The organism is Pantoea sp. KPR_PJ (assembly GCF_041386365.1).
Classification (GTDB): Bacteria; Pseudomonadota; Gammaproteobacteria; order Enterobacterales; family Enterobacteriaceae; genus Pantoea.
This window is the reverse complement of record NZ_JABMIK010000007.1, coordinates 114681-172128: the sequence shown is the minus strand read 5'-3', so window position 1 is coordinate 172128 and position 57448 is coordinate 114681. Positions and strand designations below refer to the sequence as shown.

General features: G+C 57.4%; 52 protein-coding genes and 1 pseudogene (2 of these 53 only partly in view). 19 read left to right on the top strand and 34 right to left on the bottom strand.

From position 1 onward, the window contains the following. Window positions 1–37, top strand: partial view of an alpha-amylase family glycosyl hydrolase gene (locus HP564_RS15535; protein ID WP_371244523.1) — the 3' end only. 1655 nt of this gene lie to the left of the window's left edge; 37 of the gene's 1692 nt are visible here — the last part of the coding sequence; its start codon lies off the left edge, out of view; the stop codon is at window positions 35–37. On the opposite strand, the gene HP564_RS15530 is transcribed toward HP564_RS15535, so the two are convergent. Both HP564_RS15530 and bioH read right to left on the bottom strand, forming a co-directional pair. Continuing rightward, on the bottom strand, window positions 38–307 hold the full coding sequence (locus HP564_RS15530; protein ID WP_371244521.1) for a DUF1471 domain-containing protein: 270 nt from the start codon (window positions 305–307) through the stop codon (window positions 38–40). A 169-nt stretch (window positions 308–476) separates the two neighbouring features. Beyond that, on the bottom strand, window positions 477–1253 hold the full coding sequence (gene bioH, locus HP564_RS15525) for a pimeloyl-ACP methyl ester esterase BioH (protein ID WP_371244519.1): 777 nt from the start codon (window positions 1251–1253) through the stop codon (window positions 477–479). 35 nt (window positions 1254–1288) lie between these two features. Between bioH and gntX the strand changes: the two genes are divergently transcribed. Both gntX and nfuA read left to right on the top strand, forming a co-directional pair. Beyond that, window positions 1289–1969, top strand: a complete 681-nt coding sequence (gene gntX / locus HP564_RS15520; protein WP_371244517.1) for a DNA utilization protein GntX — start codon at window positions 1289–1291, stop codon at window positions 1967–1969. Window positions 1970–2027: 58 nt separating this feature from the next. Continuing rightward, a complete protein-coding gene (gene nfuA, locus HP564_RS15515; protein WP_371244515.1) occupies window positions 2028–2603 on the top strand; it encodes a Fe-S biogenesis protein NfuA in 576 nt (191 codons plus the stop codon). Between the two features lie 42 nt (window positions 2604–2645). Here nfuA and malQ read toward each other — a convergent pair whose 3' ends face one another. The 4 genes from malQ to glpE all read right to left on the bottom strand — a co-directional run bounded on the left by malQ (window position 2646) and on the right by glpE (window position 7014). Next, window positions 2646–4718 carry a 4-alpha-glucanotransferase gene (gene malQ, locus HP564_RS15510; protein WP_371244513.1) on the bottom strand — a complete coding sequence of 691 codons (2073 nt, stop codon included), beginning with the start codon at window positions 4716–4718 and terminating at the stop codon, window positions 2646–2648. 322 nt (window positions 4719–5040) lie between these two features. Then, a complete protein-coding gene (locus tag HP564_RS15505) occupies window positions 5041–5799 on the bottom strand; it encodes a DeoR/GlpR family transcriptional regulator (protein ID WP_123800639.1) in 759 nt (252 codons plus the stop codon). Between the two features lie 31 nt (window positions 5800–5830). Next, entirely contained in the window at window positions 5831–6655 is an 825-nt protein-coding gene (glpG, locus tag HP564_RS15500; RefSeq protein WP_371244647.1) for a rhomboid family intramembrane serine protease GlpG, read from the bottom strand. A 32-nt stretch (window positions 6656–6687) separates the two neighbouring features. Continuing rightward, a complete protein-coding gene (glpE, locus tag HP564_RS15495; protein WP_371244511.1) occupies window positions 6688–7014 on the bottom strand; it encodes a thiosulfate sulfurtransferase GlpE in 327 nt (108 codons plus the stop codon). Between the two features lie 227 nt (window positions 7015–7241). Here glpE and glpD point away from each other — a divergent pair, with 227 nt between their 5' ends. Next, window positions 7242–8750, top strand: coding sequence for a glycerol-3-phosphate dehydrogenase (gene glpD / locus HP564_RS15490; RefSeq protein WP_371244509.1), 1509 nt, complete (start codon window positions 7242–7244; stop codon window positions 8748–8750). A 109-nt stretch (window positions 8751–8859) separates the two neighbouring features. Here glpD and glgP read toward each other — a convergent pair whose 3' ends face one another. The 6 genes from glgP to asd all read right to left on the bottom strand — a co-directional run bounded on the left by glgP (window position 8860) and on the right by asd (window position 19749). Continuing rightward, the gene (gene glgP, locus HP564_RS15485; RefSeq protein ID WP_371244507.1) at window positions 8860–11307 is read right to left on the bottom strand and encodes a glycogen phosphorylase; all 2448 of its coding nucleotides are present in this window, start codon (window positions 11305–11307) and stop codon (window positions 8860–8862) included. A gap of 19 nt (window positions 11308–11326) precedes the next feature. Further along, window positions 11327–12760, bottom strand: a complete 1434-nt coding sequence (glgA, locus tag HP564_RS15480) for a glycogen synthase GlgA (protein WP_371244505.1) — start codon at window positions 12758–12760, stop codon at window positions 11327–11329. Window positions 12761–12828: 68 nt separating this feature from the next. Beyond that, window positions 12829–14115: a glucose-1-phosphate adenylyltransferase gene (glgC, locus tag HP564_RS15475; RefSeq protein ID WP_371244503.1), complete on the bottom strand. Its 1287-nt coding sequence runs from the start codon at window positions 14113–14115 to the stop codon at window positions 12829–12831. 10 nt (window positions 14116–14125) lie between these two features. After that, window positions 14126–16102, bottom strand: a complete 1977-nt coding sequence (glgX, locus tag HP564_RS15470; RefSeq protein WP_371244501.1) for a glycogen debranching protein GlgX — start codon at window positions 16100–16102, stop codon at window positions 14126–14128. Continuing rightward, a complete protein-coding gene (gene glgB / locus HP564_RS15465; protein WP_371244499.1) occupies window positions 16099–18282 on the bottom strand; it encodes a 1,4-alpha-glucan branching enzyme in 2184 nt (727 codons plus the stop codon). The genes glgX and glgB overlap by 4 nt, the downstream gene beginning before the upstream one ends. A gap of 357 nt (window positions 18283–18639) precedes the next feature. After that, the gene (gene asd / locus HP564_RS15460; protein WP_371244497.1) at window positions 18640–19749 is read right to left on the bottom strand and encodes an aspartate-semialdehyde dehydrogenase; all 1110 of its coding nucleotides are present in this window, start codon (window positions 19747–19749) and stop codon (window positions 18640–18642) included. Window positions 19750–19968: 219 nt separating this feature from the next. Between asd and HP564_RS15455 the strand changes: the two genes are divergently transcribed. Both HP564_RS15455 and HP564_RS15450 read left to right on the top strand, forming a co-directional pair. Next, a complete protein-coding gene (locus tag HP564_RS15455; protein ID WP_033792630.1) occupies window positions 19969–20562 on the top strand; it encodes a YhgN family NAAT transporter in 594 nt (197 codons plus the stop codon). Between the two features lie 116 nt (window positions 20563–20678). Further along, complete coding sequence (locus HP564_RS15450; protein ID WP_371244495.1) at window positions 20679–21419, top strand: carbonic anhydrase; 741 nt, start codon at window positions 20679–20681, stop codon at window positions 21417–21419. A gap of 35 nt (window positions 21420–21454) precedes the next feature. Here HP564_RS15450 and gntU read toward each other — a convergent pair whose 3' ends face one another. The 4 genes from gntU to HP564_RS15430 all read right to left on the bottom strand — a co-directional run bounded on the left by gntU (window position 21455) and on the right by HP564_RS15430 (window position 25258). Then, window positions 21455–22795, bottom strand: coding sequence for a gluconate transporter (gene gntU / locus HP564_RS15445; protein WP_371244493.1), 1341 nt, complete (start codon window positions 22793–22795; stop codon window positions 21455–21457). 2 nt (window positions 22796–22797) lie between these two features. Continuing rightward, window positions 22798–23334, bottom strand: a complete 537-nt coding sequence (gene gntK / locus HP564_RS15440; protein WP_371244491.1) for a gluconokinase — start codon at window positions 23332–23334, stop codon at window positions 22798–22800. Between the two features lie 139 nt (window positions 23335–23473). Continuing rightward, window positions 23474–24469, bottom strand: coding sequence for a gluconate operon transcriptional repressor GntR (gene gntR / locus HP564_RS15435; RefSeq protein WP_371244490.1), 996 nt, complete (start codon window positions 24467–24469; stop codon window positions 23474–23476). Between the two features lie 93 nt (window positions 24470–24562). Beyond that, window positions 24563–25258 carry a pirin family protein gene (locus HP564_RS15430; protein ID WP_371244488.1) on the bottom strand — a complete coding sequence of 232 codons (696 nt, stop codon included), beginning with the start codon at window positions 25256–25258 and terminating at the stop codon, window positions 24563–24565. A 353-nt stretch (window positions 25259–25611) separates the two neighbouring features. On the opposite strand from HP564_RS15430, the pseudogene HP564_RS15425 reads away from it, so the two are divergent. Further along, window positions 25612–26095 (top strand): annotated as a pseudogene (locus tag HP564_RS15425) (GNAT family N-acetyltransferase). A gap of 35 nt (window positions 26096–26130) precedes the next feature. On the opposite strand, the gene ggt reads toward HP564_RS15425, so the two are convergent. Beyond that, window positions 26131–27885: a gamma-glutamyltransferase gene (gene ggt / locus HP564_RS15420; RefSeq protein WP_371244486.1), complete on the bottom strand. Its 1755-nt coding sequence runs from the start codon at window positions 27883–27885 to the stop codon at window positions 26131–26133. A gap of 187 nt (window positions 27886–28072) precedes the next feature. Here ggt and HP564_RS15415 point away from each other — a divergent pair, with 187 nt between their 5' ends. Further along, window positions 28073–28351, top strand: a complete 279-nt coding sequence (locus HP564_RS15415) for a DUF2756 domain-containing protein (protein WP_371244484.1) — start codon at window positions 28073–28075, stop codon at window positions 28349–28351. On the opposite strand, the gene ugpQ is transcribed toward HP564_RS15415, so the two are convergent. The 10 genes from ugpQ to HP564_RS15365 all read right to left on the bottom strand — a co-directional run bounded on the left by ugpQ (window position 28348) and on the right by HP564_RS15365 (window position 38425). Then, the gene (ugpQ, locus tag HP564_RS15410) at window positions 28348–29091 is read right to left on the bottom strand and encodes a glycerophosphodiester phosphodiesterase (RefSeq protein WP_371244483.1); all 744 of its coding nucleotides are present in this window, start codon (window positions 29089–29091) and stop codon (window positions 28348–28350) included. The two genes, HP564_RS15415 and ugpQ, sit on opposite strands and share 4 nt — an antisense overlap. Continuing rightward, window positions 29088–30161, bottom strand: a complete 1074-nt coding sequence (locus HP564_RS15405) for a sn-glycerol-3-phosphate import ATP-binding protein UgpC (RefSeq protein ID WP_371244482.1) — start codon at window positions 30159–30161, stop codon at window positions 29088–29090. The genes ugpQ and HP564_RS15405 overlap by 4 nt, the downstream gene beginning before the upstream one ends. A gap of 2 nt (window positions 30162–30163) precedes the next feature. After that, window positions 30164–31009, bottom strand: coding sequence for a sn-glycerol-3-phosphate ABC transporter permease UgpE (gene ugpE, locus HP564_RS15400; RefSeq protein ID WP_371244480.1), 846 nt, complete (start codon window positions 31007–31009; stop codon window positions 30164–30166). Continuing rightward, entirely contained in the window at window positions 31006–31893 is an 888-nt protein-coding gene (ugpA, locus tag HP564_RS15395) for a sn-glycerol-3-phosphate ABC transporter permease UgpA (protein WP_371244478.1), read from the bottom strand. The genes ugpE and ugpA overlap by 4 nt, the downstream gene beginning before the upstream one ends. 62 nt (window positions 31894–31955) lie before the next feature. Next, window positions 31956–33272: a sn-glycerol-3-phosphate ABC transporter substrate-binding protein UgpB gene (ugpB, locus tag HP564_RS15390; RefSeq protein ID WP_371244476.1), complete on the bottom strand. Its 1317-nt coding sequence runs from the start codon at window positions 33270–33272 to the stop codon at window positions 31956–31958. 283 nt (window positions 33273–33555) lie between these two features. Continuing rightward, window positions 33556–34269 carry a high-affinity branched-chain amino acid ABC transporter ATP-binding protein LivF gene (gene livF, locus HP564_RS15385; protein ID WP_371244475.1) on the bottom strand — a complete coding sequence of 238 codons (714 nt, stop codon included), beginning with the start codon at window positions 34267–34269 and terminating at the stop codon, window positions 33556–33558. Between the two features lies 1 nt (window position 34270). After that, window positions 34271–35038, bottom strand: a complete 768-nt coding sequence (gene livG / locus HP564_RS15380; RefSeq protein ID WP_371244473.1) for a high-affinity branched-chain amino acid ABC transporter ATP-binding protein LivG — start codon at window positions 35036–35038, stop codon at window positions 34271–34273. Further along, window positions 35035–36303, bottom strand: coding sequence for a high-affinity branched-chain amino acid ABC transporter permease LivM (locus HP564_RS15375; RefSeq protein WP_371244471.1), 1269 nt, complete (start codon window positions 36301–36303; stop codon window positions 35035–35037). The genes livG and HP564_RS15375 overlap by 4 nt, the downstream gene beginning before the upstream one ends. Then, on the bottom strand, window positions 36300–37226 hold the full coding sequence (livH, locus tag HP564_RS15370) for a high-affinity branched-chain amino acid ABC transporter permease LivH (protein WP_371244469.1): 927 nt from the start codon (window positions 37224–37226) through the stop codon (window positions 36300–36302). The genes HP564_RS15375 and livH overlap by 4 nt, the downstream gene beginning before the upstream one ends. Window positions 37227–37297: 71 nt before the next feature. After that, complete coding sequence (locus tag HP564_RS15365) at window positions 37298–38425, bottom strand: branched-chain amino acid ABC transporter substrate-binding protein (RefSeq protein ID WP_371244467.1); 1128 nt, start codon at window positions 38423–38425, stop codon at window positions 37298–37300. Window positions 38426–38826: 401 nt separating this feature from the next. On the opposite strand from HP564_RS15365, the gene panM reads away from it, so the two are divergent. Next, complete coding sequence (panM, locus tag HP564_RS15360; protein WP_371244465.1) at window positions 38827–39213, top strand: aspartate 1-decarboxylase autocleavage activator PanM; 387 nt, start codon at window positions 38827–38829, stop codon at window positions 39211–39213. 38 nt (window positions 39214–39251) lie between these two features. Here panM and rpoH read toward each other — a convergent pair whose 3' ends face one another. The 4 genes from rpoH to ftsY form a co-directional block, all read right to left on the bottom strand. Next, window positions 39252–40109 carry an RNA polymerase sigma factor RpoH gene (gene rpoH, locus HP564_RS15355; RefSeq protein WP_371244463.1) on the bottom strand — a complete coding sequence of 286 codons (858 nt, stop codon included), beginning with the start codon at window positions 40107–40109 and terminating at the stop codon, window positions 39252–39254. A gap of 242 nt (window positions 40110–40351) precedes the next feature. Next, window positions 40352–41335, bottom strand: coding sequence for a permease-like cell division protein FtsX (ftsX, locus tag HP564_RS15350; RefSeq protein ID WP_371244461.1), 984 nt, complete (start codon window positions 41333–41335; stop codon window positions 40352–40354). Continuing rightward, entirely contained in the window at window positions 41325–41993 is a 669-nt protein-coding gene (gene ftsE, locus HP564_RS15345) for a cell division ATP-binding protein FtsE (RefSeq protein WP_371244459.1), read from the bottom strand. Before ftsE ends, ftsX begins: the two co-directional genes overlap by 11 nt. A 5-nt stretch (window positions 41994–41998) precedes the next feature. Further along, a complete protein-coding gene (gene ftsY / locus HP564_RS15340; RefSeq protein ID WP_371244457.1) occupies window positions 41999–43513 on the bottom strand; it encodes a signal recognition particle-docking protein FtsY in 1515 nt (504 codons plus the stop codon). A gap of 235 nt (window positions 43514–43748) precedes the next feature. Between ftsY and rsmD the strand changes: the two genes are divergently transcribed. After that, a complete protein-coding gene (gene rsmD / locus HP564_RS15335) occupies window positions 43749–44348 on the top strand; it encodes a 16S rRNA (guanine(966)-N(2))-methyltransferase (protein ID WP_371244455.1) in 600 nt (199 codons plus the stop codon). Then, on the top strand, window positions 44338–44610 hold the full coding sequence (locus tag HP564_RS15330) for a DUF1145 family protein (protein WP_371244453.1): 273 nt from the start codon (window positions 44338–44340) through the stop codon (window positions 44608–44610). Before rsmD ends, HP564_RS15330 begins: the two co-directional genes overlap by 11 nt. A gap of 33 nt (window positions 44611–44643) precedes the next feature. Here the strand turns inward: HP564_RS15330 and HP564_RS15325 are convergent, their stop codons facing one another. Further along, entirely contained in the window at window positions 44644–45000 is a 357-nt protein-coding gene (locus tag HP564_RS15325) for a DUF2500 domain-containing protein (protein WP_371244451.1), read from the bottom strand. 156 nt (window positions 45001–45156) lie between these two features. On the opposite strand from HP564_RS15325, the gene HP564_RS15320 reads away from it, so the two are divergent. Together HP564_RS15320 and HP564_RS15315 are read left to right on the top strand one after the other, a co-directional pair. Then, complete coding sequence (locus HP564_RS15320; RefSeq protein ID WP_371244450.1) at window positions 45157–45786, top strand: lysoplasmalogenase; 630 nt, start codon at window positions 45157–45159, stop codon at window positions 45784–45786. An 86-nt stretch (window positions 45787–45872) separates the two neighbouring features. Continuing rightward, window positions 45873–48137 (top strand): zinc/cadmium/mercury/lead-transporting ATPase, encoded by a 2265-nt coding sequence (locus tag HP564_RS15315; RefSeq protein WP_371244448.1) that lies wholly within the window; start codon window positions 45873–45875, stop codon window positions 48135–48137. Between the two features lie 8 nt (window positions 48138–48145). On the opposite strand, the gene tusA is transcribed toward HP564_RS15315, so the two are convergent. Continuing rightward, window positions 48146–48397: a sulfurtransferase TusA gene (tusA, locus tag HP564_RS15310; RefSeq protein ID WP_371244447.1), complete on the bottom strand. Its 252-nt coding sequence runs from the start codon at window positions 48395–48397 to the stop codon at window positions 48146–48148. 201 nt (window positions 48398–48598) lie between these two features. Here tusA and HP564_RS15305 point away from each other — a divergent pair, with 201 nt between their 5' ends. Together HP564_RS15305 and HP564_RS15300 are read left to right on the top strand one after the other, a co-directional pair. After that, window positions 48599–49264, top strand: a complete 666-nt coding sequence (locus HP564_RS15305) for a 7-cyano-7-deazaguanine/7-aminomethyl-7-deazaguanine transporter (RefSeq protein WP_371244445.1) — start codon at window positions 48599–48601, stop codon at window positions 49262–49264. A 116-nt stretch (window positions 49265–49380) separates the two neighbouring features. Continuing rightward, window positions 49381–49935, top strand: a complete 555-nt coding sequence (locus HP564_RS15300) for a DcrB family lipoprotein (RefSeq protein WP_371244443.1) — start codon at window positions 49381–49383, stop codon at window positions 49933–49935. 136 nt (window positions 49936–50071) lie between these two features. On the opposite strand, the gene iolC is transcribed toward HP564_RS15300, so the two are convergent. Next, window positions 50072–51985 (bottom strand): 5-dehydro-2-deoxygluconokinase, encoded by a 1914-nt coding sequence (gene iolC / locus HP564_RS15295; protein WP_371244442.1) that lies wholly within the window; start codon window positions 51983–51985, stop codon window positions 50072–50074. A 534-nt stretch (window positions 51986–52519) separates the two neighbouring features. Here iolC and iolD point away from each other — a divergent pair. The 4 genes from iolD to HP564_RS15275 form a co-directional block, all read left to right on the top strand. Beyond that, window positions 52520–54460 carry a 3D-(3,5/4)-trihydroxycyclohexane-1,2-dione acylhydrolase (decyclizing) gene (gene iolD / locus HP564_RS15290; RefSeq protein ID WP_371244440.1) on the top strand — a complete coding sequence of 647 codons (1941 nt, stop codon included), beginning with the start codon at window positions 52520–52522 and terminating at the stop codon, window positions 54458–54460. 56 nt (window positions 54461–54516) lie between these two features. Next, complete coding sequence (locus tag HP564_RS15285; RefSeq protein WP_371244438.1) at window positions 54517–55533, top strand: Gfo/Idh/MocA family oxidoreductase; 1017 nt, start codon at window positions 54517–54519, stop codon at window positions 55531–55533. Between the two features lie 51 nt (window positions 55534–55584). Next, window positions 55585–56481 (top strand): myo-inosose-2 dehydratase, encoded by an 897-nt coding sequence (iolE, locus tag HP564_RS15280; RefSeq protein ID WP_371244436.1) that lies wholly within the window; start codon window positions 55585–55587, stop codon window positions 56479–56481. A gap of 227 nt (window positions 56482–56708) precedes the next feature. After that, window positions 56709–57448, top strand: the 5' portion of a protein-coding gene (locus tag HP564_RS15275; RefSeq protein WP_371244435.1) for a MurR/RpiR family transcriptional regulator. The gene runs 100 nt beyond the window's last position; 740 of the gene's 840 nt are visible here — the first part of the coding sequence; the start codon lies at window positions 56709–56711; the stop codon falls past the right edge of the window.

The window sequence follows — 57448 nt, the reverse complement described above, 5'->3', positions numbered from 1 at the left end:
GCTGGATGCCTGGCAATTTGTCTGGCTGCGCAGCTGATTATTTATAAACGTCCGCGGTGGCGCTGAACTTGCCGTGTTCACGGCCAGCGATCACCAGGAAGTATTTACCGCCTTTTTCATCAGCCATTTTGGAAAGTTCGCGTTTGGCGTCCATTGGCGAGGTGGTTTCCGCCGTGGTATTCACCGTACCGATCTTCTCAAGGTTCATCTTTTGCACTTCTTCTTTGGTTACTTCTTTAGCGGCGAACGCTGAGAATGACACCGCGCCCATCACCATTGAAGCCACAACCCATTTCATCACCTTCATTACAGTACCCCTCATTCATTTCCGTTATGTGAGATGTAAGCAGACGCTGAACGCGTCAGGCGAGATGGAACGGCATTATCCTCTCCCTGGACAATTCACATCCTAAGCGACCATGCTTACCTTAAAAGTATTGTCGCAGAAAGGGAAAATCGCCAGCCCTGCGTCACGTTTAACCACAAAACTCCTGACTGAAATCAAGAATATGCTGGCAAAAGACTTCAGGATGCGAAATGAAAGGCGCATGTGCCGCCTTCTCTATGACCACAGAAGGTGATGCGGGCAGCGCCTCATCCAGCCAGGCAGCGATACGGCGCGGCACCAACCCATCCAGCGCGCCATACAGCCGTAAAAATGGCAGTTTGACAGTCGGCAGGCGATCGCGCAGATCAACATCGCGCAGGATCGCCAGCCCGCCATCCAGTACCTCAACCGGCGGCACCGGCTGCGCCAGCACTACCTCTTTCAGGCGGCGCGCATCCTGTCGCGCGCGCTCAGTCCCCAGCGTTTGCAACGCGAGAAAACGTTCCACGGTGCGCTGAAAGTCACTGTTAAGCTGCGCACGGAAGGTGTCTAAGGTTTCTGGTTTGATGCCAGGCCACGTCTCACAGGCAGTAAAACAGGGCGATGAGGCGACGCTGATTAATCCCGCCACCTGTTGCGGTACGCGTAGCGCCAGCTCGGTCGCCACCAGACCGCCGAGCGACCAGCCGAGCAGCAGCGCGCGCGGCGGCAGATGAGGCAGCAGCCGCTGCGCCATTTCTGGCAGTGAAAGCGCACCCGGCTGCTGGCTGCGGCCGTAGCCCGGCAGGTCCACCAGGTGCAGACGAAAATGCGGGCTGAGTCGCGGCACGATGCTTTGCCACACTTCCGCGTTCAGTCCCCATCCGTGTAGCAGCACAAGATCAATATTGCCTTCTCCACAGGTGTGCCAGTAAAGCGAGGTCATCAGTTACTATCCCGAAAGATGAAAAGGAGGTCGCTATGCTATCAATGCCTGCCCTCTGTTGGCTATGCCGACTGCCGCTAAGCGTTGCCGCGCACGGGTTATGCAGCGTCTGCCTGCGTACCTTGCCAGCGCTTCCCGTTCTCTGTCCTCGCTGCGGCCTGCCCGCCGCCTCCGCGCGGATATCATGCGGACGCTGCCTGCGCGCGCCTCCCCACTGGCAGGCCCTGATTTGTGTTAGCGACTATCAGCCACCGCTGCGTCGCTGGGTGCATCAGCTAAAGTTTTATCGCATTACCGCACTCAGGGTGATGCTGGCGCGTCTGCTTTTGCTAAGCTGGCTGGACGCTCATCGCAGGCGTGGGCTGGTGCGGCCAGATTTACTGCTTTGCGTGCCACTGCATAAGGTGCGCGCCTGCCAGCGCGGCTACAATCAGGCTGCGTTACTTGCGAAACCGCTGGCGCGCTGGCTCGGCTGTGAATTCCACGAGGGCCTGCACCGCAGGCGGCATAATGCGCTCCAGCACCGGCTCAGCGCCTCGCAGCGTCGCCGCAACGTGTGTGGCGCCTTCCGCCTTGAAATCGACGTGCGCGGACGCCATATCGCCTTGATTGATGATGTGGTGACAACGGGCCATACCGCTGGGGAAATCAGCCGCATTTTGCTGGCGCACGGCGCGGCCAGCGTACAAATCTGGTGCCTTTGCCGTACCTTGTAGAGCGTCGGTGATGGGCGTATTATAACCAACTAAATTAGTCAACTATTGAGCAATTGCCATGATCCGGATTACAGACTCTGCCCAGGAGCACTTCTCTAAACTGCTGTCAAAACAGGAAGATGGCACCCAGATTCGCGTATTCGTCATTAACCCAGGTACGCCAACCGCCGAGTGCGGCGTCTCTTACTGCCCGCCAGACGCGGTAGAAGCCACAGACACCGAACTGAAGTTTGAGAAGCTGTCGGCATACGTTGACGAGCTGAGCGCACCTTACCTTGAAGACGCGGAAATCGACTTTGTCACCGATAACCTCGGCTCACAGCTGACGCTGAAAGCACCAAACGCCAAAATGCGCAAGGTCTCTGACGATGCGCCGCTGACTGAGCGCGTTGAATACCTGTTACAGGCGCAGATCAACCCGCAGCTCGCGGGTCACGGCGGTCGCGTGTCGCTGATGGAGATCACCGACGACGGCTACGCTGTCCTGCAGTTTGGCGGCGGCTGTAACGGCTGCTCCATGATCGACGTGACGCTGAAAGACGGTATCGAAAAAGAGCTGCTGGCTGCTTTCCCTGACCTGAAAGGCGTGCGCGATCTTACCGAGCACCAGCGCGGTGAGCACTCTTACTACTAATCTCTCCACGCGCGCCAGTCGCTGACTGGCGTGCGTAAGCTGTTAATCGCCTTTTCGCGTCTGATTCACCGCTTTCAGCAGCTTGATTACCGCTTTATCCGCAAAGATAGCGTCCAGTGGCTGTGCCAGCTTGCGCCGCCAGTTGGGGTATTGATCGACGGTGCCCGGCACGTTAACCGGGGTGGTCATGCCGATCCAGTCTTCAGGTTGCAGTCCCAGCAGCGCGCTGCCGGTTGCCGCCAGAAACTTATGCATCGCCAGATTCAGCGCGGGCGTCATCTCCAGCTTATCCGCCTGCCGCGCGCTGCGTGCGGGCATGGCACCCGCCAGATGCAGCGCATCCAGCAGGGCCTGCTTCTGCTTCGCGCGCTGCTCATGCAGCGACTGCAACACCTCTTTGTCAGGATAGAGTTTAAGCTTCTCACCGAGCGCAAAATCTCCGGCGTTCCAGAAACCGCTGAGCGTCGGTAAATCGTGCGTGCTGGCGCTGGCAATTGACTGACGCGGATAGTTGCCCGGCTGACGATAGCTGCCGTCGCGCTGCTGCTCGAACCACATCACTTTCCAGGAAAAAACGCCGCTGGCACGCAGCAGTCCGATAATCTCTGGAGGCACGGTTCCAAGATCCTCACCAATAACCATGCAGCGGTGACGCTGGCTCTCCAGCGCCAGAATCCCCAGCAAATCCTGCACCGGATAGCTGACGTAGGCGCCTTTGTCCGCCGTTTCCCCTTTAGGCACCCACCATAATCGCAGCAGCGCCATGACGTGGTCGATGCGCAGCGCGCCGCAGTCACGCATATTGGCGCGCAGCATGTCGATAAAAGGCTGGTAGCCACGCGCGCGCATCACATGCGGATCCATCGGTGGCAGTCCCCAGTTTTGCCCCAGCGGACCCAGGCGATCCGGCGGGGCACCCACCGAGGCGTCCAGGCGATACAGCTCCGGATCGTGCCAGGTTTCTGCGCTGCCTTCGGCAACACCCACGGCCAGGTCGCGGTAGAGCCCCACCGTCATGTTCAATGCCTGGCTGTGCGCCCAGCACTGGGCGAATTGTGTTTGCGCCAGCCACTGTAACCACTGCCAGAAGCGGATCTCCTCTTCATGCGTCTCACACCACTGCTTTACCTCCGGCGACTGGCTGTTGCGCCAGCCTTCCGGCCAGGCAGGCCAGCCCCATGCCCGATCGTCATCAGCGCGACGTTCCGCCTGCACGCCGTCATAGGCGGCCTGGTAGCGCAGGCTGTCACCGCCGTCGCGTATAAATGCTGCAAACGCCTGCCGCTGCGCATCATCCTCTGCGCGCTGGCTGAATTGCGCCCACGCATGGCGTAAAGCGGCGAGCTTTAGCGTCATGACCGCCGCATAATCGACAAATTCGCTGTCGCGCGCTTTTGCCAGTGCGCGCTGGGTTTTTGCGGTCTTCCACCATTTTTGCGCCGCCGCGCTCTGCTGGAAATCTTCCAGCTGCGCCACGTTGATATAGATAATATTGAGCCAGCGCCGGGAGGAGGGACTATAGGGGCTGGCGAAATCAGGTGTGGCAGGATAGAGCGCATGGAGCGGGTTCAGTCCGACAAAGTCACCGCCCTGCCGTGCCACCTGCTCCAGCAGCAGCTGCAGGTCGCCAAAATCACCAATGCCCCAGTTACTGGCCGAGCGCACGGTATAAAGCTGCACCAGCGCCCCCCAGCGCTTCTCCCCGTTACGTAGCGGAGCGGGTAGCCAGCAGCGGCGCGGCGTCAGAATAATGCGCGTGTGCCACTGCTGTTTTCCTTTGCTCAGCGTTAACTGGTGGTAACCGTGGCCAAGCGGTGAAGGCAGTTTAAAAGGTTCACCCGCCTGAAGCTCGCCGCTAAACTCGCGGCCCTTTTCACTGCGCAACTGCCACTGATAAAGGCCGCGTCCGACAGGATCAAGCTGTCGCGCCGCCGCGCCACTGATAACCTGCACCGGCGGCAGCGGTGCGCCTTTTTCTTTACTGATATTGCCCATCACTGCCAGTAGCGCGGTTTTGGTCTCGTCGCTGATGGCTTCTGGCTCGCCTTTGGCGTTGGTGTAGGTCAGGGAAATTCCGGCGGCTACTGCCGCGCGATCCAGTGCGCTCTCTTTCATGCTCTCCCCTTAGCGTCTCGGTCCAGAACGGTGGATTTGCCATCTCTTCTCTGCCTGACGGAGGCAAACAGAGCATTAAGTAAAGACGGCAGTGGGGAAAAAATCGACAGGAAACAAAGAAAAAGGATGAGGATGTTGTGCCCGCAGGAGGCGACAGACGCTAAAGCGCCAGCCGCGCCGCAGCGTATCAGGCCAGCATGATACGCTGGCCTGGAGGGAACTATTCACGCATCAGGTACTCAGGCGGGTGGCTCAGGCCGATAAGCACGGGGCGTTGATTGCGCCCAGCCCTGGCGCTCGCTCAGGTACCGGGCGGGTTACGTCAGCAAAGCTCGAGCTGCACCTCATGCTGCTCAATCACTTTCATAATGCTGGCGGGTGGCTGTTTATCAGTATAAAGCTGATCAATAAGCCCCATATTGCCCAGATTGACCATCGCATTGCGGCCAAACTTTGAATGGTCCACCACCAGCATCACGCAGCGCGAATTTTCGATAATAGCGCGCTTGGTGCGCACTTCGTGGTAATCAAACTCCAGCAGTGAACCGTCCATATCGATGCCGCTAATGCCGAGAATGCCAAAATCGAGGCGGAACTGGGAGATAAAATCGAGCGTCGCCTCACCCATGATACCGCCATCGCGCGTGCGCACCTCGCCGCCCGCAATAATCAGCCGAAAATCAGGTTTACTCATCAACAGCGTCGCCACGTTGATGTTGTTGGTTACGACGCGAAGATTTTTATGGTTCAGCAGCGCGTGCGCCACCGCCTCTGGCGTGGTGCCGATATCGATAAACAGCGTCGCGCCATCGGGGATTTCGCTGGCGACGCGCTCAGCGATACGCGCCTTTTCCGCCGACCACATCATCTTGCGTTCCTGCCAGGCTGTATTTTCAGAGCTGGAAGGCAGAGCTGCACCACCATGATGACGCTGGATTTTATTCTGATCGGCGAGATCGTTAAGATCGCGACGAATGGTTTGCGGGCTGACGTCAAAATGCTCAACCAGCTCTTCCGTGCTGACATATCCCTGACGCCGGACCAGATCGATAATGGCGTCATGACGTTGCGTCTGCTTCACATTACACTCCTGTTTTCTTTTTTATTCGGCGTTAACGACGTCGCACTGCACGGGTATCGACAAAGGCCATCGCCAGGCCGACCAGCAGCCCGGCGACGTGGGCACCATTCGCAATGGCCAGGCCAAATGCGCCATACCAGCCGATCACCAGCCAGACAACCGCAAAACCGATCAGCCCGCGCTCCAGATAAACGCCGCTTTCGGGATCGCGCTCGCCGCGCAGCCAGCAATAGCCCATCAGCGCGTAAACCACGCCCGACAGTCCACCGAACCAGATACCACTGAATTTGGCCTGCACGAAACCGCTAAGCAGCGCCGAAATTAGCATAATGACAAACAGCTTGCCGCTGCCCAGACGCTTTTCTACCGCACCGCCGAGATACCACCACCACATCAAATTGAACAGAATATGCAGCAGCGAGAAGTGCAACAGCGCATGGCTAAACCAGCGCCATACCTGCAGATATTGCCCCGGCCCATCAGGCCAGCTCAGCCACAGCAGCACCGTCTGGTCGCCAAAAATCTGCATCAGGATATATACCGCAATGCAGACAAAAAGCATGGTCATGGTAAGCGGACCAGCACGCTCACGGATGTTCGACCAGAAATTGCTGCGCTCATAGCGCAGGCCGCTTTTGGTATTGCCGGTATGCCAGCTGGCAGCCTGATAGCGTGGGTGCTCAGGCTGACGAACAAACTGCTGAAGTTCGTTTTCGACCATTGATAGCTGACTTTCGTCATCCAGCAGGATGACGTAGTGGCCGTCCCGCTCGATGCGCAGCGTCACGCCGCGTGTCGCCATATAGTCGACAAACGCCTGCGCCATGCGCGGGTTAGCAAACTGGGTAATGCGCACCATTTTCACTCTCCATGTTCACCGCGCGTGGCTCAGAGGCCGCCGTTAACAACCTGCGCCGGAAACGCAGCGCGCCATGCATCAAAGCCGCCATCAACGCTATAGGCGGCGCTGAAGCCCTGACTCAGCAGATACTGCGCAGCGCCTTTACTGCTGTTGCCGTGATAACACATTACCAGCACCGGTCGTTCACGGCTGGCGCTGGCAAGGAAGGCATTCAGATTGCTGTTACTGAGATGTTGTGCGTGTTGCGCGTGTCCGAGGGCAAAGCTTTGCGGATCGCGAATATCAACCAGCAGCGCGCCTTGCGCCAGATGCTCGCTGGCCTGCTGAACGTTAATGCATTCGAAGGTTTCCATGACTCTCTCATTTCGACGACATAGTTACCGCCTAGTGTAACCCGATAAGCAGCGCCAATAACCTGACAAACTCTCCGGCTTTGTATTTTTTTATCAGCAAGAATGTTAGCTATATCACGCTAAAATGTTTTTACCGCGTTAAAGACTGGCGTCAATGTTGGTTTGCGATTATTATTATGCTCGAAAACGAACATTAATGAACTATTCCGAACATCGGAGGAGATGACGTGGAAACCAAAGACCTGATCGTGATCGGCGGCGGCATCAACGGTGCCGGCATTGCAGCAGATGCTGCAGGACGCGGCCTGTCAGTGCTTATGCTGGAGGCGCGGGATCTGGCTTGCGCCACCTCTTCTGCCAGTTCAAAGCTGATTCACGGCGGCCTGCGCTACCTCGAACACTATGAATTTCGTCTGGTCAGTGAAGCGCTGGCGGAACGCGAGGTTTTGCTGAAGATGGCACCGCACATTGCATTTCCGATGCGCTTCCGCCTGCCGCACCGTCCACACCTGCGTCCGGCATGGATGATCCGCACCGGCCTGTTTCTCTATGATCACCTCGGCAAACGTACCAGCCTGCCCGGCAGTAAGAGCCTGCGTTTTGGCGCGGATTCGGCCCTCAAGCCGGAGATTACGCGCGGTTTCGAATATTCTGACTGCTGGGTTGACGATGCGCGCCTGGTGGTGCTGAACGCGCAGGAAGTGGAGAAGCGCGGCGGTGAGGTACGTACCCGCACCCGTGTGACCCGCGCCTGGCGCGAAAATGGTGTGTGGATGGTGGAAGCCGAAGACGTCGACAGCGGCAAAACCTACAACTGGCGCGCTAAAGCGCTGGTGAATGCGGCTGGCCCGTGGGTCAAACAGTTCTTTGACGATGGTCTGAAACTGAAGTCCCCCTATGGTATTCGCCTGATCAAAGGCAGCCATATCGTGGTGCCGCGCGTACACAACGAAAAACAGTCTTATATTCTGCAGAATGAAGACAATCGCATCGTTTTTGTTATTCCATGGATGGATGATTTCTCTATCATCGGCACCACCGATGTGGAATACAAAGGCGATCCGAAAAACGTCAAAATTGATGAGAACGAGATCGACTATCTGCTGAAGATTTATAACAGCCACTTTAAAAAGCAGCTGGCTCGCAACGATGTGGTCTGGACTTACTCTGGCGTGCGTCCCCTGTGCGATGACGAATCAGATTCACCGCAGGCGATCACCCGCGATTATACGCTGGACATTCATGACGATAACGGCCAGACGCCGCTGCTGTCGGTGTTTGGCGGCAAGCTGACCACCTATCGTAAACTGGCGGAACACGCACTCGAAAAGCTGGTGAAATATTTTCCGAATGCTGGTCCGGCGTGGACAAAAAACTGCGTGCTGCCGGGCGGTGATTTTTCAGGCACGCGTGAAGATTACGCCGCCAGCCTGCGCCGTCGCTACCCGTTTATTAGCGAGGGCATGGCGCGCCATTACGCACGCACCTATGGCAGCAACAGTGAGAAGCTGCTGGAAGGCGCCACTCGCCTGGATGACCTGGGTGAAAACTTTGGCCATGAGTTTTATGAAGCCGAGCTGCGCTACCTGGTACGCAACGAGTGGGTACGCGAGCTGGATGATGCAATCTGGCGTCGTACCAAGCAAGGTATGTGGCTGAATGAGGCGCAGCAGGCGCGTGTGGCGGCGTGGCTGGCCACCCACGGTCAGAAGCCCAGCCTGTCGCTGGCAAGCTAAAATATCCAGTGAAAGGTATAAAAAACGGGGCCGTGGCCCCGTTTTTTTTTGCCTGCTGCCCGCTGGCAAATAGCTCTGACTGCGCAAGCGGGCTGGCAGTGAGTGCCTGCTACAATCTCACCGGCTTAATGTGCCAAATCTCATCGGCATACTCCTGTATCGTCCGATCTGACGAGAAATAGCCCATATTAGCGATATTCAGCGCGGCACGGCGCTGCCACTCTTCCGGCCGACGATAAAGCTCATCTACTTTGTCCTGGGTATCGACATAGCTGCGATAGTCCGCCAGTAGCTGATAGTGATCGCCAAAGTTCACCAGCGAATCGAACAGGTTGCGGTAACGGCCTGGCTCCTGCGGGCTGAAGAGGCCTGAGGCGATCTGCGTCAGCACCTGATGCAGCTCAGCATCTTCTTCGTAGTATTTGCGTGGGTTGTAGCCGCTACTGCGCAACGCTTCGACCTGCGGCGTCGTATTACCAAAGATAAAGATATTCTCTTCGCCCACATGCTCCAGCATCTCGACGTTCGCGCCATCCAGCGTGCCAATGGTCAGCGCGCCGTTGAGGGCAAACTTCATATTGCTGGTGCCCGACGCCTCCGTTCCTGCCGTCGAGATTTGCTCAGAGAGATCCGCCGCCGGAATAATGATCTGCGCCAGGCTGACGCTGTAGTTGGGAATAAACACCACCTTCAGCTTGTTCTTGACCTGCGGATCGTTGTTGATCACGCTGGCGACATCATTGATCAGGTGAATGATGTGTTTTGCGGTGTAGTAGGCCGATGCCGCTTTGCCTGCGAAAATATTGACGCGCGGCACCCAGTCGGCGGTCGGATCGGCTTTGATGCGGTTGTAGCGCGTAATGACATGCAGCACATTCAGCAGCTGACGCTTGTACTCGTGAATGCGCTTAATCTGTACGTCAAACAGCGCGTTAGGGTCGAGTACAATATCAAGATTCTTCGCCACCCAGTCAGCCAGTCGACGCTTGTTATCAAATTTCGCATCGGCCACTTTTTCAATAAAGGCCGGGTAGTCGATCTGCTGGTTTAGCTCAGACAGCTGGCTGAGATCGGTGCGCCAGGTGCGGCCAATCTCTTCGTCCAGTAGCTCTGACAGCGCAGGGTTGGCCAGCGCCAGCCAGCGACGTGGCGTCACGCCATTGGTTTTGTTACAGAAACGGCCCGGGAAGAGACGGGCAAAATCGGCAAACAGCGACTGCACCATCAGGTTGGAGTGCAGCTCAGAAACGCCGTTGACCTTGTGGCTCACCACGACGGCCAGCCACGCCATGCGAATGCGACGGCCATTGTTCTCATCAATGATGGAGATACGTGACAGTAAATCCCAGTCATCCGGGTAGTACTCCTGGATGGTCTTAAGAAAATAGTCGTTAATCTCAAAAATAATGCCCAGATGGCGCGGCAGGATCTTACCAATCATTTCCACTGGCCAGGTTTCCAGCGCCTCGGTCATCAGCGTGTGGTTGGTATAGGAGAAGACCTGGCAGGTCACCTCGAATGCGTCATCCCAGGTAAACTTATGCTCGTCGATCAGCAGGCGCATCAGTTCCGGGATCGCCAGCACCGGATGGGTGTCATTAAGGTGGATCGCGATTTTGTCTGCCAGGTTGTCCCAGGTCTTATGCATCTGCCAGTGCCGGTTAAGGATATCCTGCACCGTGGCCGAAACCAGAAAGTACTCCTGGCGCAGACGCAGTTCGCGTCCTGAATAGGTCGAATCATCGGGATAGAGCACGCGCGACACGTTCTCCGAGTGGTTTTTATCTTCCACCGCGGCAAAATAGTCGCCCTGGTTAAATTTTCCCAGGTTGATTTCGTTGCTCGCCTGCGCTCCCCACAGACGCAGCGTGTTGGTGGCGTCAGTGTCAAAGCCAGGGATGATTTGATCGTAGGCCATCGCCACAATCTCTTCCGTTTCCAGCCAGCTCACCTTCGCGCCTTCATGCTGAATGCGGCCGCCGAAACGTATTTTGTAGCGCGTGTTGTAGCGCTGGAACTCCCAGGGATTGCCATACTCCAGCCAGTAGTCGGGCGACTCTTTCTGCTCGCCGTCGATAATGTTCTGTTTGAACATACCGTAGTCGTAGCGAATGCCGTAGCCGCGTCCAGGCAGGCCCAGTGTGGCCAGCGAATCGAGGAAACAGGCAGCCAACCGTCCCAGCCCGCCGTTACCGAGGCCGGGGTCGTTCTCCTCTTCCATGAGATCGGTCAGGTTCAACCCCATCTCGTCCAGCGCCTGATTGAGATCGTCATAAATGCCCATCGCCAGCAGCGCGTTGCCTAACGTTCGTCCCAGCAGAAACTCCATCGACAGGTAGTAAACCTGGCGAACATCCTGTGACAGCTGCGCGCGGCTGGAGCGTAGCCAGCGCTCCACCATGCGGTCGCGCACCGCCAGCAGTGAGGCATTGAGCCAGTCGTGCTGGTTTGCCACCGAAGGATCTTTGCCGATGGTAAACATCAGCTTGTAGGCAATCGAATGTTTCAGCGCTTCAACCGTCAGTGTCGGCGATGTATAGGTGAAAGGAGCATTCATGTCAGTTATCCCAGTCTCGTTACAGCAAACGTTGGTAAAGATCGCGGTAAGCCTGAGCGGCTACCTGCCAACTAAAATCCATGCCCATCGCCTGTCGCTGAACGTAGCGCCATAGTGAAGGCCGCGACCAGAGAACAAAAGCACGTCGAATCGCTCGCAGCAGCGACCAGGCATTGCTGTCTTCAAAGCTAAACCCGCTGGCGATGCCGTCAGCCAGGTTCTCCAGCGAACTGTCGTTCACCGTATCCGCCAGGCCCCCCGTGCGCCGCACCAGCGGCAAGGTGCCATACTTCAGTCCGTAAAGCTGCGTCAGGCCACAGGGCTCAAAGCGGCTTGGCACCATAATGACGTCAGCACCACCGACGATACGGTGCGAGAAGGCTTCGTGATAGCCGATCTGCACACCCACGCTACCCGGATGTTCTGCTGCCGCCGCCAGAAAGCCCTGCTGCAACTCGGCGTCGCCCTGCCCCAGTAGCACCAGCTGGCCGCCCTGTGCCAGCAGGCCTGGCAACGCTTCCAGCACCAAATCCAGTCCTTTCTGCCGCGTCAGACGGCTAATGACCGCGAAAACCGGCACGCTGTCATCCACCTTGAGTCCCATGGCGATCTGTAACTGGCGTTTATTCTCTGCCTTCGCCTCCAGCGTGTCGCGGTTGTAGCGCGCGCTGAGCAGCAGATCATGCGCCGGATCCCAGATCCCCGGATCGACGCCGTTCAGAATGCCGCTGAGTCGACCCTCGCGCAGCCGCTGCTCCAGCAGCGCCTCCATACCGTAGCCAAATTCCGGGCGCGTAATCTCATGCGCGTAGGTCGGACTGACGGCGGTAATATGGTCGGCGAAAAAGAGGCCCGCCTTCAGGTAGGAGATCTGTCCATAAAACTCCAGCCCGTGCATGCTGAAGAAAGATGATGGCAGCTGGATTTCGTCGAGATGACGGGCGTTGAACAATCCCTGATAGGCCAGGTTGTGCACGGTAAACACGGACTTTGCCGGACGACCGCGTGCCTCCAGATAGGCACAGGTCAGCCCCGCATGCCAGTCATGCGCATGCACGATATCCGGCCGCCAGTAGGTATCCAGCCCGCACGCAATTTCACAGCCCATCCAGCCAAGCAGTGCAAAGCGCAGATAATTATCCACATAGGCGAACTGTGACGTATCGTGATACGGGCTGCCGGGGCGGTCATACAGGGCTGGCACGTCGATCAGATAGATGCCCACACCGTTAAAATGACCAAACAGCAGCTTTGTCGGACCGGCAAAGGTCTGCAACTCCGCAACCACTTGCGCTTCAGGGATCCCTTTACGCAGATCCGGAAACGCAGGCAGCAGCACCCGCGTGTCCGTTCCATCTGCAATCTGCGCCTGCGGCAATGCCCCCACAACATCAGCCAACCCGCCGGTTTTCAGCAGCGGAAATAGTTCTGAACAGACATGTAAAACCTGCATCCTCGGCCTCTTAATTAGTGATCGGGCGCGATCCTCGCGTCGATAATATGGTGCTTTTTATCGCTGGGTTACGCGCTGGCCAGCCTGGCAAGCATAGCGCGTGTGACCAAAACGATACCCTCTTCTGAACGGTAAAACCGGCGGCTGTCCTCGTCGGGATTCTCTCCTATTACCATGCCGTCCGGCAGCACACAGGCGCGGTCAATTACGCAGTTGCGCAGGCGGCAAGATCGTCCCAGTACCACATCGGGCAGCAGAACTGCAGAATCAATATTGCAAAACGAGTTAATGCGCACGCGCGGGAACAGCACGGAATTCACAACCACTGAGCCAGAGATAATAGAACCGCCGGAGATCAGCGAATTCATCGTCATTCCATGGCTGCCCGAGCGATCCTGCACAAACTTCGCGGGCGGCAGCGGCTCCATATGCGTTCGTATCGGCCAGGTATGGTCATACATGTCCAGTTCTGGCGTCACCGAAGCGAGATCGAGATTGGCCCGCCAGTAGGCCTCCAGCGTGCCCACATCGCGCCAGTAAGGCATCATATTCTCATCCTGCTGTACGCAGGAGAGCGTAAACGAGTGGGCATATCCTTCGCCGCTCGCCACGACTTTAGGCAAAATATCTTTGCCGAAATCGTGATTAGAGTTGGGCTCCTGTAAATCTTCCTCCAGCAGCTGATAGAGATACTCCGCGTTGAACACGTAGATCCCCATGCTGGCCAGTGCCCTGGTATCATCACCAGGCATCGCTGGCGGCTGCGACGGTTTCTCGACAAAGTCGATCACTTTGTTCTGTTCATTCACGGCCATAACGCCAAACGCGGTCGCTTCATGAATCGGCACGGGCAGGCAGGCAATGGTGCACTTCGCGTTAGCATCAACGTGGTCGAGCAGCATGCGCGAATAGTCCATTTTGTAAATGTGGTCCCCGGCCAGAATCACGATGTACTGCGCCTGATAGCGGCGAATAATGTCGAGGTTCTGGGTCACGGCGTCTGCGGTGCCGCGATACCAGTGTTCGGTTGCCGTACGCTGCTGTGCAGGCAGCAGATCAACAAACTCGTTCATCTCCTCGTTGAAGATAGACCAGCCGCGCTGAACGTGCTGCGTTAACGTATGCGACTGATACTGGGTAATAACGCCAATACGGCGGATACCTGAGTTGATGCAGTTAGAAAGGGCAAAATCGATAATGCGAAACTTGCCGCCAAAGTGCACGGCTGGCTTGGCGCGTTTCGCGGTCAGGTCTTTCAGGCGCGTGCCTCTTCCCCCGGCGAGGATCAGTGCAACCGTCTGCGTAGGGAGCTGGCGAGCCAGCATCAGATGTTCAGTTCTGTCTAACTTAACCATGTCTGACTCCTTATGATTGCTTTTGGAACACGCACACGCCGTGTGCGGGACCATGCCAGACAGTCGACAAAATGGGGTTGTCATCCCCGGCGAAAGGAGGAACGGCACGCCATTCTCCGTCTGGTAAGGCGATATCACTCACCGAATCCGTGGCGTTTATTGTTATTAACCAACGGCCGGAGAGCAGAATCTGCATTCTTTGCGCCTTCTGCTCCCACTCCTCTTGCTGCAATGGCCTGCCGCTGGCATTGAGCCATTGCACATTACCGTCGCCCTCTTGCCACCAGCGATCGGCGGTTAACGCCGGGATCTGCTGACGTAAACGGATCAGGGCGGCGGTAAAATCCACCAGACTGCTCTCTTCTTCCTGCCAGTCGAGCCAGGTCAGAATATTATCCTGACAGTAGGCGTTGTTGTTGCCGTGCTGACTGTGGCCGCGTTCATCGCCAGCGAGCAGCATCGGCGTGCCCTGCGCCAGCAGCAGCGACGTCAGCAGCGCATGCGTGCTCAGGCGACGGCGCTCGATGACCTCGAAGCTGGCCCGCAGTCCTTCTACGCCGTGGTTGTAGCTGAAATTGCCGTTGCTGCCGTCGCGGTTATCCTCGCCGTTGGCCTGGTTATGCTTATGGTTAAAGCTCACCACGTCGCGCAGCGTAAAGCCGTCGTGCGCGGTGATCAAATTAACCGCGGCGTGCGGCAGTCGGCCATCGCGCTGGAACAGATCGCTGGAGGCGGCGAAGCGGCGCGCGAACGCGCCGTTACTGACGTCACGATGCAGCCAGAAGCGCCGCATATCGTCGCGAAAATGGTCGTTCCACTCGGCGAACAGCGGCGGAAAGTTGCCGACCTGATAGCCGCCTGGACCGATATCCCAGGGTTCGGCGATCAGCTTGACCTGCGAGAGCAGCGGGCAGGCTTTGATCGCCTCGAACAGCGGCGCGTGCGCTGAGAAATCGGGCGTGCGCCCCAGTACCGGCGCCAGATCGAAGCGAAAGCCGTCGACATGGCAGACGCGCACCCAGTAGCGCAGCGCCTCCAGTGCCCAGTTCATCACCTCGGGATCGCTGAGATTCAGGGTATTGCCGCAGCCGGTCCAGTTTTCATATTCGCCCTGCGGGCTCAGCCAGTAGTAGCTGGCGTTATCGACGCCGCGCTGCGACAGCGTCGGGCCGATCTCCTCCAGCTCGGCGGTATGGTTGAACACCACATCCAGCAGTACTTCGATGCCCGCCGCGTGCAAATCCTTCACCGCCTGCTGAAACTCCTGCAGAGGAGACGCGCGCTCCTGCGAGGCGTAACGCGGATCGACGGCCCAGAGCGCAAAAGGGTTGTAGCCCCAGTAGTTGCTTAATCCGAGGCGCTGCAGGCGCGGCTCGCTGGCGAAATGGGCCACCGGCAGCAGCTCCAGCGCGGTGACGCCGAGATGGCGCAGGTAATTCACCATAACAGGATGGCCGAGGGCGGCGTAAGTCCCACGCAGCGATTCCGGAATTTCCGGATGTCGCTGCGTTAATCCGCGGACGTGCGCTTCGTAAATAACCGTGTTGCCCCAGGGCGTACGCGGGGCGACGTCGCCTTCCCAGTCGAAGTCCTCCGCCACCACCAGCGATTTAGGCGCCACGGCGGCGCTGTCCTGCTCGTCAGGCTGCTCAATGCCGCCATAGAGACGCGGGTCGTCTGTTACCTCGCCCTCAACCGCGCGGGCACAGGGATCGACCAGCAGCTTGGCGGGATTGAAGCGGTGCCCGCGCGCCGGCGCCCAGGGACCGTGAACGCGGAAGCCGTAGCGCTGACCCGGTTTTAGCGCGGCCGCATAGCCGTGCCAGATATCGCCGGTGCGCGCCGGCAGATCGAAGCGTCGCTCTTTGCCCTGGTCGAACAGGCAAAGCTCGACGCGCGCGGCATGCCGGGAGAAGAGCGTAAAGTTAACGCCCCTGCCGTCGTAACTGGCGCCTGGCGGCTCAGCACGTCCCGGAAGCAGCGTCATTCCGCCTCCTTCACCAGCCAGATTGTCGCCAGCGGCGGCAGCGTCAGCGACAGCGACTGTGGTCGGTTGTGGCTGGCGATCTCATCGGTATGCACCACCGGGTTGCGCGTATCGCTGCCGTGATAGCTGTGCTGATCGGTGTTGATCACTTCGCGCCAGTTCCCCGCCTGATTAACGCCGAAGCGGTAGTTGTGGCGCGGCACCGGCGTAAAGTTGCTGGCGACGATAATCTCGTTGCCGTCGCGGTCGCGGCGTACAAAGACGAAGACCGAGTTTTCACGATCGTCTACTACCAGCCACTCAAAGCCGGCCGGGTCGAAATCGAGCTGATGCATGGGCGCAAAATGGCGGTAGGTATGGTTCAGATCGCGCACCAGCCGCTGGACGCCGTGGTGCCAGTTATCCGCGCCCTCCAGCAGATGCCAGTCAAGACTGACATCGTGGTTCCACTCTTTGCCCTGCGCGAACTCGCCGCCCATAAATATCAGTTTTTTGCCGGGGAAGGCCCACATCCAGCCGTAGTAAGCGCGGAGGTTAGCGAACTTCTGCCAGGGGTCGCCTGGCATACGATCAAGCAGCGACTTCTTGCCGTGCACCACTTCGTCATGGGAGAGCGGCAGCATGAAGTTCTCGGTGTAGTTGTACATCATACCGAAGCTCATCAGATCGTGATGGTGGCTGCGGTAGACGGGATCGAGCTTCATGTAGTCGAGGGTGTCGTGCATCCAGCCCAGGTTCCACTTATACCAGAATCCGAGGCCGCCCGACTCCGGCGGGCGTGATACGCCGTCAAAGTCGGTGGACTCTTCGGCGATGGTCACCGTGCCGGGCGCAGCGCGGCCCAGCGTACGGTTGGTGTAGCGCAGGAAGGCGATAGCTTCGAGGTTTTCGCGACCACCGTAGTGGTTTGGCACCCACTCGCCCTCTGCACGACTGTAGTCGCGGTAAATCATCGACGCTACGGCGTCGACGCGCAGGCCGTCAATGCCGTAGCGCTCCAGCCAGTAGAGCGCATTGCCCGCCAGATAGTTGCTCACTTCACGACGGCCAAAGTTATAGATCAGGGTGTTCCAGTCCTGATGATAGCCTTCGCGCGGGTCGCTGTGCTCGTAGAGCTCGGTGCCGTCGAACCTCGCCAGGCCAAAATCGTCGCTGGGGAAGTGGCCCGGCACCCAGTCGAGCAGCACGTTCAGGCCCGCTTCGTGCGCGGCGTTGATGAAATAGAGGAATTCGTCGCGCGTACCGAAACGGCGCGTCGGCGCATACATGCCGAGCGGCTGATAGCCCCAGCTGCCGTCAAAGGGATGTTCGTTGATTGGCAGCAGCTCGATATGGGTGAAGCCCATCTCTTTGACATAGGGCACCAGCTGCTCCGCCAGCTCTTTGTAGCTGAGCCAGAAGTTGTTGTCTGTATGGCGACGCCAGGAGCCGAGGTGCACTTCATAAACGGAGACAGGGGCGTCAAAATCGTTACGCGCTTTACGCTCTTCACTCATCTCTACCCGGGGTGGCAGCCCGCAGATCATGGATGCGGTTTGCGGGCGCATTTGCGCCTCAAAAGCGTAAGGATCGGCTTTAATGCGCAGATGACCGGCGTTGTCGACAATTTCAAACTTGTAGAGCTGGCCGTTAAACGCGCCGGGTACAAACAGCTCCCAGATACCCATTTCACGGCGAAAACGCATAGGGTGGCGGCGGCCGTCCCAGAAGTTAAAGTCGCCTACGACAGAAACGCGCTGCGCATTGGGTGCCCAGACGCTGAAACGCGTGCCGTGTACGCCATCAATAAGCGTACCGTGCGCACCCAGGGTTTCATAAGGGCGCAGATGGGTGCCTTCTGCCAGCAGCCAGGCGTCCATCTCCTGCAATAATGGGCCGAAGCGGTAGGCGTCATCGATCAGGTTTTGCTGGCCATGCCAGTTCACCGCCAGCTGATAGCGAAACATATTTTTGCGGCGCGGCACCACCGCGCTGAAAAAACCGCGTGAATCCAGACATTTCAGCTGGGCAACTTTACGCCCGGTATTGGTCTCAATGACCCAGACTTCTGAGGCATCGGGCAGCAGCGCCCTGACTTCCAGCCCGTTGGCTGTCTGGTGCATCCCCAGTAACGAAAAAGGATCAGCATAATTACCCGCGAACAGGGCGTTGATCGCCTGGCGATCGGGAAGCTCTGACATGACTTTTTTCCTGTGATTATTTGGCAGGCGAGATGGACACGGCGCGTGCCGTGCATCAGGGCGCTGCTCTTCATTGAGCCATGCGTACAACGGCAGAGAGAGGAAACCACTCCGTGGGAAATTATCTTTGCCGTGTACAACAACTATTCGATGCGTAATGCAAAACAGTCAACAATCGGCACATCATGGTTAAATCATAGCTTGGGCTTGCAAGTTGCCAGGGCAGAAAACGAAAAATTATCGGTGGGGACGTAAAAAACGGAAGTCGATCACTTACAGAAAGTAAGTTGTTTGACTTATTAAAGAATAATCATGCAGAAAGGCCGGGAAAAACCCGACCTTTCTGCATTTTTTATCCTAGTCGACTAACAGTCTTAGCATGCGACGCAGCGGCTCTGCCGCGCCCCATAACAGCTGGTCGCCAACGGTGAAGGCTGACAGATATTCTGGCCCCATGTTGAGCTTGCGCAGTCGGCCAACTGGCGTGGTCAGCGTGCCGGTCACCGCGGCAGGCGTCAGCTCGCGCATAGTCAGCTCGCGATCGTTAGGCACCACTTTCACCCATTCGTTATGCGAGGCCAGCAACTGCTCGATTTCCGACAGCGGCACATCTTTTTTCAGCTTCAGGGTGAACGCCTGGCTGTGACAGCGCAGTGCGCCGACGCGCACGCAAAGACCATCAACCGGAATGGTTTGCTGCGTGCCAAGGATTTTGTTGGTTTCCGCCTGACCTTTCCACTCTTCGCGGCTCTGGCCGTTGTCGAGCTGCTTGTCAATCCACGGGATCAGGCTGCCTGCCAGCGGTACGCCGAAGTTATCGGTCGGCAGCGTGCCGGACCGGGTCAGTTCGGTGACGCTGCGCTCAATATCCAGAATCGCTGACGCGGGATCCTGTAGCGACGTTGCAACGTGATTGTGCAGCATGCCCATCTGCGTCAGCAGCTCGCGCATATGACGCGCGCCGCCGCCCGATGCGGCCTGATAGGTGGCAACAGAGGCCCACTCCACCAGATCCTGGGCAAACAGCCCGCCCAGTGACATCAGCATCAGGCTAACGGTGCAGTTGCCGCCAACAAAGGTTCTGATGCCCTTATCGAGACCCTGACGAATCACCTGATGGTTGACCGGATCAAGAATAATGATGGCATCATCTTTCATGCGCAGCGTAGAAGCCGCGTCAATCCAGTAGCCCTGCCAGCCGCTTTCGCGCAGCTTCGGATAGACTTCACTGGTGTAGTCGCCACCCTGACAGGTGATGATAATATCGAGCGCCTTCAGCGCTTCAATATCAAATGCATCCTGCAGCGCACCGGTCGACTTGCCACCAAACGTCGGTGCGGCTTGTCCCAGCTGGGAGGTAGAGAAGAAGACCGGATTGATGACGTCAAAATCACGCTCTTCGCTCATGCGCGACATCAGCACAGAGCCGACCATACCGCGCCAACCAATAAAACCTACATTCTTCATTTTCTGTCCGTCTCAGTCAGCGATATCCACTGACCTGCTTACCGAAGGGAAGAGCAAAAGGAGAGATTCCCGCTGCCCTGCGTCATAAATGGATTTACCTGTGACCAACAACTCTACAAAATGCTGCACTTCTGGCAAGTGAATTAATTCGATTGCGCCAACTTTTTCAGCAGTGCGGCTAATAACCCGCGCCCGAACGCAAGGGGTATCCAAAAACAGATGACCGAAATGATTTCTGCGACCATTTTATTGCTACTTATTATGGATCCACTGGGCAACCTGCCCATATTTATGTCGGTGCTAAAGCACCTGGAGCCAAAACGTCGGCGCGCCGTGCTGATTCGCGAGCTGTTGATTGCGCTGGTACTGATGCTGCTCTTCTTGTTTGCGGGCGAGCGCATCCTGACGTTCCTTAATCTGCGCACCGAAACGGTCTCCATTTCTGGCGGCGTCATCCTGTTTTTAATCGCCATCCGCATGATCTTTCCCTCAGGCGAAAGCAGCACCAGCGGCCTGCCGGCGGGCGAAGAGCCATTCCTGGTCCCGCTGGCGATCCCGCTGGTTGCCGGGCCGTCGCTGCTGGCCACGCTCATGCTGCTGTCGCACCAGTACCCCAATCAGATGGGACACCTGGTGGGCGCGCTGTTGATCGCCTGGGGCGTAACAGTCACCATCCTGCTGCTTTCTGGGCTCTTTTTGCGACTGCTGGGCGATAAAGGCGTTAATGCACTTGAGCGTCTGATGGGATTAATTTTGATTATGCTGGCGACGCAAATGTTCCTCGACGGTATTCGCGTCTATCTGAAACTATGATGTAGCGCAAAGCGCGGTCTGTTTAACAGACCCGCGCTTTGTGTGGTTTTGTTTTGATTAACTTTCAGCTACGTATCATCGCGCGGCTAAGAGTGATTTCATACCAGGACCACACAATGAATAAGAACCACCCCACTCAACCTTCACGCCGTTCCATTCTGAAAAAGACGCTGGCTGTTTCCGCCCTGACGGTGACCGGTGTCGGCACGCTGACGCTGCCCACGCTCACGTTTGCAGCGTCGCTCAGCAAAGAAGAGCGCGATGCCATGACCCCGGATGCGGTGATTGAGCATTTCAAACAGGGTAACCTGCGTTTTCGCGAAAACCGTCCGGCTAAACATGACTACCTGGCGCAGAAGCGCAACAGTCTTGCTGGTCAGTATCCGGCTGCGGTGATCCTGAGCTGCATCGACTCACGTGCACCGGCAGAGATTGTGCTGGATGCGGGCATCGGCGAAACGTTCAACGCGCGCGTCGCAGGCAACATCAGCAACCGCGATATACTTGGCAGCATGGAGTTCGCCTGTGCAGTTGCCGGGGCCAAACTGATACTGGTCATGGGCCATACGCGCTGTGGTGCCGTTCGCGGTGCGATTGATAATGCTGAGCTGGGTAATCTCACCGGGCTACTGGAAGAGATTAAACCGGCGATTGAAAAAACCACCTACAGCGGTGAGCGTACCGGCAGCAACTATGAGTTTGTTGATGCGGTCGCGCGCAAAAATGTTGAGCTGACCATTGAAAACATCCGCAAAAACAGCGCGGTGCTAAAGCAGCTTGAAGATGAAAAGAAAATCAAGATTGTCGGCAGCATGTACAGCCTGGCTGGCGGTAAAGTAGACTTTTTTGAGGTATAGCAAAACAGCCGTCACGCAGGCGTGACGGCTGTGAGTTACGACAGCAGCGCAAAGGCAATCATGCCGACAATCGCGCCGGTCGTGCCCAGAATGGTCTCCATCAGCGTCCAGGTTTTCAGCGTTTCCCCTTCGGTTGCCCCGGTAAAACGGCCAAACAGCCAGAAACCCGCGTCGTTAACGTGGCTGATAATGATGGAGCCGCCGCCGATGCAGATCGACAAGGCCGCCAGCTGTGCGCCGCTGTAGTGCAGCGGCTCAATCACCGGCATCACCAGCCCAACCGTGGTCAGACAGGCCACCGTTGCCGATCCCTGAATCACTCGCACCGCACCAGAGAGAATAAAACAGGCCAGCGCAACGGGCAGACCCGCGCCGGTCAGCGCATGGCCCAGCACCGGGCCGACACCCGAATCCACCAGCACCTGTTTGAATACCCCGCCCGCGCCGATCACCAGCAGAATAATGCCCGCAGGCTGTAGCGCACTGCCGCACACCTGCATTACCTTCTCTTTATCCATACCCTGACGATAGGCCAGACCATAAATTGCCACCAGGCAGGCAAGCAAAATCGCCGTAAAGGGATGGCCGATAAACTCCAGCCACGCATACAGCGAGGTGCCCTGCTCGGTAAAGCGCGCACCGATGGTTTTTAGCCCTACCAGCAGCAGTGGAAAAAGAATGAGTGCCAGGCTGAAGCCGAACGACGGCAGTCTGGCCGCATCGACATCCGGCTGATGATCTTCTGGCGGTGCGCTAAAGGTCACGTGACGCGCAATCAGCGAACCAAACAGCGGCCCGGCGATCAGCATCCCCGGAATAGCGGCGCAGAGGCCCAGCAGGATCATCCAGCCGAAGTCGGCGTGCATCTGCGAGGCCAGCAGCATCGGGGCCGGCCCTGGCAGCAGGAAGGCGGCCGAAGCTGCCACTCCGGCAAACAGCGGGATGACCAGCTTTACCAGATTGTCATGCGTGCGGCGCGCCACCGCGAAGGCGATGCTGATCAGCAAAACGACGGCGACCTCGAAAAAGAGCGGCAGCGCGCAGATCAAACCGGCGATGCCCATTGCGTAATGCGCCCGGCTTTCACCAAAGGTTTTCAGCATACGGATAGCGATCTGATCCACCGCGCCCGTCTCGTGCAGAATTTTGCCGAACATTGCACCCAGCGCAACGACAATAGCCAGGAAGCCCAGCGTGCCGCCCATGCCTTTCTGCATGGTATCGGCAATCTTATCCAGCGGCATACCGGAGCAGACACCTGCGCCGATGGAGACCAGCATTAGCGCGACAAAGGCATGCATGCGCGCTTTCATCACCAAAAAAAGCAGCAGCAGGACAGAGCCTGCTGCGGTTAACACCAGTGTTGCGGTACTCATGACTAACCCTTGTTGATGGCTTTCCCGATAGCCGCAACCGTAGCCGCAACAACCTCGTCAACTGAATGATTGATATCTACCGCCAGCACGTCCGGCTCGTCAGCGCCCGGCTCTTCCAGCGTGGCAAACTGCGTGACCAGCATCTGCGGTTTGAAAAAGTGGCCTTTGCGCGCCTTCAGACGAGACTCAATAGTGTCAAAATCGCCCTTCAGGTAGATAAAGCTCAGGTTATCGTTGCCCTGACGCAGAATATCGCGGTAACGCTTTTTCAGCGCGGAGCAGACGATAATAGAAATGGCCTGCGTGCGCTGCATCGCAAATGCCGCATCGTTGAGCGCCTGAAGCCACGGCTGGCGATCGTTATCGTCCAGCGGATGTCCTTCGGCCATTTTCATGATGTTGGCGCGAGGATGGAGAAAGTCACCGTCGAGAAAGGCGGTGTTAAGCTGATGAGAAACCTGGTTGGCGACAACGGATTTACCGCTGCCTGAAACGCCCATCAAAATAAAGACGTGATGCGACGAAGATTGAGTAGTCATTTTTCTGCTCCGGCAGATCAATTTGCCAATGTTACCGATAACAATGCTGGTTGCCATTGTGTGAAGCCTGTTACAGGCTGGCAACCCTGTTTAGCCGGAAAAGCATGAAAGTGTGAACTGACTCATAAAAACATCACATTCAGATGCTGCCGCCTTCAGTAATGTCAAAACCGATATCCAGTGGTGCAGAAACGCTGAAATCGCCGCTGATACGCGCCAGCAGCATGGCGGCCGCTTCACGTCCCATACGTTCACGCGGCGTCAGGACCGTCGCCAGCTTCGGCGTGACGACCTGACTAATATCATGGCCGTGAAAACCAGCGATTGCCATTTGCGACGGCACTTTCAGTCCCTGACGCTGGCATTCAAACATGGCACCCACGGCCAGGTCATCGTTGGTGCAGAACAGGCTGTCCGTCAGCGGATAGCGACGCTGCGCCTCACACAGCAACATGCCACCCGCGCTAAACGATGAGGCCTCTTCCATCATAACGCTGTGCGGCTCCAGACCGGCTTCACGCATCGCCTTTTCATAACCCTGCTGCTTTTGCAGGGTACGTTCATCAAGGCGCGCGCCGAGATAGACCGTATGACGATGCCCTTTACGAAGAATGGCATGGGTCATCTGACGTGCCGCTTCGACGTTATCAAATCCCACGGCCATGTCGAGGCAGGGCGATACGCTGTCCATCATCTCAATGACCGGTATGCCCGCCACCTCCAGCATCCGCAGCGTTGCGGGGGTATGCGTGCGTTCAGTCAGAATGACACCGTCGATGTTCCAGCCGAGCAGCGAGCGCAGCTGAAGCTCCTCTTTTTGTGGGCTGTAACCAAAGTGAGCCACCAGCGTCTGATAGCCGGCATCGTCGGTAACGGTTTCGATACCGCGCAGCACGTCGGCAAATACCTGGTTGGTGAGTGAGGGCAGCAGCACGCCAATCGCGCGGCTGGTGGCGTTGGATAGCATATCCGGCGCACGGTTGGGTATGTAACCCAGCTCATCGAGTGCCACAGCGATCTTATCGCGCAGCGCCGCCGAAACCTGCTCAGGGTTACGCAGATAGCGGCTGACGGTCATTTTAGTTACGCCGACACGATCAGCAACGTCCTGTAATACCGGTCTTTTTTTCTTCATCGTAAGCGCCCAGGGTCACAATTACGACGAGTCTATCACTATTTGGTCACAGAATTGTAAAGCAGGGCGCGACAGTGCGCGCCCCGTCACCGCTTATACCGGCGGCAGATCGAACAGCAGGACCTCAGCCTCGCTGCTGGCCTCAATCGTCAGGCTGGCTTCATCCCAGACGGCAAAAGCATCGCTGGTGCGGGCGGTTTCGCCGTTAACGCGTATTTCGCCTTTGACCACCTGAATCCAGACGCGGCGACCAGCCTCAATGCTGACGCTATCCTTTTCACCTGTGCTGAAGACCCAGCGCGACAGCGTCATATCCTGATAGACCTTGAGCGAGCCTTCACGCGCGTCCGGGGTCAGCACAAACTGGCGACCTTTTACATCCGGAAAGCGGCGCTGATCGTAACGCGGTTCAATGCCGCCGCGCTCTGGAATAATCCAGATTTGATACAGGTGCAGCGGGTCGCTGCTGCTGGCGTTATATTCAGAGTGGCGCACGCCGGTACCGGCACTCATGATCTGAAATTCGCCTGCCGGGATCTGCTCTTTATTCCCCATACTGTCCTGATGCTCTACGGTGCCGGAGAGCACGTAGGTCAGAATCTCCATGTCTTTATGCGGGTGAGTCCCAAAGCCCTGCCCGCCTTCAATGATATCTTCATTGATCACGCGCAACGCTGAGAAGCCCATAAAGTTAGCATCGTGATAGCTGGCAAAAGAGAAAGTGTGCCAGCTTTCCAGCCAGCCGTGATGAGCGTGACCGCGTTCTTCTGCTTTGCGTAAGTAAATCATGTTCATTTCTCCTCAATGTTTTAGCGCAGTCTGAACCTCAGCCGGGTTGATTGATAGCTGAAAAACTTCACGTCTCTGTTCAAAATTAGTGAATGAGTGCTGGCGCTGAACGTGAGCTGGGCTGAATAAACGGCAGGCAAAAAAAAGCCAGCACCCAAGCTGGCTAAGTAACACTGGAAGCAATGTGAGCAATGTCGTGCTTTCTGGTTTGTCTGGCGACGCCCCGAGAAGGCATGGCAATAATAATCATTATCATTCGCGTCTGTAAAGTCTTTTATGATATTCCCTGTTGATTATTAATAAGATTTCCTTGATTTTTAGAAGGGTTTTCCACTGACGCAAGGAAAGGGACAATGAGTGAAATTGTCGTACGCCACGTGAGGCCCCGACGCCTTAATGCACCTCTACAGCCAGCCAGATACCATGGCAAACACGCTTCAGCTACCGCTGCCTTCGCTGCAAAAATGGCAGGAACGGCTAACCACCCTCTCTTCAGCGGGACATTCGCTGGTTGCCTGTATTGAAGAGAAAGTCGTTGGGCAGCTGACACTGGAGGTGATGGCGACACCACGGCGCCGCCACTGTGCCACCCTGGGGATGGGGGTCGATCAGCGATATCGCAACCGTGGCGTCGGCAAAGCGCTGCTCGGCGCGGCGGTCGATCTGTGCGACAACTGGCTACAGGTAACGCGCATGGAACTCACGGTATTCACTGATAATCCCGCCGCCATCGCGCTCTATCGCCATTTCGGTTTCGACATTGAAGGGACCGGGAAAGGCTTTGCCATGCGGCAAGGCGAGATGGTTGACGCGCACTACATGGCGCGCCTGAAATAACAGAGGGGCCGGTGTGGCCCCTCTGCTGTTCAGTGCTAATACCCTGCGCTTAAATCGCCCGGTGTGCGCGGATCGGAGGCCCCGTACAGCGTGCCGTCCGGCCCAATCATAATGCTCTGCGTACTGCCCATGGCAGGCAACACCTTCACATGCTGGCCCTTACTTTCCAGCAGGCGCAGCGTATCGGGGCTAAAGCCCTTCTCTACGCGCAGCTGATCCGGTAGCCACTGATGATGAAAGCGTGGCGCACTGGTCGCCTCTGCCACGTTCATGCCAAAGTCGATGCTGTTGACGACCATCTGCAGCACGGTGGTGATAATGCGGCTGCCGCCCGGGCTGCCGGTCACCAGCCAGGTTTTGCCCCCTTTCGCCACGATGGTTGGTGACATGGAAGAGAGCGGACGCTTGGCAGGCTGTACCGCATTTGCCTCACCGCCCACTAAACCGTAAACGTTCGGCGTGCCTGGCTTAGCGGAAAAGTCATCCATTTCGTTATTCAACAGAATGCCGCTATTGCCGGCCACGATGCCGCTGCCAAAGTTAGTGTTAAGCGTATAGGTCACAGCCACGGCATTGCCCTGTTTATCCACCACTGAGAAGTGGGTGGTCTGATTACTCTCATAAGGCTGTAGTTTGCCCGGTTTGATCTCGCCTGACGGACGCGCTTTGGTTACGTCAATCTGCCCGGCAATTGATTTGGCGTAGGCTTTACTGGTGAGTGCCTGCCACGGCACCTTTACAAAATCGGGATCGCCCAGGTACTCCGAGCGGTCAGCGTAAGCATACTTCTCTGCTTCGGCCATTATCTGCATTGCATCGGCGCTGCCAAAGCCCATTTTTGTCAGGTCGAAGTTCTCCAGGATATTCAGGATCTGCACAATATGGATGCCGCCGGATGAGGGCGGCGGCATAGAAAAGACCTCATAGCCGCGATAGGTGCCGCTGACTGGCTTGCGCTCGACGGCGCGATAGGCGGCCAGATCCGCTTTGCCGATCAGGCCGCCGTGCTGTGCCATCTCGCTGGCGATCTCGTCGGCGATCTCGCCTTTATAAAAGGCGTCCGGCCCCTGCTGCGCAATCAGTTGCAGGCTGTGGGCGAGATTCTTCTGCACCAGACGATCGCCCTTCTGCCACGGCGTGCCATCAGGCTTAAAGAAAATCGCCTTGCTGGCAGGATGCGCCAGCAGCACTTCTTTGCCGTAGGTTTTCAGATCGTCCGCCAGCGCGTCGTTGACCACATAGCCTTCGCGCGCCAGTTTAATGGCCGGTGCCAGCAGCGTGCTGAGCGGCAGCGTGCCATATTTTTGCGCCGCCAGCGCAAAGCCCGCCACGCTGCCGGGCGTGCCCGAGGCGAGATGAGAAGTCAGCGACAGCTTGCTGTCAGCGTTGCCCTGTTTGTCGAGGAACATATCGCGCGAGGCGCGGCCCGGTGCCATCTCACGAAAATCGATAGCAGTCGCGCGGCCAGAGGCGGTACGCAGCAGCATAAAACCGCCGCCGCCAAGGTTACCCGCCTGCGGATGCGTGACCGCCAGCGCAAAACCGACGGCAACCGCGGCGTCCACCGCGTTACCGCCCTGGCGCAGAATATCCACACCCACCTGGGTCGCCAGCGCATCAACCGAGGCCACCATGCCGTGCTGCGCCCTGACGGGATGGAAGGTATCATCCTCAACGCCATAAGAGACGGGTGGCGCGCTGGCAGGCGCGGCGGCGTTCGCCACGCTGACCACCGTTAAACTCATCATTACCGCCCAGCCAAGCTGGCGTATATTTCCTCGCATCATCATCCCACTACCCTTTTCAGTTGTTTACATTTGTTATCACGCAGGCAAGTGTTTACAAATACAGCAAAAAAATAACATCTAAGTCAAATTCGGCGCGTTCCTAGGGGAGAAGTTTGTGAGGTTGCTAAACTTACAGCTGCGGTCACGACGCATCACACGTCGGTGAGATCGCATTGACGGAGGAAGTCACATGAAAAAATGGTTAATCGTCTTTGCCGCGCTGCTGCCGCTTAGCGGCATGGCTAATATGCTGAACAACACGAATCAACCTAATCAGCCGGGCTACAATCCCAGCCAGCAGCGTATGCAAACGCAGATGCAGATCCAACAGCAGCAACAGCAGAGTAAGCTGCAACAGGACCAGCAGCAGCAGAATCAGCAGATCCAGCGTAAATTACAGGAACAGCGCAACAGCGCCCAGCAGCGCGTTATTACGACGCAGCCGGGACAGCAGCAGAACCGTAATTAGCGAAAATCGGGGCCGATGATGTCAATGCGATCGGTACAGATGGCATCAACGCCCCATTGAAGAAGGGTACGCGCCCGCTCCGGGTCATTTACCGTGTAGACCAGAATATGCAGGCCGGCGGCCTTCAGCGTTGCGACGCGCTCCGCGTTGAGCAGCCTGTGGTTCAGGTGAATTGAGACGCACGCCAGCGCAGCGGTTTTGCTTTGCCACGCCTCATCCCACGCATCAAGCAGCAGGCCGCGCGGCAGATCCGGCTCCGCCTGCATCGCCGACTCCAGCGCTACGTAAGAGAACGACGACAGCAGCGGTGCAGTCATCTCCTGCCACAGCGCTTTCGCCGCATGGGCGATGGCGCGTCCGGTTTCTGCCTCGCTGCCGGTAGTGGGTTTGATTTCGATATTCGCCATCATGCCATACTGGTGACAGCGTGCCGCCACGTCGGGAAGCCGCGCCAGCGGTTCGCCGTCAAATGCCTTGCCAAACCAGCCGCCGGCATCGAGCTGCGCCAGTTTTTCCCACGGCAGCGTCCCTGCCACGCCCCAGCCGTTACTGGTACGATCCAGCGTGTCATCGTGCAGCAGAAAAATCTGCTTATCCTGCGACAGCTTCGCGTCGAACTCGATCATGGTATGGCCCCACTCCGCGCCGACGTCGATCGCCGCAAGGGTATTTTCCGGGGCCAGTTTACCGCCGCCGCGATGGGCGACGATATGAGGATAGGGCCAGTTGTGTTTCTTCATTCCAGACGCTTCCCGCTAGTTGGATCGAAGTAGTGTAACGCATCCGACGGCAGATGCAGCCAGAGCATGCTGCCCACCGGCGGCCGTTCACTGTGCGGCAGGCGCACCACTAACGGCGTCTCATCGATACGGCCATGCACCAGATTATCTGCCCCCAGCAGCTCCAGCGTCTCAACGCGCAGCGGTATGCCTTCGCGCTCGCGCGGACTGACCTGCACATGTTCGGGACGGATGCCGAGCGTCACGGCGCGATTCGCCCACTTCACCCTGATGTCGCCAGACGGCAGAGAGTAAGAGTTATTGAGAGTAAAACGCGTGCCGTCACTGCTGATATGGCCATCAATCAGGTTCATCGCCGGCGCGCCGATAAAAGAGGCGACGAACTGGCTGGCGGGGCGCTCGTAAACCTCTGCCGGCGTGCCAGTCTGCTCGACAACGCCTTTGTTCAGCACCATCACGCGCTGCGCCAGCGTCATCGCTTCCACCTGATCGTGCGTCACGTAGAGGCTGGTGGTTTGCAGGCGACGGTGCAGCTGCTGTAGCTCAAGGCGCATCTGCACGCGCAGCCGCGCATCCAGATTAGAAAGCGGCTCATCGAACAGAAATACCGCTGGCTCACGCACGATAGCGCGGCCCATTGCCACGCGCTGGCGCTGGCCGCCGGAAAGTTCGCGCGGACGACGGCTCAGCAGCTGATCCAGCTCCAGACTGCGTGCCGCTTCCAGCACGCGCAGGCGGATATGTTCCTTGCTCATGCCACGGATCTTCAGCCCATAGGCCATATTCTCTTCGACCGTCATATGCGGGTAGAGCGCGTAGTTCTGGAACACCATAGCGATGCCCCGATCTTTGGGTTCCAGCTGGGTGACGCGTCTGTCGTCGATATAGATATCACCGGAGGTGACGCGCTCCAGCCCGGCCACCATGCGCAGCAGCGTCGATTTGCCGCAGCCGGAGGGACCGACCATCACCATAAATTCGCCGTCGTTAACGGTGACGTTCAGCGGCTGAATGATTTGATTCTTGCCGTCGTAAGACTTGGTTACCGCCTGAAGGGTTACGCCTGCCATGCTTATTTCTCACTCTCGACCAGGCCACGCACGAACGCGCGCTGCATGACCAGCACCACCACGACCGGTGGGATCAGGGTTAATAACATTGCCGCCATCACTTCGTTCCACTGCGTCGGCGATCCGCTGGTGGAGATCATACTTTTGATCCCCGCCACCGCGGTGCTGAGTGACGCGTCGTTGATGATGAGCAGCGGCCAGAGATACTGATTCCAGCCGTAAATAAAGGTGATCACGAACAGCGCCGCGAGGTTGGTTTTTGACAGTGGCAGCACGATATCCCAGAAGAAGCGCAGCGCGCTGGCACCGTCGATGCGCGCCGCCTCGATCAGCTCGTCCGGCAGCGACATAAAGAACTGGCGGAACAGAAAGGTCGCCGTGGCCGATGCCATCAGCGGCAGCGTCAGGCCGCGGTAGCTGTCGAGCATGTTGAGATCGGCGATCACCTGTACGGTAGGAAAAATACGCACTTCGACCGGCAGCATCAGCGTGATGAAGATCAGCCAGAAAAAGAGCGTGCGCAGCGGAAAGCGAAACCAGACCAGCGCAAAGGCAGAGAGCATCGAGACGCTGATTTTGCCGAAAGTAATGCCCAGCGCCATGATCAGGCTGTTAAGCAACATCAGGCTGAACGCCGGGCCGCTGCCGTTTACGCCCTGCGTCCAGATGCGCGAGAGGTTCTCCCACAGATGGGTGCCTGGCATCAGCGTCATCGGAACCTGATAGATCGCATCGTTATCCAGCGTGGCGGCGACAAAGGCGACATAGAGTGGAAAAATAAGGGTGAGCACGCCCAGAATCAGCAGCGTGTGGCTGAAAATATCCAGCCCGCGACGGTTTTCAATCACTGGTACTGCACCTTACGCTCAACGAAGCGAAACTGAATAACGGTCAGGCCGATCACCAGCAGCATCAGCACCACCGACTGCGCCGCCGATGAAGAGAGATCCAGCCCGGTAAAGCCTTCGCGATAGATTTTGTAGATCAGCGTAGTGGTAGCCTGCACCGGCCCGCCGCCGGTCGCGGCGTCGATAACCGGAAAGGTGTCGAAAAAGGCGTAGATCAGGTTGACCACCAGCAGGAAAAAGCTCACCGGCGTAATCAGCGGCAGCGAGAGATTAAGGAAGCGCCGCACCGGGCCAGCGCCGTCGATCGCCGCCGCTTCTACCAGCGATTTCGGAATTGACTGCAATGCGGCGAAAAAGAATAAAAAGTTGTAGCTCATCTGCTGCCAGATCGAAGCCACCACAATCAGGAACATCGCCTGACCGCTGTTCTGCGCGTAGTTCCAGCCGTAGCCAAGCTGGTTAAGAAAATGGCTAATCAGGCCGAGGCCGGGATTAAACAGAAACATCCACAGCACCGCTGCGACCACCGGCGCCACCGCGTAGGGCAGCAGCAGCAGCGTCTGATAGAGCTTGCGCAACCGGATAACGTAATCCACCAGCGCCGCCAGCAGCAGCGACAGCACCATGCCGCACACCGTGACCAGCGTGCTGAACACGATGGTGGTCCAGAAGGTGTCAAGGTAGTCGCTGTCCTGAAACAGGCGCGTGAAATTGTCCAGGCCGACAAAAGTGCTGGAGATACCGAACGGATCGAGGTTCTGTAGCGAATACCACAGGGCTTCGCCCGCAGGCCAGAGGAAAAAGATGACGGTAATCAGCAGTTGCGGCAGCACCAGCAGATAGGGCAACAAACTGGTGCGAAACACCGGGCGAAATGAAGACATAGCGTACTCTGTCTGAGAAAGAGAACAGGGCCGGCACGCGCCGGCCCTTTTAATGTCACAGGTTATTTCACCTGCTGTTCAAAGCGGCGCAGCAGTGCGTTGCCGCGTTTCACCGCGCTATCCAGCGCGGCCTGCGGCGACTGCTTGCCGGTCCAGACGCCTTCCAGCTCTTCGTCAACGATGGTGCGGATCTGCGGCATGTTGCCCAGACGCATGCCTTTGGTGAACGGCAGCGGATCTTTGTTCAGCATCTGACGCGTGGCGATATCTGCGCCAGGGTTCTTGTCGTAGAAGCCCTGCTGTTTGCTCAGCTCGTAAGCGGCAGTGGTAATCGGCAGGTAGCCGGTTTTCTGGTGCCATTCGGCGGCAATATCCGGCTGCGCCAGAAACTGCATAAACTCCGCAGCGCCCTTGTAGGTATTGGCATCTTTGCCTTTCATCACCCACAGGCTGGCACCGCCGATAATGGCGTTCTGCGGCGCGTTCGGCACGCTTTCGTCATAGGGCATCATACCGACGCCGAAGTTAAATCTGGCGTAGTGTCTGATATCCGCCAGCGAACCCGAAGAGGCGGTGGTGATGCCGCAGTCGCCGTTATAGAACTTGGCGGTGGATTCGTCTTTACGGCCAAAGTAGGTGAAGTCGCCTTTCTTGTTCATCGCCTCCAGCATCTGGATATGGCGCACCTGCACCGGCTTGTTGAACACCAGCTCCGCGTCAGTACCGTCGAAGCCATTGTTTTTGCTGGCGACCGGCAAGGCGTGCCAGGCGCTGAAGTTTTCGATCTGGATCCAGCCCTGCCAGCCGCTGGCGTAGCCGCAGGTCAGGCCCGCTTTCCGCAGCGCGTCGGCGTCTTTTGCCAGCGCCTGCCAGGTTTTCGGCGGCTGGTCGGGGTTCAGGCCCGCTTTTTTAAAGGCGTCTTTGTTGTAGTAGAGCACCGGGGTGGAGCTGTTAAACGGCTGAGAAATAAGATGGCCGCTGGCGTCGCTGTAGTAGCCCGCCACGGTCGGCACGAACTGTTTTTCATCGAAGGGAATGCCAGCGTCCTGAAAGACCTGATGCACCGGCACGATCGCCTTCGAAGCCATCATCGTGGCGGTGCCGACTTCATAAACCTGCAAAATAACCGGTGCCTTGCCGGTACGCACCGCTGCGATGCCTGCCGCGAGGCTCTGTTCGTAGTTACCTTTGTAGGTCGGCACAATTTTATAGTCGGGGTGCGCCTGGTTAAAACGTTGCGCCAGAGAGTCAACTTCTTTGCCTAACTCGCCCTCCATTGAGTGCCAGAAAGGAATTTCCGTGGCGGCCAGCGCGTTGCCGCTGATGGCCAGGCCCAGAACCACACTCATCAGTCTACTTTGTGTCTTAAACACGGACATAGCATTTTCCTGTGCAGGTAGATACGCGCGGTATCACGCATTTTTTGTTCGCGAAGTAACATGACACGGGAAAATGACGGATTAATAACAGCAACATGACAGCCGGATGACGGCAAGATGAAGGGAGTTTTAGCAGAAGCGGCGCAGCCAGGCCTTATTCAACGCTGAAGGCCGTCGGCGGCGCAGCCAGTTCGACAACGGCCAGCGCGCAGCATCCGGAGCGTACTAAAGTACGTGAGGAATGCGAGCACTGCCCGCTGCCGAAATGGCAAGTAAGCCAGGCCTAAGCCCCCAAATAAGCGCTGCGGACGGCTTCGTTGGAAAGCAAGGCCTCACCGGTATCTTCGAGCACCACATGCCCGTTCTCCAGCACATAGCCGCGATCCGCCAGCTTCAGCGCCTGGTTAGCATTCTGCTCGACCAGAAAGATCGTCATTCCCTCTTTACGCAGCTGCTCGATGGTGTCGAAGATCTGCTGAATAATGATCGGTGCCAGCCCCAGCGACGGCTCATCCAGCAGCAGCAGGCGCGGCTGACTCATCAGCGCGCGACCGATCGCCAGCATCTGCTGCTCGCCACCAGACATGGTGCCCGCGCGCTGGATTTTACGCTCCGCCAGACGCGGAAAGAGTTCATAGACGCGTGCGATGCGCGTCTGATATGCCTGACGACTGGCAAAAAAGCCGCCCATCGCCAGATTTTCTTCCACCGTCATGCGCGAAAAGACGCGGCGTCCTTCCGGCACGATGGCGATGGCCTCGCGCATAATGCGCGCGGTTTGCCAGTCGGTGATGCTCTTGCCATCAAAGGTAATGCTGCCGTGGGTTGCACGCGGCTCGCCGCACAGCGTACCGAGCAGCGTGGTTTTCCCCGCGCCGTTGGCACCAATCAGGGTAACGATCTCACCCTGATTGATATGCAGACTGACGTTGTGCAGCGCCTGGATCTTGCCGTAGTGCGCGCTGACGTTGTTAACGGATAACATCGGGTTTGCCATGTTACGCCTCTCCTAAATAGGCTCGGATCACATCCGGATTGTTACGCACCTCTTCCGGCGTGCCATTAGCCAGCGGCGTCCCCTGGTTGACGACGTAGATACGATCAGAAATGCCCATGACCAGTTTCATATCATGTTCAATCAGCAGCACCGACACCTTGTGCTCGCCGCGCAGCTCGGCAATCAGCTCATCCAGCTCGTGCGTCTCTTTTGGGTTAAGACCGGCCGCCGGTTCGTCCAGCATCAGGATCTCCGGACGCGTCACCATGCAGCGGGCAATCTCCAGGCGACGCTGCTGGCCGTAGGCCAGATTGCCTGCCTGACGGTTGGCAAGATCGAGCAGCCCGATGCGATCCAGCCAGGTGGCGGCGCGGTCCAGCGCCTCGCTCTCACCGCGACGGAACGCCGGCGTTTTGAACAGGCCAGAAAACACGCCGCTTTTCAGGTGCTGATGCTGTGCGACCAGCAGGTTCTCAATGACCGTCATCTCACGGAACAGACGCACATGCTGAAAGGTTCGCACCACGCCCATGCGCGCAATCTTCTGGCCAGGCAAGCCTTCCAGGTGCTGATCGCGCAGCTTGATAGTGCCGCCAGTAGGCTTGTAGAAACCGGTCAGGCAGTTAAAGACGGTGGTCTTCCCTGCCCCGTTTGGTCCAATCAGGGAGACGATCTCCTGCGGACGCAGCTCCAGCGCCACGTTGTTGACCGCCAGCAGGCCGCCAAAGCGCATCATCAAACCTTCAACGGCTAATAAAGGCTGACTCATGCCTGCTCTCCTTGTTTCTGCTTCAGTTTCAGGTGCGGACGCTTCATCGGCAGCAGCCCCTGCGGACGCCAGATCATCATCAGCACCATCAGGCCACCCAGTACCAGCATGCTGTACTCATTCAGGTCACGCATCAGCTCGCGCGATACCACCAGCAGGATAGCGGCGAGAATAACGGCGAACTGTGACCCCATACCGCCCAGCACGACAATCGCCAGCACAAAGGCTGATTCTACAAAGGTAAAGGATTCCGGACTGACAAAGCCCTGACGCGCAGCAAACAGCGTCCCCGCAAAACCAGCAAACGCGGCGCTGATGGTAAACGCGGTCAGCTTGATGCGCGTCGGACTCAGCCCGAGCGAGCGGCAGGCAATTTCATCTTCGCGCAGCGCTTCCCACGCGCGACCAAGCGGCATGCGCAGCAAGCGGTTAATGACAAACAGCGTCAATGCCACCAGCAGTAGTGCTACCAGATAGAGGAATATCACACGGTCGCTGGGGTCATATTTGATACCAAAAAATTCATGGAAAGTGCTCCAGCCGCCTTCTGACACTTTGCGGCCAAACTCCAGGCCAAACAGCGAGGGTTTGGGAATTTGCGCGATACCGTTAGGTCCGCCGGTAATGGCGGTATTGTTCAGCAGCAGAATACGTACGATTTCGCCGAAGCCGAGCGTCACAATGGCCAGATAGTCGCCGCGCAGACGCAGCACCGGAAAGCCGAGCAGCAAACCGAACAGAGCCGCCACCATCCCTGCCAGCGGCAGACACTCCCAGAAGCCGAGGCCGAAGTAGTGGTTCAGCAGTGCAAAAGTATAGGCACCGATCGCGTAGAAGCCGCCGTAGCCCAGGACAAGCAGGCCGGAAAGACCCACCACCACGTTCAGCCCCAGGCCCAGCATGACGTAAATCAGCGTCAGGGTGGCGATATCCACCGCGCCGCGCGAAACAAAGAAGGGCCATGCCACGGCTACAACGATCAGCGCCAGCATAAACAGCTTCTGCTTTGGCGTAGAGCCATCAATGCCGGGCAGCACCAGCGCCGGACCCGAGATTTTTTTCAGTCCACGCTGCCAGAACGGGCGCAGTAGCTGAAAAAGGAAAACCACCGCGCAGCCGGCAAAAATCCAGTTCCAGCGCACCTCGCCCGCGCTTTGCACCACCAGCCGCGTGCCATCAAGCCCCAGCCGCATGCCCATAAAGAAGCTGGCCAGCACCAGCAGCATCACAGAGGAGAGCAGCGCATTGATAAAGGAGGATTTCATACTTTTTCTACCTCCGGACGGCCGAGGATACCGGTTGGCATAACCAGCAGCACCACGATCAGCAGCGCAAAGGAGACCACATCTTTGTATTCGGTGCTGAGGTAGGCCGATGTCAGCGCTTCAGCAATGCCGAGCACCAGACCGCCAATCATCGCACCGGGAATACTGCCGATGCCGCCCAGCACCGCTGCGGTAAAGGCTTTCATCCCGGCCATAAAGCCGATAAAGGGGTTAATCGAACCGTAGAACTGGCCGAGCAGCACGCCCGCCACCGCCGCCATCGCGGCACCAATCACAAAGGTAAGCGAAATCACGCGGTCAGTGTTGATGCCGAGCAGGCTCGCCATCTTCAGATCTTCGGCGCAGGCGCGACAGGCGCGGCCCATACGCGAGTAGCGGATAAACAGCGTCAGTGCCAGCATCGCCAGGAAGGTCACTAGCCAGATCACAATCTGCATGGTGGAAACGGTAGCAGCAAAACCGTTGCTCTGGCCCAGCGTCCACTGACCGGTAATCAGGCTCGGTAGCGCCAGATCGCGTGACCCCTGCGTCAGGCTGACGTAGTTTTGCAGGAAGATTGACATCCCGATGGCAGAGATCAGCGCAATCAGGCGCTTTGAGGCGCGTACTGGCTTATAGGCGACGCGCTCAATGCTCCAGCCGTAGGCGCTGGAGATCAAAATCGCCATGACAAAGCCTGCGGCTATCATCAGCCAGCCGGTGTCGATGCCCATCATCATCAGGGCGGCAATCACGATAAAGGAAACATAGCTGCCGATCATATAGACCTCGCCGTGGGCGAAGTTGATCATGCCGATAATGCCGTAAACCATGGTGTAACCGATGGCGATCAGCGCATAGGTGCTGCCGAGAGTGACCCCGTTAAGCATCTGCTGAATAAAATAAAGAACTTGCTCGGACATAGTGAGGACCTGCATAAGAACGGGAAAATCCCCTGCCACAGCGGCAAGGGATTTGTCTGCCGATGGGACGATTACTTAACCGCAGTAGAAGAACCGTCTTTGTGCCATTTAAACACGCCGAATTCGAAGCCCTTCAGGTCGCCTTTCTGGTCCCAGCTCAGGTTGCCCATGACTGTCGGAACCGGCTCGCCAGCCTTCAGGTTTTTAGCAATCTCTTCCGGCTCGTCGCTTTTGCTGCGCTCAATGCCGGCCGCCAGCGACTGGATAGCCGCATAGGTGGTCCAGACGAACGGACCGGTCGGATCTTTACGGTTTTGCGCGGTATTGGTTTTAATCGCGTCGACGATTGCCTTGTTCTCTGGCAGCTGGTCATAACGCTTCGGCAGCGTAACAAAGATTCCTTCGGAGGCATCGCCTGCGATATTGGAGAGTGACGCGTTACCCACGCCTTCCGGACCCATAAAGCCGGCGTTCAGGCCAGCCGCTTTCGCCTGGCGCAGGATCTGGCCCATTTCCGGGTAGTAGCCACCGTAATAAACGAAGTCCACGTTCTCTTTCTTCAGGCGCGCGATCAGTGTGGAGAAGTCTTTATCGCCTGCGGTGATGCCTTCAAACAGCACCACGTTGCCGCCTTTGGCCTTCAGCGTTTTTTGCACCGATTCTGCCAGCCCCTGACCGTACTGCTGCTTATCGTGCACGACAGCGATACGCTTGGGTTTAATCTGGTCAAGAATATAGTTGGCCGCCGTTGGCCCCTGATCGGAGTCCAGGCCAGTAGTACGCATAATGGTTTCATAACCGCGTGCGGTCAGCTCTGGCGCGGTGGCAGCCGGGGTAATCATCAGCACGCCTTCATCGTTGTAGATGTCGGACGCAGGCTGCGTCGAAGAGGAGCAAAGATGGCCGATAACGTATTTAATGCCGTCATTGACGACCTTGTTCGCGACCGCCACGGCCTGTTTCGGATCGCAGGCGTCGTCATACTCCACGCCAACCAGCTTATTGCCGTTCACTCCGCCTTTAGCATTAATATCCTTAATCGCCTGTGCAGCACCGGTGAACTGCATATCGCCATACTGTGCCACCGGACCCGTTACGGCACCGACAATCGCAACTTTAATATCGGCCGCCAGAGCGGCATGGCTCATTGCCAGCGCAACGCAACCCGCCAGTAATGCGCGGCCTTTACTCATTTTCATGCGGACTTCCCCATCTTGTTGTGTCTGTGATTTGTGGTTTGCTTTGCGAACCAGATAAAGATGAAAACCGACGTGTTATGAACGATTTAGCGTGCTTTTCTGGTTTTTTTTGGTAATAAGGCTTTATTTTTCAGGTTATTAAACAGGAAGTTTCTTCTGTAAATCAACTGACACATTGGGAAATGACTGCCCGAAATAGCATAATCATCTGGTTGTTCCGCAGGCTTTTTGTGCCTTTCTCCAGCGCATTGTGCTGGCTTTTGCGTCACTTCTTATTCTTTACTTCCAGTATCCTGGCATCCAGACCATCTTTTGACCTGTTTTCATCGCAAAAAAGTGACGGCGCTCTGACTGTATAAATTCGCTACACTATGGCCTTTCGACTAGTACAGGTGTTTGTTATGAAACTCACTATTCTGCGCCTGACCACGCTGAGCCCGCAGGACCAGATCGATCTGGGGAAAATCTGGCCGCAGGAGAATATGGCCGCGCTGGAACAAAGTCTGAGCGAGAACCACCGGGTCTATGCCGCACGGTTTAATGCGCGACTGTTAGGTGCGCTAAAGCTGGAGATCTCAGGAACGCAGGGAAAAATTTCGCAGCTGGAAGTACGAGAGGTGACGCGGCGTCGCGGCGTTGGCCAGTATCTGCTGGAAGAGGTACTGGCGCAGAATGCATCAATCGACCACTGGTGGGTGGCGGATAACGGCAGCGCCAGTCAGGGTGAGCGTGCCGCCTTTATGCAGGCCTGCGGCTTTCGCGCGCAGGCGGATGGCTGGGTAAAATAACGGGCAAAAAAAGGGCGACTCTGCGTCGCCCCTTTTCGTTATGCTTCTATCGCCATGCGCAATTTTTTCATGGCGTTCTTTTCAAGCTGTCGCACGCGTTCGGCCGACACGCCGTAGCGATCCGCCAGCTCCTGCAGCGTGGTCTTGTTGTCTTCGTCCAGCCAGCGGGCGCGAATAATATGCTGACTACGCTCGTCGAGGCCCTGCATCGCATCGCTCAGCTTATCGGCCGCGTGCGATTCCCAGTTATCCTCTTCGATGCCGTCGGCAAAGTCGGAGGTTTTATCCTGCAGATAAAGCACCGGCGCCATCGTTTTGCCTTCGCCGCTCTCATCGTCGGCAGACATATCGAACGTCATATCCTGGGCGGCCATACGCGACTCCATTTCGCGCACGTCTTTGCTGCTCACGCCCAGTTCACGTGCCACCATTTCCACTTCATCCTGGTTAAACCAACCCAGGCGCTGCTTGGTTTTGCGCAGGTTAAAGAACAGCTTGCGCTGTGCTTTGGTGGTCGCGACCTTCACAATGCGCCAGTTGCGCAGCACATATTCGTGAATCTCCGCTTTAATCCAGTGCACGGCAAAAGAGACCAGACGCACGCCCACTTCAGGGTTGAAGCGACGCACGGCCTTCATCAGGCCGATATTCCCTTCCTGAATCAGGTCTGCCTGCGGCAGGCCATAACCGGAGTAATTACGTGCGATATGAACGACAAAGCGCAGGTGAGACAGGATCAGCGTCTTAGCTGCATCCAGATCGCCCTGGTAATGCAGCCGTTCAGCCAGCGCTTTTTCCTCTTCTGCCGACAGCATCGGCCAGACGTTGGCAGCCCGAACGTAAGATTCCAGGTTACCAAGAGGAGCAATAGCTAAAGTTTGCATTTCTTTGGTCATTCAAACCCTCACAATGGTTATTAAGTTGCTGCATCTTCCCTTTGAGCAGACGTTACCTTAAGTCAACGCCGTGGAAAATCCGAAAGCAATCTGTGCTACTGAGACTAGCAAAGTTATCCACAAGTTCAATCTTAACAGTGAATATTTTACACACAGATGACAACATGGGAAGAGAGGAGGTTCCTCTGCGCCCGGATCGTCGGCAGCAGAGGAACATTATACCAAAAAAACGTTGCAGGCGGTTACTGAGGCGTAAATCGACGTAAATGTTGTACCGTCGCCAGCCAGGCGGCGATCCAGCCGATGATTGCGGCGATCAGCAGCAGTAGCAGCCCTTCGTCCCACGAAAAGCCCGTCAGCACAAAAGTGGTACCAAACACCTGCGCCACCTGCGCCACAACCGATTGCAGACGCAGCACCAGCACCTCGGAGAGGATCAGTGACAATACCGCGCCGCTAAAGCCCAGCAGCGCGCCGCCATACAGGAACGGGCGCAGGATAAAGCCGTCGGTGGCCCCAATCAGTTTCTGCACGTTAATGGTATCGCGTCGCGCAAAAATACTGAGCCGCACGCTGTTACCAATCACCAGGAACACCGCCACAATCATCAGAATACCGATCATTGAGGCGACCTGCCCTACCAGCCCGGTTAGCGCCGCAAGGCGTGCAAACCAGCTGTCATCCATGCGGACTTCATCAACGCCCTGCACTTTTGCCACCGTATCGCGCAAATTCTGCATGGTGTCAGCGTTCTGGAAATTAAGCTTTGGCGTGATGATCGCCACCGCCGGCAGCGGATTTTGCTCCAGCATATCCATCGCACCGCCAAAGCCCGACCAGTTGCGGAACTCGTTCAACGCTTCTTCCCGCGTCAGGTAGTTGACGTTATCCACGCCGTCGACCTGCTTGAGCTGCGCCACCACATTTTCCGCGGCGGTATCGTCCAGCGTTTTCGACAGATAAACCGTCAGCTGCGGCGCGGGATACCACTGCGTCGCGGCCTGGCTGACGTTTTTCCACACCATATAGCAGACGCTGGGCAGCGTCAGCGAGATCGCGATTACCATTACCGTCAGCAGCGTCGCCAGCGGCTGGCGATACATGTCGGACAGCGTACCGCGCCACGCATAGCGCCACTGCTCCTGCCAGCCGCCCTTCAGCGCTTTGCTTTTTGACGGCGCTTTCGCTTTTGGTGCAGCGGGACGCTTGTTGCGTTTATTGACCATCGTGGCCTCCGTGCAGACGTCCCTGATTGAGGGTCATTACGCGATAGCGGCGACGCGCGATCAGTGCGCTGTCATGCGTCGCCATCAGTACGGTCACGCCAACGCGGTTGAATTCTTCAAACAGGCGCAGAATATCTTCCGACAGCGCGTCATCCAGGTTACCAGTGGGCTCATCGGCCAGCAGTACAGCAGGTTTGTTCACCACGGCACGCGCAATGCCGACGCGCTGCTGTTCACCGCCCGAGAGCTGAATCGGATAACTTTTCGCTTTGTCGAGCAGGCCGACCTTATCCAGCGCTGCCGATACGCGACGGCGAATATCTTCACCGCTGGCACCCGAAATAATCAGCGGGATCGCCACATTGTCATAGACCGAGCGATCCATCAGCAGGTGGTGATCCTGAAAGATCATGCCAATCTGACGACGCAGAAACGGCACCTCGCTGTTACGCAGCCGCGAAATGTCGTGCCCGCTGAACCAGATCTGGCCCGCACTCGGACGCTCAATGCCACAAATCAGCTTCAGCAGGGTACTCTTACCGGCACCGGAGTGGCCGGTGAGAAACGCCATTTCGCCGGAGCGCAGATGAAAATCTACGCCCTGCAGCGCCTGACGCCCACCGAGATAGGCCTTACTGACCTCTTCAAAGCGAATCATCCCAATTAGTCCTCTCGGGCAAACAGTGCCTCAATAAAATCTTCAGCCTTGAACGGCCGTAAATCTTCAATGCCTTCACCGACGCCAATATAGCGAATCGGGATGCCGAACTGATCGGCCACCGAGAAGATCACGCCGCCTTTTGCTGTACCGTCCAGCTTGGTCAGGGTAATCCCGGTCAGGCCCACTGCTTCATGGAACAGTTTTGCCTGGCTGATGGCGTTCTGGCCCGTGCTGGCATCAATGGTAAGCATCACCTCATGCGGCGCGTTCTCATCCAGCTTTTTCATCACGCGGGTGATTTTTTTCAGCTCTTCCATCAGGTGCGATTTATTTTGCAGGCGGCCTGCGGTATCGGCGATCAGCACGTCAACGCCGCGCGCCTTTGCCGCCTGAATAGCGTCGAAGATCACCGAGGCGGAATCTGCGCCGGTGTGCTGGGCCACAACGGGAATGCTGTTGCGCTCGCCCCACACCTGCAGCTGCTCGACGGCCGCTGCGCGGAAGGTATCACCGGCTGCCAGCATGACCGATTTACCCTGCGCCTGATACTGACGCGCCAGCTTACCGATGGTGGTGGTTTTCCCCACGCCGTTGACGCCGACCATCAGGATAACAAACGGGGTTTTGCCGCTGACGTCGAGCGGGGCATCAACTTTGGCCAGAATGCCAGACATCTCCGCTTTCAGCAGGCCGTAAAGCGCTTCTGCATCGCGCAGCTGTTTGCGGTTTGCCTGCTGCGTCAGGTTAGCGATGATCCGGCGGGTGGTTTCGACGCCGACGTCAGCGATCAGCAGCTGCTCTTCCAGCTCTTCAAACAGTTCGTCATCAATTTTTTTGCCGCGGAACAGGCTGATAAAGCCGGAGCCGAGATTCTGTCGGGTTTTAACCAGGCTGCGTTTCAGGCGTGCGAAAAAGCCCTCTTTAGTGGGACGTTCCTGTTCCTGAACCACAACAGGTGCGGCGGCGAGCGGCAGATCGCTGACGGTACTCTGCGTCTCTTCTTCTGCGAGTGCGTCGGCGATTTCTTCAGCGTCAGCCGCTGCTTCAGTTTTGGTGGTTTCTTCAGCTTCAGCGGCTTCTTCGGCTTCGGTGGTGTCTTCGGCCAGGATCGCTTCCGCCACCTCATCCTGCGGCGCTTCTGCCAGCGCCAGCGCGGCCAGTTCATCCTCATCCAGCGGCTGCTCGTCTTCCGGCAGCATTCGCTCTTCCACTGGCATCAGGGCCTGCTCAGGCACGATCTCTTCAAGCGGAGCCACTCCCTCAGCGTCATGCGCCGCCTGCGCGGTCTCTTCAGCATCCGGCTCTACCGCTGCGGGCTCATCGGTGTGTACCGACGCTTCACGCTGCGCCTCGGCCACCTGCTCAGTGACCTCAACGGTGTGCGCTGCGTCAGTTTCTGCCTGCGTTAATGCTGCGTCCTGCGACGCCGGTTCTGACGTTTCAGCAGGCTGTTGCTTCTCTTCTTCTTTGCCAAATCCCAGCCAGGAAAAAAAGCCACGTTTTTTCTCTTTTGCCATTGTGTGACCACACTCCTCGATGGCTAAATCCCGGTCGCTCGCTGTTCCCAGGGGATAAAAATTAGCTCTGGTTTTACGCGCCAGCATGGCGAAAAACAGCAGAATTATGTACGACTTCAGCAACTCACTAGTCTAACACTTTCCAGCCAGCGCACCACAGCACCCTTTTTTAACGTTTCTTCTCACTGATTCGCCCGTTAAACTACGCAACAAATTATGACGAGTTGTGAGCAAGATGAGTAAAACTCCCCGTGGCACCGGCGGTGCCGGACAAATCCGCATTATTGGCGGCCGGTGGCGTGGACGAAAACTGCCGGTGCCAGACAGTGCCGGACTGCGCCCGACGACCGATCGCGTGCGTGAGACCCTGTTTAACTGGCTGGCGCCTGTCCTGCCTCAGGCGCGCTGTCTTGACTGCTTCGCGGGCAGCGGCGCGCTCGGCCTGGAGGCGCTGTCGCGCCATGCCGCTTCGCTGACGCTGCTGGAGCTGGAGCGTCCGGTTGCCCAGCAGCTGGAGAAAAACCTGAAGACGCTAAGCGCCAGCGACGCACAGGTCATCAACACCAACACGCTGAGCTGGCTGGGCAGTGCCGGCGAGCCTTATGACGTCGTGTTCGTCGATCCGCCGTTTCGCAAGGGCCTGCTGGAGCAAACGTTACAGCTGCTGGAGCAGAATGGCTGGCTGGCGGATGAGGCAATGATTTACGTGGAAAGTGAAGTGGAGCACGGCACGCCGCCCGTGCCCGCCTGCTGGACGCTGCATCGCGAAAAAATCGCCGGACAAGTGGCGTATCGTTTATATCACCGACAACAGGAGACATCTGATGTTGCTTAATTTGGGTCGCCTGTTGATGCTTTGCGTCTGGGCTTTTTTGCTGTTTAACCTGATCGATCCTTATCCGAAGCCGCTGCGCTACTTTATTCACGTTGCGCTGTTCTTCATGATACTGATGCATGGCCTTCAGCTGACGCTGCTGCGCGCCACGCAGCCGAAAGAGGCTCCGCCAATCGATCGCTGGACGCAGACAAAGATTTTTCTGTTTGGCGTGTTTGAGCTGCTGGCATGGCAGAAAGCGAACTTTCCCAAAAAGAAGTAGCAGTAAATGAGGCGGGCTGAAAAGCCCGCTTTTTTACTGCACAGGCGTAAAGCTGACAAAGCGAGAGCCCTGCATCTTTAGCTCGCCCTTTGCGCCGGTATCCATCTGGTTGTAATCCTTTTCTCCTACTATCGCCTTGATGTCGCTGGCCCCGTTGAGCGGATGAAACCAGGCTTCATAGCGCATCTCCTCACCCGCGATGACTTCGCGCTGACGCGTCCGGCGGTTCGGCGACGGATACTCCCGTTTGGTTTTCACTTTGACCGTTAGCGTCCGCACCGGTGAGGCGTCATTAACCGCAGCTTCTCGCCGCTGTTTGATGAACTGACGCGTCGCCAGCACGGCGATAATCGCCAGTACGATAAAAAAGAGTAGCGGTGGTTTGCTCATGGTTTTTCTCGTCTTGTTAAGCGCTGAAAGCAATGCGGGTGAAGCATACAACCAGAGTTGCCTGATTGTCACATTACGAGGCCGTAACCTAAACTGGGATCGACGTATTGGGAATTTTCACCATCTGATGGACAGGTTGTCCTTAAGGGAGCTGCGATGTTGTGGTCATTTCTTGCCGTACTTTTCTCCGGTTGGCTCTATGTCGATGCCTCCTATCGCGGCCCGCAGTGGCAGCGCTGGTTGTTCAAACCGATCACCCTGTTACTGCTGGTCGGCTGGGCCTGGCAGGCTCCGGTTCTGAAACCAACTGATTACCTGATTATTGCCGGCCTGGTTGCGACGCTGACTGGTGATGCGCTGATGCTGCTGCCGCGTCAGCAGATGCTCTATGCACTGGGTGCTTTTTTCCTTTCACATTTGCTCTACACCATCTGTTTTGCCGCCAACATGACGATGACGTTCTACTGGCCGATTCCGTTAACGCTGCTGATCATTGGCGCGGTGACCATCGCCACCATCTGGAGCCGTCTGGACACGCTGCGCTGGCCGATCTGCACGCTGATTGGAATGACGCTGGTGATGACCTGGATGGCGGCCGAGCAATATTTCTTCCGCCCCAGCGATGACAGCTTTACGCTGATTATTGGCTCAGCTCTGCTGCTACTGGCAAACATCATCTGGTTCGTCAGCCATTACCGCCGTCGCTTCAGCGCCGACAGCGCCGTGGTCGCCGCCTGCTATTTTGCCGGACACTTCATGATTGTCCGCTCACTCTGGCTTTACTGAGGCAAAAACGCGCTTGACTCTGGAGTCGACTCCAGAGTGTAGGATGCAGTAACGGGCGGCGTCGCCCGTCCGTTACTGGAGGTTATATGCATCACCATCATGCTTGCGGCTGTGGTCGCCCGCGTCCTGCGCACTCCCCCGTTACCCCTCTTTGTGCAGTACGTAGCGCCTCCCCTGCCCGCCTTACTGTCAGCCGCGTCGCGCCGTTGCAGGCCGACTGCACCGACTGTTGCAGCGAAACAAATGGCCCGCCCGATGACGACCCGGACAGCGAGAGTGACCGGCGCGGTGCCTGGCATTTCAACTGGCGCGTCAGCGGCATGGACTGTCCCAGCTGTGCCCGTACCGTCGAAACCGCCGTCAGACAACTGCCACAGGTGTTGCAAACCCGCGTTATCTTTGCCAGTGAAAAATTGCAGGTTGAGGCCAGCGCCGATGTTGCCGCCGCCGTGGAACAGGCGGTCAGGCGCGCCGGTTTTACTCTGATAAGCGAAACCCGCTCGCCTCCTGCCACCTCAGGCTGGCGCGATAATCGCGCCCTTATCATGCTCGCGGTGTTAATGCTCGCCAGCGTTACGCTCAGCCAGTTTGCACCGCGCTGGGGTGATGGACTCTTTATTGTTACCACGCTGACTGGCCTGTGGCCGGTGGCACGCAGCGCTGTGCAGCGTGTGCGCAGCGGCTCTCCTTTCACCATTGAAACGCTGATGAGCGTGGCCGCCTCAGGCGCACTGCTGATTGGTGCCCATGCCGAAGCGGCGATGGTGCTGCTGCTGTTTTTGCTGGGCGAACGGCTGGAAGGTTTCGCCGCCGCGCGTGCGCGCAGCGGCGTCACCCGACTGATGGCGCTGCGTCCCGAAAACGCAACGCGGCTGAGCGCAGGCAGGCGGGAAACGGTGACGCTTGCCGCCCTGCAGCCCGGTGATGTCATTGAGGTGGCGGCAGGCGGCCGCCTGCCGGTGGATGGCCGCCTGTTGAGCGAAGAGGCGAGCTTTGATGAAAGCGCGCTTACCGGGGAGTCTTTGCCGGTGACGCGCGGTCAAGGTGAAGCACTGCTGGCCGGTGCCACCAGCGTGGATCGCCTCGTGCAGATTGAGGTCACCTCAAAACCGGGCGACAGCGCCATCGATCGTATTCTGACGCTGATTGAAGAGGCGGAGAGCCACCGCGCACCGGTTGAGCGCTTTATCGATCGCTTCAGCCGCCTGTATACGCCGCTGATTATGCTGCTGGCAGCGCTGGTGATGGTGGTACCGCCGCTGCTCGGTCTGGGCGACTGGCAGCCCTGGATCTACAAGGGACTGACGCTGCTGCTGATTGGCTGCCCCTGTGCGCTGGTGATCGCCACGCCAGCCGCCATGACGTCCGGTCTGGCCGCTGCTGCGCGTCAGGGTGCGCTTATCAAAGGCGGCGCAGCACTGGAGCGTCTCAGCCAGATAAAAGCCATCGCCTTCGATAAAACCGGGACCTTAACGCAGGGCAAGCCGCAGCTGGTAACCCTGCTCTGTTTTAGCGCTTTGCCACAGAATGAACTGCTGGCGCTGGCTGCCGCGGTGGAACAGGGATCGACACATCCGCTGGCCGCAGCTGTCGTCACGGCAGCCGAGGCCAGGCAACTGGTGTTGCCGCCTGCCAGCGACCAGACGACGCTGACGGGCAGCGGCATTGCCGCACAGGTTGCAGGTGCGCAGATAGCGCTGATCTCACCGGCTCGCGTCACATCGCTGACCGCCGGACAACGCGCGCAGATCGCCCGGCAGGAGGAGCAGGGGCAAACGCTGGTGGTCGTGCTGCGTAACGAGGTGCCGCTGGGCGCGCTGGCGCTGCGCGACAGCCTGCGCGACGACGCGCCCATGGCGCTGGCGACGCTGAAGAAAATGGGCGTGGAGAGCGTGATGCTCACCGGCGACAATCCGCGTGCAGCGGCAGCCATCGCCAGCGCGCTTGATATCGAGTTTCGCGCCGGCCTGCTGCCTGCGGATAAAGTCGACGCCGTTCGCGAACTGGGCAGGCAGAAGCCGCTGGCGATGGTGGGCGATGGCATCAACGATGCGCCTGCCATGAAAGCCGCGACCCTGGGGATTGCGATGGGCAGCGGCAGCGATATCGCGCTGGAGACCGCCGACGCCGCGCTGACGCGTGACGCCCTGCCTCTGCTGCCGACGCTGCTCACTCTGGCACGACGCACGCACGCCACCCTGCGGCAGAATATTGCGATTGCGCTGGGGCTGAAGGCGCTGTTTCTGGTAACAACGCTGCTGGGTCTTACCGGGCTATGGCTGGCGGTGGTCGCCGATTCTGGCGCAACGGTGCTGGTCACCGCCAATGCGCTGCGACTGCTGCGCAATTAACCCTTCGCTCAGCTGCCGAGACCCTTCTGGATCAAATAGTGATAAGGCAGGGTCTCAGTCTGCTGCGCCAGCAGGCGATGCTCCATAAAGCGGCAAAAGCCGGGTATGTCGCGCGTGGTGGCCGGATCGTCAGCAATAATCAGCAGCGTTTCCCCGTCCTGCATAGCGCGGACCGTTTTACGTATCATCATTACCGGCTCGGGGCAGCGCAGGCCCAGCGCATCCAGTTGCCGATCGGCCTGGGAGAAGTTGTCGCTCATAAATCACTCAGTCTAAACAGGGGCGCTCATTTTAACGCGCTACCCTGCAGACGCAAGACGAGAACGATTGCGCTAAAATTAACCATTGCGTAAATAGCACAACGCGGTAATATGCCGCGGTTTTTTACAACTGGTACCGTCGTACAGGCTCAGCGCTGTGCGGCAATGGGTTCCCTCACCCCAATATGAAAAAGGTCCTCTATGATCGCATTTTCTCTGCGTCAGCGTCAGCACGCGCTGATCTGGCTCTCTCTGTTTCACCTGCTGGTGATTATTTCCAGTAACTACCTGGTGCAGCTGCCCATTTCTGTGTTCGGCTTTAACACCACCTGGGGTGCATTTAGCTTCCCGTTTATCTTTCTGGCGACCGACCTGACCGTGCGCATTTTCGGCGCGCCGCTGGCGAGGCGCATTATCATTACGGTGATGATCCCCGCCCTGTTTGTCTCCTATCTGGTGTCGAGCCTGTTTTATCAGGGTCAGTGGCAGGGCTTCGCCGCTCTGCAACACGTTAACCTGTTTGTCGCGCGCATCGCCTGCGCCAGCTTTATGGCCTATGCGCTGGGGCAGATCCTTGACGTCCATGTCTTTAACCGCCTGCGCCAGCTGCCACAGTGGTGGATCGCGCCAGGCTGCGCGATGTTTCTGGGCAATATCAGCGATACGCTCGCCTTCTTCTTTATCGCGTTCTACAAGAGCACCGATCTCTTTATGGCAACGCACTGGATTGAGATCGCGCTGGTGGACTATAGCTTTAAAGTTCTGATCTGCCTTATTTTCTTCCTGCCCGCCTACGGTGTGCTGCTCAATGCCATGCTGAAGCGCCTGGCAGATCGCTCCGCGCGCCCGCAGATTAATTTCGGCTAACTGGCATAGAGCCTTTGGGTATGACCCGCTAAGATCTGCTGACAATCAGGCGGTTGCTTTTGCCGCCCGATTCACGTTGTATAAACGCCTTACTGGAATCAAATAAAGGGATTCAGATGCGAAACTTAGTGAAATATGCGGGTATTGGCTTACTGGTGCTGGGCCTGGCGGCCTGCGATCAGAAGAAAGATGACGCGACCAGCAGCAACGGCACCAGCGCCAGTCAGTCGGCGCAAAACGTTACGCTGATGGACGGTAAGCTGAGCTTCTCACTGCCTGCGGGCATGTCGGACAAGAGCGGCAAGCTGGGCAACCAGACCACCAATATGCACGTCTATGCGGATGAAACCGGCGCGCGCGCCATTATTGTTATTGCAGGCGATACGACCAGCGAAAACCTCGATGTGCTGGCGCAGCGTCTGGAGCAGCAGCAGCGCAACCGCGATCCGCAGTTGCAGGTCGTCTCTGACAAAGCCATTACCCTGAAAGATCAGCCTGCACAACGTCTGGACAGCGTGGTATCAGCCAATAACCAGACCTCCTGGTCATCGGTGGTGCTGGCGAAAGTTGACGGCAAACTGCTGACGTTGCAGATCACGCTGCCGGGCGACAATCAGCAGCAGGCGCAGAGCGATGCAGACAGCATTGTTCAGAGCATCACGCTGAAATAAGACGGTCTCCACCGACGGCCCGGTCGTTTAAGCGCGGGCGGCATGGCGTGAAGAGCAAAGCGCGCCATCTTATGACGCCTGAGCGGGCGCCATGCCTTCAGACAAACACGGCGGGATTTCCCGCCGTGTTTGATTCTTAACCGCGCGCGGCGCGCCAGTAGTCAATCAGCCGCAGATAGTTACCCTTCACCTTCTCTACCAGCGCTTTATCATCCAGTTCGCCCTGTAGCCACTGCCGTGAGGGCTGGCCGAAAATGGTTCGCCCCACCGCAAACCCTTTCACCCAGGGAGCCTGCGCCGCCGCCGCGAATCCCGCTTTCAACTTCTCTTCTGGCGCATCAAGACCCAGCAGTAAAATACCGCGACAGTAAGGGTCGTGCTGCTCAATCAGGCCGCTGATGGCCTGCCAGCTCTCTGCTGACAGCGGCGGGAGTTTCCACCAGTCGGGCTTGATCCCCAGCTGATAAAAATGGCTGAGCATCGTGACATAGTGCGCTTCGCTGCGATCGGGATGGCTCTCCGGCAGGATCACTTCCAGCAGCAGCTCATGTCCGCTCTTATTGCAGCCGTGCCACACGTCGAGCAACAGATCGTCTTGCTCTTTGCGCATCTCGACACTGTCCTGCGGATGGTAGAAGACCAGACATTTCACAACGTGTTCAGCAGGCCAGTCGATGAGCTGTGAGCCAATGTTGCCGTGCTCAAGGCGCAGTGGACGCGATCCAGGCAGTTCAACCGGACGGCCAATCCACCAGCCCTTGCCGGTAATGGCATTGAGCGCCTTCTGGCCATAAGTCGTGTCGGCCAGAATGCCGCTTTTACTCTCCAGCCCGGCATCGTGCGCGGCCTCTTCCGCTGCTTTAAGCAGCAGGACCTTCAGTGCCGGAACCTGACTCTCATCGACGCCCGCTTCGCGTGCCATATCAGCCAGCTGCTTACGATGGTCAAAGGCGAAAACATTCAGTTCAGGCCACGGCTGTTTGCGGGTGGTGACGCGGTGCAGATGGTTAAGACGCGCATCAAGATCGGGACGCTTCACCTCATTGTCCCGGCTGAGAAAATCATCCAGCTCCGCTCTGGTTGGCATAGCGGGTGCACAGCCGTGGCGCGATACCACCAGCGCACCACAGGCGTTGGCGTAACGGCACGCCTGCTCCCAGCCTTCATCATTGAGCCAGCCGCGCAGCAGGCCAGACATAAAGGCGTCGCCCGCGCCCAGCACGTTCAAAACCTCGACCCGCACGCCGCAGTGCAACGTCGTCTCTTCCCAGGCGTCGGGGATCTCCCCCTCAAAGACGACGCAGCCCAGCGGACCGCGCTTGCACACCAGCGTGGCCTGGGTTGCCTGCCGCACATTTTTCAGCGCAACAAGCGTATCGGTGCTGCCGCCCGCGATATGAAACTCCTCTTCTGTGCCGACGATCAGGTCAAAATAGTGCACCACCTCCTGCAGCTGGCGCGTCACCTGCTCAGACGCAATAAAGCGCGTTTCGCCATCACCGAGCGAGGTCAGCCCCCACAGCACAGGGCGGTAGTCGATATCCAGCGCGGTACGCAGCCCGTTGCGTCTGGCAATATCCAGCGCTTTCAGCACCGCAGCGCGCGTCTGTGGATGAGAGAGGTGGGTGCCGGTGACGGCAACCGCGCGCGAAGAGGTAATAAAGTCCTCATCAATATCCTCCGGGATAAGCCCCATATCGGCGCAGTTATCACGGTAAAAAATAAGCGGAAAGGTCTCTTCGTCCTTAATACCCAGAATGACCAGTCCGGTCAGACGATGTTTATCCGTAATCAGCCCGTCGGTATTGCATCCCACGCGATTCAGCGCCTCACGCAGAAAGCGGCCATTATGCTCATCGCCCACGCGTGCCAGCATTGCCGATCTTAATCCCTGAATGGCCGTGCCGTATGCCACATTGCCGGAGGAGCCACCCAGATATTTGGCAAAGGTGCTCATATCCTCCAGCCGCGCGCCTATTTGCTGCCCATAGAGGTCAACGGCAATGCGTCCGATACAAATCACATCAAGCCGCTTCTGTTGTGTACTCATACCTGTGGTTTCCTTCTGTGATAAGCAGACACGGCGGGTGAAAGACCCCACATCCCGGCGTGCATCCGGTGCTCTCTGTCCAGACTAACGATGTCTGGCAGTATGGGGAATAAAAATTCCAAAAACAATACGAAATGAAACATCCATCGCGATTTTGTGAACCAGGTAAAACTCTGCGCCGGCCCGCCATAATGGCCACATCATCTGCGCTGTTTCACAGGCGATCATCCTGATGCAGCAGCCCGGCAGCCAGGCTGAAGAAGTTGCCGAAGCGGATGAGCTGAAATGAAATTGTTCACTTGCTCTCCTTTTCTTCTTCCCTGTTTCAGTTCGCTTCAGCCTGCGTCCGGCTAATCATTCGTTTCACGGCTAAATTTGATCTCAATCGCAAAATGAAATGTTTCTTCTGTAGCTGTATTTTATGAAAAATATATTTGTTTATAATCGCTTCACGTTTCAGTCACCTGCGGTCGCTTTTCGCGATACGCCACGTCGCCAGCCTGTTGAGCAGGGGCAGAAAGTAAGGAAAAGCATATGGGCACAATCAGAATGACCACTGCGCAGGCGCTGGTTAAATTTCTCGATAATCAATACATTAACGTTGATGGCGTGGAAACGAAGTTTGTAAAAGGCCTGTTCGCCATTTTTGGTCACGGCAACGTGCTGGGGCTGGGTCAGGCGCTGGAGCAGCAGAGTGGCGATCTGATTGTGTATCAGGGCCGTAACGAACAGGGTATGGCCCACGCGGCGATGGGCTTTGCCAAACAGTCTCTGCGCCGCCAGATTATCGCCTGTAGCTCGTCGGTGGGGCCAGGCGCGGCCAATATGATCACCGCCGCGGCGACCGCCACCGCTAATCGTATTCCTTTACTGCTGCTGCCGGGCGACGTCTTTGCCACGCGCCAGCCTGATCCTGTGCTGCAGCAAATCGAACAGAGCCACGATCTCAGCATCAGCACCAACGACGCCTTCCGCGCCGTGAGCAAATACTGGGATCGCATCAATCGACCTGAGCAGCTGATGACGGCCTGCATCAACGCCCTGCGCGTACTGACCGATCCCGCTGAAACCGGGGCGGTGACCCTTGCCCTGCCGCAGGATGTGCAGGGCGAAGCCTGGGACTTTCCGGACTACTTCTTCCAGAAACGCGTGCACCGCCTTGATCGTCGCCTGCCCACTGCTGCGCAGCTGGATGAGGCGCTGGCGCTGATCGGCCGCAAGCGCAAGCCGCTGATTGTGCTGGGCGGCGGCGTGAAATATTCAGATGCGGGCGAGGCGCTGCGCCAGTTCGCCGAGCGCTATCAGATCCCATTCGCTGAAACCCAGGCGGGAAAAGGCACGCTGGTGTCCGATCATCCGCTGAACGTCGGCGGCGTGGGCGAAACCGGCTGTCTGGCCGCGAATCTGCTGGCAAAAGAGGCGGATCTGGTGATTGGCATTGGTACACGCTACACCGACTTCACCACCGCCTCGAAATGGATTTTCCAGCATCCGGATGTCAGCTTCCTTAATGTCAACGTGAGCAATTTCGACAGCTACAAGCTCGACGGCGTACAGCTGCTGGCCGATGCGCGTGAAGCCCTGACCGCGCTGGAGGCGGGGCTGGCCGCGAAAGGCTACAGCAACGACTGGGGCAGTCAGATCGAACAGGCGCAAAGCAAACTGCTGAAAGAGACGCAGCGTGTTTATCAGGTGGAGTACAGCGGGGACAGTTTTATCCCCGAGATTGCTGACCATATCGACCGCGACGCGGTGTTTGCCGAATTTAACCGCCTTACCCAGTCGGTACTCACGCAGAGTCGCGTGCTCGGCACACTAAACGAGCAGCTGCCAAAGGATGCAGTGATTGTGGCGGCAGCGGGCAGTCTGCCGGGCGATCTTCAGCGCGTCTGGCGCACCCGCGATTACAACGCGTATCACGTTGAGTATGGCTACTCCTGCATGGGCTATGAGGTCAACGCCGCGCTGGGCGCGAAGCTGGCGCAGCCGCATCGCGAGGTCTATGCGCTGCTGGGCGATGGCTCTTTTATGATGCTGCACTCCGAGCTGGTTACCTCCATCCAGGAGCGCGCCAAAATCAACGTGGTGCTGTTCGACAACATGACCAATGGCTGCATCAATAACCTGCAGATGGAACACGGCATGAACAGCTTCTCTACCGAGTTCCGCTTCCGCAACCCCGAAGGTGGCAGGCTGGACGGCGGCTTTGTACCGGTAGACTTTGCCGCTATTGCCGCAGGCTATGGCTGTAAAACCTATCGCGTCACCACCCTGGAACAGCTGAAAGCGGCGCTGGAAGATGCGCAGCAGCAGAGCGTTTCCACCCTTATCGACATCAAAGTGCTGCCTAAAACTATGGTGCACAAATATTTCAGCTGGTGGCACGTTGGCGTGGCGCAGGCTTCTGATTCTGAACGCACCCAGGCGGTGGCAGACAAGCTGAACGCCCATCTAGACCAGGCGCGTAAATATTGATTTCCGGCCGGGTACCCGGCCCTTTCTTTCTCGATACGAACCCTACAGGTGTAATTATGACTCTGAAACTTGGCGTTATCGGTACCGGTGCAATCGGCCAGGAGCACATCCGTCGCTGCAACAACGTTTTGCAAGGGGCGAAAGTGGTGGCAGTGTCGGACATCAACGTAGAGGGCGCTCGCGCCGCGCTGCAACGCCTGAATATCCAGGCAGAGGTGTATGCCGACGGTCATCAGGTGATCCAGTCGCCTGAAGTCGACGCCATTCTGGTGACCTCGTGGGACCCCACCCATGAAGAGTTTACGCTGGCAGCCATCGCCGCTGGGAAGCCGGTGTTTTGTGAAAAGCCGCTGGCGCTGAGTGCAGAGGGTTGCCGCCGCGTGGTTGATGCCGAAATTCAGCACGGCAGGCGTCTGGTACAGGTTGGCTTTATGCGCCCCTACGATGCCGGCTATCGCGCCCTGAAGAAAGTGATCGTTGAGGGGGGCATTGGCGAGCCGCTGATGCTGCATTGCGCGCACCGTAACCCCACCGTGCCGGAAAATTACACCACCGACATGGCGATTACCAACACGCTGATCCACGAACTGGACGTGCTGCGCTGGCTGACCAATGACGACTACAAGAGCGTGCAGGTGGTGTTCCCGCGTGTCACTTCAAAATCCCACCCGCGCCTGAAAGATCCGCAAATCGTGCTGTTTGAAACGCAGAAAGGGGTACGCATCGACGTTGAGATCTTCGTTAACTGTGCCTACGGCTATGACATTCAGTGTGAAGTGGTGGGTGAAACCGGTATCGCCAGGCTGCCGGAACCCGCTTCGGTACAGCTTCGCAGCGAAGCCAGACTCTCCACGACGATCCTCACCGACTGGAAAGACCGCTTTATTGAGGCGTACGACGTTGAGCTTCAGGCCTTTATCAACGATGTGAAAGCCGGTGTGCTGACCGGTCCCTCAGCCTGGGACGGATTTGCGGCCTCGGTCGCGGCGGATGCCTGCCTGAAGGCGCAGCAGAGCGGCGCCATAGAGCCAGTGGAAATGCCGCCACGCCCGGCGTTTTACGATAAGCAATAAGCCTCTCCATATGGGCGGCGATCGCCGCCCCGACCTGTCGGGACTAAACAGATGAACAAAGAAAACGTAAAACTGGCTATCGCGCCGATCGGCTGGACCAACGATGATATGCCGGATCTGGGCAAAGAGAACACCTTTCAGCAGACGGTAAGCGAAATGGCGCTGGCGGGCTTTACCGGCAGCGAAGTGGGCAGTAAATATCCGCGTGACCCGGCGATTCTGAAACCAATGCTCGATATTCGCGGCATTGAGATCTGTAATGCCTGGTTCAGCACCTTTTTTGCCAACGGCGATAAAGCAAAAACCATTGATGAATTCGTTAACCATATGAATTTTCTTCACGCCATGGGAGCGCGCGTCATTGGCTGCTCTGAACAGAGCAGAAGTATTCAGGGCACCACTCTGCCGGTACTGGAGCAAAAGCCCGTTTTCAGTGATGAAGAGTGGCGGCTGACGGCAGAAGGCTATAACGAGCTGGCGGAAATTGCCGCAGCGAAAGGGATGCGCGTCACGCTGCACCACCATATGGGCACCGGCATTCAGACCGTGGAAGAGATCGACCGCTTTATGGCGCTGACGCATGACAACGTGGGTCTGCTGTATGACACCGGCCATATCTACTACTCAGAGGGGTCACAGCAGGTCATGCTGGATGTGCTGCAAAAATACCTGCCGCGTATTTTTCATGTGCATCTGAAAGATGTGCGGGACGACGTGGTGGCACAGGTGCGCGACCATCACCTCTGTTTCCTCGACGGCGTAAAAAAAGGCACCTTTACCGTGCCGGGCGATGGCGTTATCGACTTTACGCCCGTTTTCAAAATACTGGATGACTACGGCTACAAGGGCTGGATGGTCGTGGAGGCTGAACAGGATCCCGCACTGGCCAATCCGTTTGAGTATGCGGTCAAGGCGCGAAAATACATTCGCGAAAATGCCGGTCTGTAAAAACGCGACTCTGGTCTCCTGTGCGTCGCCGGGGCGCGCAGGCGGCTCAGCGACGCGTTATTATCTGGTTTTCACTGCAGTTCCCGCCCTATTCCCTGCATTGTGTGAGGCAATTCATAAAGCTGTGAAATAAACCCAGCGACTGGCGCAAACAAATGAAATTTTCCATTCATCTGGTACTATAGCGCTCATTATCCAGCCATATTTCTTTTTAGCGGGCCGAAGTCATGACCAATAACCCTACCCAACTCTCCCTGTTACAGGATGATATTCGTCGCCGCTACGAAACGCTGAGCAAGCGCCTGAAGCAGGTGGCGCGTTATATCCTTGATAACAGTAACAGCATTGCCTTTGATACCGTGGCTTCCATCGCTGCGCAGGCTGACGTACCGCCCTCTACCCTTATTCGCTTCGCCAATGCGTTTGGCTTCAGCGGCTTCAACGAAATGAAACAGGTTTTTCGTCAGCACCTGATGGAAGAGACGGTTAACTATACCGAGCGCGCTCGCCTGTTCCGCCAGACCGCTACCGATGACACCGCCACGTCGCCCGAAAGTCCGGTAGAAATTCTCAACGTCTTTACCATGGTAAACAGCCAGGCGTTGCAGCAGCTGGCGATGCAGGTTAATCCCGACCAGCTAAATAAAGCCGTACAACTGCTGAACGAGGCTGAAAATATCTATGTCATTGGCCTGCGCCGCTCGTTTAGCGTCGCCTCTTATCTGGTCTATGCGCTACGTCACCTTGAGCGCCGCGCCTTCCTGATTGACGGGCTGGGCGGCATGTTCACCGAGCAGCTCAGCCTGGTGAACCCAAAAGATGTGGTGATCGCCATTAGCTATTCGCCCTATGCGCGCGAAGCGGTGGAGCTGGTTGAGATGGGCGCGAAACGCGGTGCGCATCAGATTGCGATTACTGACAGTCAGGTAAGCCCGCTGGCTGCCTTCAGCGATGTCTGCTTTGTGGT

Bases quoted from the DNA above. Each gene is read 5' to 3' on its own strand.
- gntU (WP_371244493.1), bottom strand. From the start codon at position 22,795: ATGAGTACCGCAACACTGGTGTTAACCGCAGCAGGCTCTGTCCTGCTG.
- nfuA (WP_371244515.1), top strand. From the start codon at position 2,028: ATGATCCGGATTACAGACTCTGCCCAGGAGCACTTCTCTAAACTGCTG.
- ftsX (WP_371244461.1), bottom strand. From the start codon at position 41,335: ATGGTCAATAAACGCAACAAGCGTCCCGCTGCACCAAAAGCGAAAGCG.
- HP564_RS15430 (WP_371244488.1), bottom strand. From the start codon at position 25,258: ATGATTTACTTACGCAAAGCAGAAGAACGCGGTCACGCTCATCACGGC.
- ugpQ (WP_371244483.1), bottom strand. From the start codon at position 29,091: ATGAAGAAACACAACTGGCCCTATCCTCATATCGTCGCCCATCGCGGC.
- iolD (WP_371244440.1), top strand. From the start codon at position 52,520: ATGGGCACAATCAGAATGACCACTGCGCAGGCGCTGGTTAAATTTCTC.
- rpoH (WP_371244463.1), bottom strand. From the start codon at position 40,109: ATGACCAAAGAAATGCAAACTTTAGCTATTGCTCCTCTTGGTAACCTG.
- HP564_RS15320 (WP_371244450.1), top strand. From the start codon at position 45,157: ATGTTGTGGTCATTTCTTGCCGTACTTTTCTCCGGTTGGCTCTATGTC.
- glgX (WP_371244501.1), bottom strand. From the start codon at position 16,102: ATGACGCTGCTTCCGGGACGTGCTGAGCCGCCAGGCGCCAGTTACGAC.
- HP564_RS15305 (WP_371244445.1), top strand. From the start codon at position 48,599: ATGATCGCATTTTCTCTGCGTCAGCGTCAGCACGCGCTGATCTGGCTC.
- HP564_RS15375 (WP_371244471.1), bottom strand. From the start codon at position 36,303: ATGAAATCCTCCTTTATCAATGCGCTGCTCTCCTCTGTGATGCTGCTG.
- bioH (WP_371244519.1), bottom strand. From the start codon at position 1,253: ATGACCTCGCTTTACTGGCACACCTGTGGAGAAGGCAATATTGATCTT.
- HP564_RS15325 (WP_371244451.1), bottom strand. From the start codon at position 45,000: ATGAGCAAACCACCGCTACTCTTTTTTATCGTACTGGCGATTATCGCC.
- glgB (WP_371244499.1), bottom strand. From the start codon at position 18,282: ATGTCAGAGCTTCCCGATCGCCAGGCGATCAACGCCCTGTTCGCGGGT.
- iolC (WP_371244442.1), bottom strand. From the start codon at position 51,985: ATGAGTACACAACAGAAGCGGCTTGATGTGATTTGTATCGGACGCATT.
- gntR (WP_371244490.1), bottom strand. From the start codon at position 24,469: ATGAAGAAAAAAAGACCGGTATTACAGGACGTTGCTGATCGTGTCGGC.
- glpE (WP_371244511.1), bottom strand. From the start codon at position 7,014: ATGGAAACCTTCGAATGCATTAACGTTCAGCAGGCCAGCGAGCATCTG.
- tusA (WP_371244447.1), bottom strand. From the start codon at position 48,397: ATGAGCGACAACTTCTCCCAGGCCGATCGGCAACTGGATGCGCTGGGC.
- HP564_RS15450 (WP_371244495.1), top strand. From the start codon at position 20,679: ATGAATAAGAACCACCCCACTCAACCTTCACGCCGTTCCATTCTGAAA.
- gntK (WP_371244491.1), bottom strand. From the start codon at position 23,334: ATGACTACTCAATCTTCGTCGCATCACGTCTTTATTTTGATGGGCGTT.
- asd (WP_371244497.1), bottom strand. From the start codon at position 19,749: ATGAAGAATGTAGGTTTTATTGGTTGGCGCGGTATGGTCGGCTCTGTG.
- ugpA (WP_371244478.1), bottom strand. From the start codon at position 31,893: ATGTCTTCATTTCGCCCGGTGTTTCGCACCAGTTTGTTGCCCTATCTG.
- HP564_RS15300 (WP_371244443.1), top strand. From the start codon at position 49,381: ATGCGAAACTTAGTGAAATATGCGGGTATTGGCTTACTGGTGCTGGGC.
- HP564_RS15405 (WP_371244482.1), bottom strand. From the start codon at position 30,161: ATGGCAGGCGTAACCCTTCAGGCGGTAACCAAGTCTTACGACGGCAAG.
- gntX (WP_371244517.1), top strand. From the start codon at position 1,289: ATGCTATCAATGCCTGCCCTCTGTTGGCTATGCCGACTGCCGCTAAGC.
- livG (WP_371244473.1), bottom strand. From the start codon at position 35,038: ATGAGTCAGCCTTTATTAGCCGTTGAAGGTTTGATGATGCGCTTTGGC.
- ugpB (WP_371244476.1), bottom strand. From the start codon at position 33,272: ATGTCCGTGTTTAAGACACAAAGTAGACTGATGAGTGTGGTTCTGGGC.
- HP564_RS15330 (WP_371244453.1), top strand. From the start codon at position 44,338: ATGTTGCTTAATTTGGGTCGCCTGTTGATGCTTTGCGTCTGGGCTTTT.
- ftsE (WP_371244459.1), bottom strand. From the start codon at position 41,993: ATGATTCGCTTTGAAGAGGTCAGTAAGGCCTATCTCGGTGGGCGTCAG.
- ftsY (WP_371244457.1), bottom strand. From the start codon at position 43,513: ATGGCAAAAGAGAAAAAACGTGGCTTTTTTTCCTGGCTGGGATTTGGC.
- panM (WP_371244465.1), top strand. From the start codon at position 38,827: ATGAAACTCACTATTCTGCGCCTGACCACGCTGAGCCCGCAGGACCAG.
- livF (WP_371244475.1), bottom strand. From the start codon at position 34,269: ATGGCAAACCCGATGTTATCCGTTAACAACGTCAGCGCGCACTACGGC.
- rsmD (WP_371244455.1), top strand. From the start codon at position 43,749: ATGAGTAAAACTCCCCGTGGCACCGGCGGTGCCGGACAAATCCGCATT.
- glgC (WP_371244503.1), bottom strand. From the start codon at position 14,115: ATGGTTAAGTTAGACAGAACTGAACATCTGATGCTGGCTCGCCAGCTC.
- HP564_RS15365 (WP_371244467.1), bottom strand. From the start codon at position 38,425: ATGAAAATGAGTAAAGGCCGCGCATTACTGGCGGGTTGCGTTGCGCTG.
- HP564_RS15315 (WP_371244448.1), top strand. From the start codon at position 45,873: ATGCATCACCATCATGCTTGCGGCTGTGGTCGCCCGCGTCCTGCGCAC.
- HP564_RS15285 (WP_371244438.1), top strand. From the start codon at position 54,517: ATGACTCTGAAACTTGGCGTTATCGGTACCGGTGCAATCGGCCAGGAG.
- glgP (WP_371244507.1), bottom strand. From the start codon at position 11,307: ATGAATGCTCCTTTCACCTATACATCGCCGACACTGACGGTTGAAGCG.
- HP564_RS15530 (WP_371244521.1), bottom strand. From the start codon at position 307: ATGAAGGTGATGAAATGGGTTGTGGCTTCAATGGTGATGGGCGCGGTG.
- HP564_RS15415 (WP_371244484.1), top strand. From the start codon at position 28,073: ATGAAAAAATGGTTAATCGTCTTTGCCGCGCTGCTGCCGCTTAGCGGC.
- glgA (WP_371244505.1), bottom strand. From the start codon at position 12,760: ATGCAGGTTTTACATGTCTGTTCAGAACTATTTCCGCTGCTGAAAACC.
- ggt (WP_371244486.1), bottom strand. From the start codon at position 27,885: ATGATGATGCGAGGAAATATACGCCAGCTTGGCTGGGCGGTAATGATG.
- iolE (WP_371244436.1), top strand. From the start codon at position 55,585: ATGAACAAAGAAAACGTAAAACTGGCTATCGCGCCGATCGGCTGGACC.
- malQ (WP_371244513.1), bottom strand. From the start codon at position 4,718: ATGAAAGAGAGCGCACTGGATCGCGCGGCAGTAGCCGCCGGAATTTCC.
- HP564_RS15455 (WP_033792630.1), top strand. From the start codon at position 19,969: ATGACCGAAATGATTTCTGCGACCATTTTATTGCTACTTATTATGGAT.
- livH (WP_371244469.1), bottom strand. From the start codon at position 37,226: ATGTCCGAGCAAGTTCTTTATTTTATTCAGCAGATGCTTAACGGGGTC.